Source organism: Kitasatospora sp. NBC_01246, assembly GCF_036226505.1.
Classification (GTDB): Bacteria; Actinomycetota; Actinomycetes; order Streptomycetales; family Streptomycetaceae; genus Kitasatospora.
The window spans coordinates 4,678,969-4,734,484 of record NZ_CP108484.1; the positions used below are offsets into that span (position 1 = coordinate 4,678,969).

Annotated in this window: 54 protein-coding genes, 1 tRNA gene and 1 pseudogene (2 of these 56 running past the window's edge); 24 read left to right on the plus strand and 32 right to left on the minus strand. The window is 71.6% G+C overall.

Annotated elements, in window-relative coordinates:
* From OG618_RS20435 to OG618_RS20445, 3 genes are all read left to right on the plus strand, one after another.
* On the plus strand, window positions 1-172 hold the end of the coding sequence (locus tag OG618_RS20435; RefSeq protein ID WP_329488974.1) for a TauD/TfdA family dioxygenase. Its footprint begins 815 nt before the window's first position; the window shows 172 of its 987 coding nt (coding positions 816-987); the start codon falls outside the window, past its left edge; it ends in the stop codon at window positions 170-172.
* Window positions 173-242: 70 nt separating this feature from the next.
* Entirely contained in the window at window positions 243-557 is a 315-nt protein-coding gene (locus OG618_RS20440; protein WP_329488975.1) for a hypothetical protein, read from the plus strand.
* A 208-nt stretch (window positions 558-765) separates the two neighbouring features.
* Entirely contained in the window at window positions 766-918 is a 153-nt protein-coding gene (locus tag OG618_RS20445; RefSeq protein ID WP_329488976.1) for a hypothetical protein, read from the plus strand.
* Between the two features lie 127 nt (window positions 919-1,045).
* Here OG618_RS20445 and OG618_RS20450 read toward each other — a convergent pair whose 3' ends face one another.
* On the minus strand, window positions 1,046-2,002 hold the full coding sequence (locus OG618_RS20450) for a pirin family protein (RefSeq protein ID WP_329488977.1): 957 nt from the start codon (window positions 2,000-2,002) through the stop codon (window positions 1,046-1,048).
* A gap of 162 nt (window positions 2,003-2,164) precedes the next feature.
* Complete coding sequence (locus OG618_RS20455; RefSeq protein ID WP_329488978.1) at window positions 2,165-2,677, minus strand: SseB family protein; 513 nt, start codon at window positions 2,675-2,677, stop codon at window positions 2,165-2,167.
* A gap of 215 nt (window positions 2,678-2,892) precedes the next feature.
* On the opposite strand from OG618_RS20455, the gene OG618_RS20460 reads away from it, so the two are divergent.
* Both OG618_RS20460 and OG618_RS20465 read left to right on the plus strand, forming a co-directional pair.
* Entirely contained in the window at window positions 2,893-4,722 is a 1,830-nt protein-coding gene (locus OG618_RS20460; protein ID WP_329488979.1) for an acyl-CoA dehydrogenase, read from the plus strand.
* A gap of 311 nt (window positions 4,723-5,033) precedes the next feature.
* Window positions 5,034-6,329, plus strand: a complete 1,296-nt coding sequence (locus OG618_RS20465) for a M18 family aminopeptidase (RefSeq protein ID WP_329488980.1) — start codon at window positions 5,034-5,036, stop codon at window positions 6,327-6,329.
* 91 nt (window positions 6,330-6,420) lie between these two features.
* On the opposite strand, the gene OG618_RS20470 is transcribed toward OG618_RS20465, so the two are convergent.
* The gene (locus OG618_RS20470; protein WP_329488981.1) at window positions 6,421-8,235 is read right to left on the minus strand and encodes an NHL domain-containing thioredoxin family protein; all 1,815 of its coding nucleotides are present in this window, start codon (window positions 8,233-8,235) and stop codon (window positions 6,421-6,423) included.
* Between the two features lie 279 nt (window positions 8,236-8,514).
* Between OG618_RS20470 and OG618_RS20475 the strand changes: the two genes are divergently transcribed.
* Both OG618_RS20475 and OG618_RS20480 read left to right on the plus strand, forming a co-directional pair.
* The gene (locus OG618_RS20475) at window positions 8,515-9,036 is read left to right on the plus strand and encodes an SLATT domain-containing protein (RefSeq protein ID WP_329488982.1); all 522 of its coding nucleotides are present in this window, start codon (window positions 8,515-8,517) and stop codon (window positions 9,034-9,036) included.
* Complete coding sequence (locus OG618_RS20480) at window positions 9,033-9,917, plus strand: SMODS domain-containing nucleotidyltransferase (RefSeq protein WP_329488983.1); 885 nt, start codon at window positions 9,033-9,035, stop codon at window positions 9,915-9,917. Before OG618_RS20475 ends, OG618_RS20480 begins: the two co-directional genes overlap by 4 nt.
* A gap of 102 nt (window positions 9,918-10,019) precedes the next feature.
* On the opposite strand, the gene OG618_RS20485 is transcribed toward OG618_RS20480, so the two are convergent.
* Entirely contained in the window at window positions 10,020-10,265 is a 246-nt protein-coding gene (locus tag OG618_RS20485) for a hypothetical protein (protein ID WP_329488984.1), read from the minus strand.
* A gap of 69 nt (window positions 10,266-10,334) precedes the next feature.
* Window positions 10,335-10,931 carry a DUF5919 domain-containing protein gene (locus OG618_RS20490; RefSeq protein WP_329488985.1) on the minus strand — a complete coding sequence of 199 codons (597 nt, stop codon included), beginning with the start codon at window positions 10,929-10,931 and terminating at the stop codon, window positions 10,335-10,337.
* Between the two features lie 484 nt (window positions 10,932-11,415).
* Between OG618_RS20490 and OG618_RS20495 the strand changes: the two genes are divergently transcribed.
* The gene (locus OG618_RS20495) at window positions 11,416-11,622 is read left to right on the plus strand and encodes a hypothetical protein (protein ID WP_329488986.1); all 207 of its coding nucleotides are present in this window, start codon (window positions 11,416-11,418) and stop codon (window positions 11,620-11,622) included.
* A gap of 57 nt (window positions 11,623-11,679) precedes the next feature.
* On the opposite strand, the gene OG618_RS20500 is transcribed toward OG618_RS20495, so the two are convergent.
* The 5 genes from OG618_RS20500 to OG618_RS20520 all read right to left on the minus strand — a co-directional run bounded on the left by OG618_RS20500 (window position 11,680) and on the right by OG618_RS20520 (window position 16,648).
* On the minus strand, window positions 11,680-12,255 hold the full coding sequence (locus OG618_RS20500) for a recombinase family protein (RefSeq protein ID WP_329488987.1): 576 nt from the start codon (window positions 12,253-12,255) through the stop codon (window positions 11,680-11,682).
* Window positions 12,256-13,032: 777 nt separating this feature from the next.
* Entirely contained in the window at window positions 13,033-14,568 is a 1,536-nt protein-coding gene (locus OG618_RS20505; RefSeq protein ID WP_329488988.1) for a recombinase family protein, read from the minus strand.
* Between the two features lie 21 nt (window positions 14,569-14,589).
* A complete protein-coding gene (locus OG618_RS20510; protein WP_329492411.1) occupies window positions 14,590-14,730 on the minus strand; it encodes a hypothetical protein in 141 nt (46 codons plus the stop codon).
* An 87-nt stretch (window positions 14,731-14,817) separates the two neighbouring features.
* Window positions 14,818-15,972, minus strand: coding sequence for an acyltransferase family protein (locus tag OG618_RS20515; protein ID WP_329488989.1), 1,155 nt, complete (start codon window positions 15,970-15,972; stop codon window positions 14,818-14,820).
* A 193-nt stretch (window positions 15,973-16,165) separates the two neighbouring features.
* Window positions 16,166-16,648 carry a GNAT family N-acetyltransferase gene (locus OG618_RS20520; protein ID WP_329492190.1) on the minus strand — a complete coding sequence of 161 codons (483 nt, stop codon included), beginning with the start codon at window positions 16,646-16,648 and terminating at the stop codon, window positions 16,166-16,168.
* A gap of 182 nt (window positions 16,649-16,830) precedes the next feature.
* On the opposite strand from OG618_RS20520, the gene OG618_RS20525 reads away from it, so the two are divergent.
* Entirely contained in the window at window positions 16,831-17,316 is a 486-nt protein-coding gene (locus OG618_RS20525; protein WP_329488990.1) for an LURP-one-related/scramblase family protein, read from the plus strand.
* A 63-nt stretch (window positions 17,317-17,379) separates the two neighbouring features.
* Here OG618_RS20525 and OG618_RS20530 read toward each other — a convergent pair whose 3' ends face one another.
* Both OG618_RS20530 and OG618_RS20535 read right to left on the minus strand, forming a co-directional pair.
* Window positions 17,380-18,609, minus strand: coding sequence for a glutathionylspermidine synthase family protein (locus OG618_RS20530; RefSeq protein WP_329488991.1), 1,230 nt, complete (start codon window positions 18,607-18,609; stop codon window positions 17,380-17,382).
* A gap of 5 nt (window positions 18,610-18,614) precedes the next feature.
* Window positions 18,615-18,962 carry a hypothetical protein gene (locus OG618_RS20535; RefSeq protein WP_329488992.1) on the minus strand — a complete coding sequence of 116 codons (348 nt, stop codon included), beginning with the start codon at window positions 18,960-18,962 and terminating at the stop codon, window positions 18,615-18,617.
* A 160-nt stretch (window positions 18,963-19,122) separates the two neighbouring features.
* On the opposite strand from OG618_RS20535, the gene OG618_RS20540 reads away from it, so the two are divergent.
* Window positions 19,123-19,545, plus strand: coding sequence for a DUF350 domain-containing protein (locus OG618_RS20540; RefSeq protein ID WP_329488993.1), 423 nt, complete (start codon window positions 19,123-19,125; stop codon window positions 19,543-19,545).
* A 136-nt stretch (window positions 19,546-19,681) separates the two neighbouring features.
* Here the strand turns inward: OG618_RS20540 and OG618_RS20545 are convergent, their stop codons facing one another.
* On the minus strand, window positions 19,682-20,041 hold the full coding sequence (locus OG618_RS20545; protein WP_329488994.1) for a winged helix-turn-helix transcriptional regulator: 360 nt from the start codon (window positions 20,039-20,041) through the stop codon (window positions 19,682-19,684).
* A gap of 97 nt (window positions 20,042-20,138) precedes the next feature.
* Here OG618_RS20545 and OG618_RS20550 point away from each other — a divergent pair, with 97 nt between their 5' ends.
* Window positions 20,139-21,041 carry an NAD(P)-dependent oxidoreductase gene (locus OG618_RS20550; RefSeq protein WP_329488995.1) on the plus strand — a complete coding sequence of 301 codons (903 nt, stop codon included), beginning with the start codon at window positions 20,139-20,141 and terminating at the stop codon, window positions 21,039-21,041.
* 50 nt (window positions 21,042-21,091) lie between these two features.
* Here the strand turns inward: OG618_RS20550 and OG618_RS20555 are convergent, their stop codons facing one another.
* Complete coding sequence (locus tag OG618_RS20555; RefSeq protein ID WP_329488996.1) at window positions 21,092-22,147, minus strand: aldo/keto reductase; 1,056 nt, start codon at window positions 22,145-22,147, stop codon at window positions 21,092-21,094.
* A 403-nt stretch (window positions 22,148-22,550) separates the two neighbouring features.
* On the opposite strand from OG618_RS20555, the gene OG618_RS20560 reads away from it, so the two are divergent.
* Window positions 22,551-23,525 carry a class I SAM-dependent methyltransferase gene (locus OG618_RS20560; RefSeq protein ID WP_329488997.1) on the plus strand — a complete coding sequence of 325 codons (975 nt, stop codon included), beginning with the start codon at window positions 22,551-22,553 and terminating at the stop codon, window positions 23,523-23,525.
* A gap of 44 nt (window positions 23,526-23,569) precedes the next feature.
* Here OG618_RS20560 and OG618_RS20565 read toward each other — a convergent pair whose 3' ends face one another.
* Entirely contained in the window at window positions 23,570-23,890 is a 321-nt protein-coding gene (locus OG618_RS20565; protein WP_329488998.1) for a DMT family transporter, read from the minus strand.
* Window positions 23,891-23,952: 62 nt separating this feature from the next.
* Window positions 23,953-24,363: a DMT family transporter gene (locus OG618_RS20570; RefSeq protein WP_329488999.1), complete on the minus strand. Its 411-nt coding sequence runs from the start codon at window positions 24,361-24,363 to the stop codon at window positions 23,953-23,955.
* Window positions 24,364-24,490: 127 nt separating this feature from the next.
* Between OG618_RS20570 and OG618_RS20575 the strand changes: the two genes are divergently transcribed.
* The gene (locus OG618_RS20575) at window positions 24,491-24,958 is read left to right on the plus strand and encodes a MarR family winged helix-turn-helix transcriptional regulator (protein ID WP_442906833.1); all 468 of its coding nucleotides are present in this window, start codon (window positions 24,491-24,493) and stop codon (window positions 24,956-24,958) included.
* 155 nt (window positions 24,959-25,113) lie between these two features.
* Window positions 25,114-25,443, plus strand: a complete 330-nt coding sequence (cutA, locus tag OG618_RS20580; RefSeq protein WP_329489001.1) for a divalent-cation tolerance protein CutA — start codon at window positions 25,114-25,116, stop codon at window positions 25,441-25,443.
* Between the two features lie 70 nt (window positions 25,444-25,513).
* On the opposite strand, the gene metG is transcribed toward cutA, so the two are convergent.
* The 6 genes from metG to OG618_RS20610 form a co-directional block, all read right to left on the minus strand.
* On the minus strand, window positions 25,514-27,244 hold the full coding sequence (metG, locus tag OG618_RS20585; protein ID WP_329489002.1) for a methionine--tRNA ligase: 1,731 nt from the start codon (window positions 27,242-27,244) through the stop codon (window positions 25,514-25,516).
* A 211-nt stretch (window positions 27,245-27,455) separates the two neighbouring features.
* On the minus strand, window positions 27,456-28,631 hold the full coding sequence (locus OG618_RS20590; RefSeq protein ID WP_329489003.1) for a damage-control phosphatase ARMT1 family protein: 1,176 nt from the start codon (window positions 28,629-28,631) through the stop codon (window positions 27,456-27,458).
* Window positions 28,610-29,002, minus strand: a complete 393-nt coding sequence (locus OG618_RS20595) for a hypothetical protein (protein ID WP_329489004.1) — start codon at window positions 29,000-29,002, stop codon at window positions 28,610-28,612. Before OG618_RS20595 ends, OG618_RS20590 begins: the two co-directional genes overlap by 22 nt.
* A 41-nt stretch (window positions 29,003-29,043) precedes the next feature.
* Window positions 29,044-29,232, minus strand: a complete 189-nt coding sequence (locus OG618_RS20600; RefSeq protein ID WP_329489005.1) for a DUF397 domain-containing protein — start codon at window positions 29,230-29,232, stop codon at window positions 29,044-29,046.
* 77 nt (window positions 29,233-29,309) lie between these two features.
* Window positions 29,310-29,510 carry a DUF397 domain-containing protein gene (locus OG618_RS20605; protein WP_329489006.1) on the minus strand — a complete coding sequence of 67 codons (201 nt, stop codon included), beginning with the start codon at window positions 29,508-29,510 and terminating at the stop codon, window positions 29,310-29,312.
* Window positions 29,511-29,514: 4 nt separating this feature from the next.
* On the minus strand, window positions 29,515-30,411 hold the full coding sequence (locus OG618_RS20610; protein ID WP_329489007.1) for a DUF5753 domain-containing protein: 897 nt from the start codon (window positions 30,409-30,411) through the stop codon (window positions 29,515-29,517).
* 288 nt (window positions 30,412-30,699) lie between these two features.
* Between OG618_RS20610 and OG618_RS20615 the strand changes: the two genes are divergently transcribed.
* Window positions 30,700-31,116 (plus strand): ATP-binding protein, encoded by a 417-nt coding sequence (locus OG618_RS20615; protein ID WP_329489008.1) that lies wholly within the window; start codon window positions 30,700-30,702, stop codon window positions 31,114-31,116.
* A 76-nt stretch (window positions 31,117-31,192) separates the two neighbouring features.
* Here OG618_RS20615 and OG618_RS20620 read toward each other — a convergent pair whose 3' ends face one another.
* Together OG618_RS20620 and OG618_RS20625 are read right to left on the minus strand one after the other, a co-directional pair.
* Complete coding sequence (locus tag OG618_RS20620; protein WP_329489009.1) at window positions 31,193-31,795, minus strand: GNAT family N-acetyltransferase; 603 nt, start codon at window positions 31,793-31,795, stop codon at window positions 31,193-31,195.
* 122 nt (window positions 31,796-31,917) lie between these two features.
* Window positions 31,918-33,201: an adenylosuccinate synthase gene (locus OG618_RS20625; RefSeq protein ID WP_329489010.1), complete on the minus strand. Its 1,284-nt coding sequence runs from the start codon at window positions 33,199-33,201 to the stop codon at window positions 31,918-31,920.
* A gap of 126 nt (window positions 33,202-33,327) precedes the next feature.
* Here OG618_RS20625 and OG618_RS20630 point away from each other — a divergent pair, with 126 nt between their 5' ends.
* The 3 genes from OG618_RS20630 to purM all read left to right on the plus strand — a co-directional run bounded on the left by OG618_RS20630 (window position 33,328) and on the right by purM (window position 37,285).
* The gene (locus tag OG618_RS20630; RefSeq protein WP_329489012.1) at window positions 33,328-34,176 is read left to right on the plus strand and encodes a diacylglycerol kinase; all 849 of its coding nucleotides are present in this window, start codon (window positions 33,328-33,330) and stop codon (window positions 34,174-34,176) included.
* A 361-nt stretch (window positions 34,177-34,537) separates the two neighbouring features.
* Complete coding sequence (gene purF / locus OG618_RS20635; RefSeq protein ID WP_329489013.1) at window positions 34,538-36,121, plus strand: amidophosphoribosyltransferase; 1,584 nt, start codon at window positions 34,538-34,540, stop codon at window positions 36,119-36,121.
* 78 nt (window positions 36,122-36,199) lie between these two features.
* Window positions 36,200-37,285 (plus strand): phosphoribosylformylglycinamidine cyclo-ligase, encoded by a 1,086-nt coding sequence (purM, locus tag OG618_RS20640; RefSeq protein WP_329489014.1) that lies wholly within the window; start codon window positions 36,200-36,202, stop codon window positions 37,283-37,285.
* Between the two features lie 167 nt (window positions 37,286-37,452).
* Here purM and OG618_RS20645 read toward each other — a convergent pair whose 3' ends face one another.
* Window positions 37,453-37,710, minus strand: coding sequence for a DUF3073 domain-containing protein (locus tag OG618_RS20645; protein ID WP_329489015.1), 258 nt, complete (start codon window positions 37,708-37,710; stop codon window positions 37,453-37,455).
* Between the two features lie 473 nt (window positions 37,711-38,183).
* Window positions 38,184-39,347: a Glu/Leu/Phe/Val dehydrogenase dimerization domain-containing protein gene (locus OG618_RS20650; protein ID WP_442906835.1), complete on the minus strand. Its 1,164-nt coding sequence runs from the start codon at window positions 39,345-39,347 to the stop codon at window positions 38,184-38,186.
* A 216-nt stretch (window positions 39,348-39,563) separates the two neighbouring features.
* Between OG618_RS20650 and OG618_RS20655 the strand changes: the two genes are divergently transcribed.
* Window positions 39,564-40,544: a hypothetical protein gene (locus OG618_RS20655; protein ID WP_329489016.1), complete on the plus strand. Its 981-nt coding sequence runs from the start codon at window positions 39,564-39,566 to the stop codon at window positions 40,542-40,544.
* Between the two features lie 603 nt (window positions 40,545-41,147).
* Window positions 41,148-41,354, plus strand: coding sequence for a developmental transcriptional regulator BldC (bldC, locus tag OG618_RS20660; RefSeq protein WP_014137253.1), 207 nt, complete (start codon window positions 41,148-41,150; stop codon window positions 41,352-41,354).
* Between the two features lie 359 nt (window positions 41,355-41,713).
* On the opposite strand, the gene OG618_RS20665 is transcribed toward bldC, so the two are convergent.
* The 3 genes from OG618_RS20665 to OG618_RS20675 all read right to left on the minus strand — a co-directional run bounded on the left by OG618_RS20665 (window position 41,714) and on the right by OG618_RS20675 (window position 47,051).
* Window positions 41,714-41,787 (minus strand) — tRNA-Asp (locus OG618_RS20665).
* A gap of 106 nt (window positions 41,788-41,893) precedes the next feature.
* Window positions 41,894-45,895, minus strand: coding sequence for an ATP-dependent RNA helicase HrpA (hrpA, locus tag OG618_RS20670; protein WP_442906836.1), 4,002 nt, complete (start codon window positions 45,893-45,895; stop codon window positions 41,894-41,896).
* Between the two features lie 184 nt (window positions 45,896-46,079).
* On the minus strand, window positions 46,080-47,051 hold the full coding sequence (locus OG618_RS20675; protein WP_329489017.1) for a LysR family transcriptional regulator: 972 nt from the start codon (window positions 47,049-47,051) through the stop codon (window positions 46,080-46,082).
* 181 nt (window positions 47,052-47,232) lie between these two features.
* On the opposite strand from OG618_RS20675, the gene OG618_RS20680 reads away from it, so the two are divergent.
* Together OG618_RS20680 and OG618_RS20685 are read left to right on the plus strand one after the other, a co-directional pair.
* Window positions 47,233-48,153: a zinc-binding dehydrogenase gene (locus OG618_RS20680; protein ID WP_329489018.1), complete on the plus strand. Its 921-nt coding sequence runs from the start codon at window positions 47,233-47,235 to the stop codon at window positions 48,151-48,153.
* Between the two features lie 96 nt (window positions 48,154-48,249).
* Entirely contained in the window at window positions 48,250-49,335 is a 1,086-nt protein-coding gene (locus OG618_RS20685; protein ID WP_329489019.1) for an alpha/beta hydrolase family protein, read from the plus strand.
* Window positions 49,336-49,409: 74 nt separating this feature from the next.
* Here OG618_RS20685 and OG618_RS20690 read toward each other — a convergent pair.
* A pseudogene (locus tag OG618_RS20690) lies at window positions 49,410-49,868 on the minus strand (Uma2 family endonuclease); the annotation flags it as partial.
* Between the two features lie 485 nt (window positions 49,869-50,353).
* On the opposite strand from OG618_RS20690, the gene OG618_RS20695 reads away from it, so the two are divergent.
* Entirely contained in the window at window positions 50,354-51,649 is a 1,296-nt protein-coding gene (locus tag OG618_RS20695; RefSeq protein ID WP_329489020.1) for a hypothetical protein, read from the plus strand.
* 55 nt (window positions 51,650-51,704) lie between these two features.
* On the opposite strand, the gene OG618_RS20700 is transcribed toward OG618_RS20695, so the two are convergent.
* Complete coding sequence (locus OG618_RS20700) at window positions 51,705-52,412, minus strand: response regulator transcription factor (protein ID WP_329489021.1); 708 nt, start codon at window positions 52,410-52,412, stop codon at window positions 51,705-51,707.
* Window positions 52,409-53,680, minus strand: a complete 1,272-nt coding sequence (locus OG618_RS20705; RefSeq protein WP_329489022.1) for a sensor histidine kinase — start codon at window positions 53,678-53,680, stop codon at window positions 52,409-52,411. The genes OG618_RS20700 and OG618_RS20705 overlap by 4 nt, the downstream gene beginning before the upstream one ends.
* Before the next feature lie 265 nt (window positions 53,681-53,945).
* Between OG618_RS20705 and OG618_RS20710 the strand changes: the two genes are divergently transcribed.
* Window positions 53,946-55,516, plus strand: partial view of an MMPL family transporter gene (locus OG618_RS20710; protein ID WP_329489023.1) — the 5' portion only. The gene runs 640 nt beyond the window's last position; the window shows 1,571 of its 2,211 coding nt (coding positions 1-1,571); its start codon is at window positions 53,946-53,948; the stop codon falls past the right edge of the window.

Below are 55,516 nucleotides of genomic sequence, written 5' to 3' on the forward strand. Positions count from 1 at the left end.
GCTCCAGCCCGGCGAGCTGGCCTTCGTGGACAACCGCCTGTCGGTGCACGGGCGGACCTCCTTCGAGGCCCGCTACGACGGCCACGACCGCTGGCTGCACCGGACCTTCGTGCACCTCGACCACCGCCGCAGCCGCGGCCACCGGGCCGACAACGGCCTGGTCCTGTACTGACCGCCGCGGTGGGAGGCGGTCGCCGGTCCCCCGACAGCGGCCGCTTCCCGCCATCCCTCCCTGGGTAGCCATGCACATCGTCCTGGCCGATCTGGCCATTCCGGCCGACGGCCCCTCTGCGGAGGAGGTCCGCGACGGCCTGCTGCGCTGCGCCGAGCCCGGCCACGGGCTGCGGCACGTCTACGCCGAACCCCGGGACGGGGCGGTCCGCGCCGTGCTCTTCCTCTCCCGGGCCCTGGTCCGGGAGGCCGAGGAGGCCGCCCGGGAGCTCTGCCTGGCCTACTGCTCGGGCCTGCGGGGCGGGCACCTGGTCCGGGTCGGGGCGACGCTCGTCCCGCAGTTCGGGGAGGTCCTGCTGTCCGGCGAGCCGGACGCGGAAGGGTGACGACGGCAGCAACGTGACATGGCAACACCCTGGCCTACCGATTCCATGGTCAGTCCATCTCGACCGTGTGAGAGTAGAGGTGTCGGCAGGGGGAACTCCTCGGAAACCAAGGAGAAGCCGCCGAAAGTGCCGAGCCGGATCAGGCTCGCCGCGAATTCACACGTCAGTGCCCGCGCCATCTCGCGGGCAGGTAATTGGGGGAATTCCAATGAACGCCATGGCCATCGTCCGCCGTATCGCTCCGGCCGCGGTCGTGCTGTCCGTCACCCTGCTGGTCGCGCCGGCCGTCTCGCTGATCGACGCGGCGACCGGTGCCCGGGGCGGGGCCGTCACGGTCGCCATGAACAACGGCTGGGACTGACGGTCCGTCCGAATCCGACGATGGCTCACATCGCCGTACCGGCGGCGGTGGGAGACAGCGCGGCGGCCCGCCGAACCCCGTACGGGGTTCGGCGGGCCGCCGCGGTCGTACGCCGGTCCCGCGGTGTTCAGTTGGCGCCGGCGGGGATGGTGCCGAGGCGGCCGGCCTGGAAGTCCTCCATGGCCTGCTGGAGCTCGCGGTGGCTGTTCATCACGAACGGGCCGTAGTGGGCGACCGGCTCCCGGATCGGCTGCCCGCCGAGCAGGACGACCTCGAAGCCCTCGCTCCGGGAGTCCTGGGCGTCGTCGGCCCGGATGGTGAGGGAGTCGCCCTCGCCGAAGACGACGGCCTGGCCCAGGTGGAACGGGCGCCGCTCGGTGCCCGCCGAACCGCTGCCGGCGAGGCCGTAGGCCAGGCCGTTGAAGTCGGCCCGCCAGGGCAGGGTGACCTGGGCGCCGGGGTTCACGGTCAGGTGGATCATCGTGATGGGCGTGTGGGTGGCGCCGGGGCCCTGGTGGCCCGCGATGTCACCGGCGATGAGGCGGACCAGCGCGCCGCCGTCCTCCGAGGCGAGCAGCTTCACGCTGCCGCCGCGGATGTCCTGGTACTTCGGCGCGATCATCTTGTCCGCGGCGGGCAGGTTCACCCAGAGCTGCAGCCCGTGGAAGAGTCCGCCGGACATCACCAGCGACTCCGGCGGGGTCTCGATGTGCAGCAGGCCGGAGCCGGCGGTCATCCACTGGGTGTCGCCGTCGGTGATGACGCCGCCGCCGCCGTGCGAGTCCTGGTGGATGAAGGTCCCGTCGATGATGTACGTGACCGTCTCGAAGCCGCGGTGCGGGTGCCAGGGGGTCCCCTTCGGCTCGCCGGCCGCGTAGTCCACCTCGCCCATCTGGTCCATCATGATGAACGGGTCCAGGTACTTCTGGTTGATCTTCGCGAAGGCGCGGCGGACCGGGAAGCCCTCGCCCTCGAAGCCGCTGGGGGCGGTCGACACGGCCAGCACGGGACGCGGCCGGGAGTCGGCGGCGGGCGCCGCGATACGCGGCAGAACGAGCGGGTTTTCGACGGTCACGGCTGGCATGTCGGCCTCCTTCGGGGGTTCCTCTTGCCTACGTCCACGAGATTAGTTCAACTCTCAACAAGAAGCAAGTTGAAGATTGAACTATGTCCCGACGGGAGGGCCGGGGCCCGTTGCGCGGGGGCCCGCCGGCCGCGGCGGTGGGGCCGGCGGCCGGGCGGGCCGTCAGCCGTACATGCGGCGCATGGTGAAGTCGACCATCTGCTCGACCGCCTTGGCGTCGAACACCATCCGGTGCTCGCCCTCCATGTCCAGCGCGAAGCCGTAGCCGGTCGGCAGCAGGTCGAGCACCTCGGCACCGGTGACGGTGAAGTGCTTCGAGTCCTTGCCGGCGTAGCGGCGCAGCTCCTTCAGCGAGCTGAACATCGGGATCACCGGGGTCGGCGTGTTGTGCAGCGCCAGGAATCCGGGGCGCTCGCCGCGCGGGCAGTGCACCTTGGAGGTGATGAAGATGGCCTGGAAGTCCTCCACCGCCATCGAGCCGGTGGTGAAGGCCCGGACCGCGTCCGCCAGCGACGGCGGGGACGGCTCGGGGTAGAGGGACTGCTGCTGCGCCGCCTGCGGCTGCTCGCCGTACGGGCCGGGGCCGGCGCCGGGCATGCCGTTCATGCCCGGCTGCGGTCCCGCCTGCTGCTGGTAGGGATCACCCGGGTATGCGTTCTGGTCATAGCCGTACACACGGACAGGCTAGCGGGAGCGCACCCGCCCGTGCGGGCGTCGATCCTGACAAGGAGTGGCCGTCCCGCCTTGTGGGACGTGACCACGTTCATAGCGGATTCACGGTCAGGGGCTTGAAACATGTTACCGCTGGGTAGCATCATGATGCCTACTGGTGGGTACGGGGCGCCCGAACGCGGCGGTCTCCCGGAAGCGACGAACCGGAGAAAACGGCGATGGGTCACTACAAGTCCAACCTGCGGGACGTGGAGTTCAACCTCTTCGAGGTGTTCGGCCGCGAGCAGGTCTACGGCACCGGACCGTTCGCGGACATGGACGTCGAGACCGCGAAGAACATCCTGAGCGAGATCACGCGCCTTGCCGAGAACGACCTCGCCGCCTCCTACACCGACACCGACCGCAACCCGCCGGTCTTCGACCCGGAGACGAACACCGCGCCGATCCCGGACACGTTCAAGAAGAGCTACCAGGCCTTCATGGACGCCGAGTGGTGGCGTCTGGGCATCCCGGAGTCCATCGGCGGCCAGGTCACCCCGTCCTCGCTGATCTGGGGCTTCGCCGAGCAGATCCTCGGCTCGAACCCGGCCATCTGGATGTACTCCTCCGGCCCGGCCTTCGCCGGCGTCATCGCCGACGAGGGCACCGAGGAGCAGCTGGAGGTCGCCAAGCGGATGACCGACCGCCTCTGGGGCTCCACCATGGTGCTGACCGAGCCGGACGCCGGTTCGGACGTCGGCGCCGGCCGCACCAAGGCGGTCAAGCAGGAGGACGGCTCCTGGCACATCGAGGGTGTGAAGCGCTTCATCACCTCGGGCGAGCACGACATGTCCGAGAACATCATCCACATGGTGCTGGCCCGCCCCGAGGGCGGCAAGCCGGGCACCAAGGGCCTCGGCCTCTTCATCGTGCCGAAGTACGACTTCGACTGGGAGACCGGCGAGCTCGGCGAGCGCAACGGCGTCTACGCGACCAACGTCGAGCACAAGATGGGCCTCAAGGCCTCGAACACCTGCGAGATGACCTTCGGCGCCAAGCACCCGGCCAAGGGCTGGCTGCTGGGCGAGAAGGTCGACGGCATCCGCCAGATGTTCAAGATCATCGAGTTCGCCCGGATGATGGTCGGCACGAAGGCCATCGCCACCCTCTCCACCGGCTACCTGAACGCGCTGGAGTACGCCAAGGAGCGCGTGCAGGGCGCCGACATCTCGCAGTTCCTGGACAAGACCGCCCCGCGCGTCACCATCACGCACCACCCGGACGTGCGCCGCTCGCTGATGACCCAGAAGGCGTACGCCGAGGGCATGCGCGCGCTGGTCCTGCTCACCGCCTCCACCCAGGACGACGTGCTCGCCGCCCGCCTGCGCGGCGAGAGCGACGAAGCTGCCGAGCGCCTGAACGACCTGCTGCTGCCGATCGTCAAGGGCTACGGCTCGGAGAAGTCCTACGAGCAGCTCGCCCAGTCCCTGCAGACCTTCGGTGGCTCCGGCTACCTGCAGGAGTACCCGATCGAGCAGTACATCCGGGACGCCAAGATCGACACCCTCTACGAGGGCACCACCGCGATCCAGGGCCAGGACTTCTTCTTCCGCAAGATCGTCAAGGACGGCGGCCAGGCGCTCACCGCGCTGTCCGAGCAGATCCAGAAGTTCCTCGGCTCGGCCGCGGGCGGCGACGCCCTGGCCGCCGAGCGCGAGCTGCTCGCCAAGGCCGCCGGCGACCTGGAGGCGATCGTCGGCAAGCTGCTGGCGGACCTCTCCTCGGTCGAGCAGGACGTCAAGAACATGTACAAGGTGGGCCTCAACACCACCCGCCTGCTGATGGTCTCCGGCGACGTCGTGGTCGGCTGGCTGCTGCTGCGCCAGGCCGCGGTGGCCCTGGCCAAGCTGGAGGCCGGCGCCTCGGAGAAGGACGTCGCCTTCTACCAGGGCAAGGTCGCGGCGGCCCGCTTCTTCGCCAAGAACATCCTGCCGACCGTCGGCTCGCAGCGTCTGATCGCCGAGGGCATCGACAGCGAGATCATGGACCTGGCGGAGGAGGCGTTCTGACGCCCGCACCCCCGATGACCGCCTGACCCCACCCTCACACCGAAGGGCCCGGTTCCTCGACCGGGCCCTTCGGTGTGCCCGGGCCCGGCCGCCCCGACGGGCCGCAGCCCCGGTCACGGGCCCGGGATGACGGTCCGCTACCGGGCGCGGTCGCAGGGTGCGCGGGGCCCGGCGCGGCGTCAGTTCACGTTTCTGTCCGCGTTCTGCATCCGTTGGGGGGATCCGAGTGTCCTGTCCGTGTACGGGCATATGCTCAAGGTGCGAAGCCGACCCCCCATCCGGCTTCAGCCCTCCCTCGACTCAGGAGCAGCATGTCGACCGCCGCCCGTCAGGCTTTCTTCGACCGGACGCACACCGATGATCTGATTGCCTTCCTCGGTACCTCACCGTCGCCCTACCACGCGGTCGCCAGCGCCGCCGAGCGGCTGGAGAAGGCGGGATTCCGGCAGGTGGCCGAGACGGACGCCTGGGACGCGACGGCCGGGGGCCGCTACGTGATCCGGGGCGGCGCGCTGATCGCCTGGTACGTGCCGCAGGGCGCCGATCCGCAGACGCCGTTCCGCGTCGTGGGCACCCACACCGACTCCCCGAACCTGCGGGTGAAGCCGGTGCCGGACACCGGGTCGGCGGGCTGGCGACAGGTCGCGGTGGAGATCTACGGCGGCGTGCCGCTGAACACCTGGCTCGACCGGGACCTCGGCCTCTCCGGGCGCCTCGCGCTGCGGGACGGCAGCTCGCGGCTGGTGCAGCTGGACGAGCCGCTGCTGCGCGTGCCGCAGCTGGCGATCCACCTGGACCGCCAGGTCAACGAGGGGATGAAGCTCGACAAGCAGCGCCACCTGACCCCGATCTGGGGCCTCGGCCCGGTCGACGAGGGTTCGCTGATCGACTACGTCGCCCAGCGCGCCGGGGTGGACGCCGCCGAGGTGGCCGGCTGGGACCTCATGACGCACGACGTGCAGCCCGCCAGCTACCTGGGCCGGGACCGCGAGCTGCTGGCCGGCCCGCGCCTGGACAACCTGCTCTCGGTGCACGCGGCCACCGCCGCGCTGGCCGCCGTGGCCGGCGACGACCTGCCGTACATCCCGGTGCTGGCCGCCTTCGACCACGAGGAGACCGGCAGCGAGTCGGACACCGGCGCGCAGAGCCCGCTGCTCGGCAACGTGCTGGAGCGCAGCGTCTACGCGCGCGGCGGCAGCCCGGAGGACCGCGCCCGGGCGCTGGCCGGCACCGTCTGCCTCTCCTCCGACATGGGCCACGCCGTCCACCCGAACTACAGCGAGCGGCACGAGCCGGGGCACCACCCGATGCCCAACGGCGGACCGATCCTGAAGGTCAACGTCAACAACCGGTACGCGACCGACGGTATCGGCCGGGCGGTCTTCGCGGCGGCCTGCGAGAAGGCCGGCGTGCCGTGGCAGACCTTCGTCTCCAACAACGCCATGCCCTGCGGTACGACGATCGGCCCGATCACCGCGGCGCGGCTCGGGATCAGCACGGTGGACTGCGGCATCGCGGCCCTGTCCATGCACTCGGCGCGCGAGCTGTGCGGGGCGGACGACCCGTTCCTGCTGGCGTCCGCGATCAAGGCCTTCCTGGAGGGCTGAGCACGCCCCGGGGGTCCACGGCCCCCGACGCCGAAGGGCCCGGCCGGGTGGCCGGGCCCTTCGGCGTTCCCGGGCGTCGCCCGGAACGCGGCTACTCCATCCCGGCGAGCACCAGGGGCAGCCGGCGCGTGCCGTCCGCCGTCAGCTTCACCGGCACGCCCCAGTCCTGCTGGTGGACGTGGCAGGACGGGAACTCGATCTCCGGGTCGTCGTCGCAGGAGGCGGCCATCGCCGAGACGTGCAGCACGCCCTCGGCCACCTGGTCGGAGAGCACCAGCTCGCGGGAGAGCGCGGAGTCCGCGCCCGCGCCGGAGACCAGCAGCTCGGGCGGGGTGGAGCTGACCAGCAGCCGGGTGGACGGGCCGTAGCGCTCGTCCAGCTTCTGGCCGGTGGGCGCCGAGAAGACCACGTCCAGCTGGAACGCGCCGGCGGCGACCTCGGTGGCGGCCCGCTGGGTGCGGTGCGCCACCGACTCGACCCGGACGGCCTCCTCGGGCAGCCGCAGCCGGGTGAGCCGGTGCCGGGCGGACTCGATCACCACGATGTCGTCGTCGACCAGCACCGCGCCGGAGGGCTCGCGCAGGTCGGTGGCGAGCGTGGTCACCTCGCCGCTGGCCGGGTCGAAGCGGCGCAGCGCGTGGTTGTAGGTGTCGCTGACGGCCACCGAGCCGTCGGGCAGCACGGTGACGCCCAGCGGGTGCTGGAGCAGCGCCTGCCCCGCCTCGCCGTCGCGGTGCCCGAAGTCGAAGAGGCCGGTGCCGACGGCGGTCTCGACCGCCTTCGTTTCACGTGAAACCGACCGCAGCGCCGAGGTCTCCGAGTCGGCCACCCAGAGCCGCTCGCCGTCCGCCGAGACCGCCAGGCCGGACGGCTGGGCGAACCAGGCCTCGGCGGCGGGGCCGTCGACCAGGCCCTCATTGGTGGTGCCGGCCGCGACCCGGACGGTGCCGGCCGCCGGGTCGTACGCCCAGAGCTGGTGGACACCGGCCATGGCGATCCAGACCTCGCCGTCGAACCAGGCGACGTCCCACGGCGAGGAGAGGTCGACCTCGCGGGCCGGGCCCTCGGTGGCCGAGCCCTGCCACCACTGCCGGCCGGTGCCGGCCAGGGTGTCGACGCTGCCGTCGGCCAGCCGGACGCCGCGCAGCGCGTGGTTCACGGTGTCGGCCACGATCACGTCGTAGGCCGAGCCCTCGGGGAGCAGGGCGAGGCCCTGCGGCTCGCTGAACCGGGGGGAGGTGCCGTCGACCAGGCCGCGCACGCCGTCCCCGATCCGGCGGACGACGCTCTCGCCGTCCTCGGCCAGCTCGACCAGCGAGTGGTGCCCGGAGTCGGCGACCAGGAAGTGCCCGTTCGGCAGCCGGACGGCCTTGCCGGGGAACTTGAGGTCCCCCGCGGTGGGCTCCGGCGCCACGTACGGACCGTCGCCGCGGCGCAGCGTGCCCTTGGCGGCGTGCTCCTCCTCCAGCTCCTCCACCAGCCGGGCGATGGCGTGCGCGTGCCCCTCACCGGCGTGCTGGGCGACCACGTACCCCTCGGGGTCGATCACCACCAGCGTCGGCCAGGCGCGCACCGCGTACTGCTTCCAGGTGGCGAGCGCCGGGTCGTCCAGCACCGGGTGGTGCACCTCGTACCGGGCGACGGCGTCGACCACGGCCTGGTGGTCGGCCTCGTGCACGAACTTGGGCGAGTGCACGCCGACGATCACCACGGTGTCGCGGTGCTTCTCCTCCAGCTCACGGAGCTCGTCCAGGACATGCAGACAGTTGATGCAGCAGAAGGTCCAGAAGTCTAGTACGACACACTTACCTCGCAGGTCGGCAAGCTTGAGTTCCTTGCCGCCTGTGTTGAGCCATCCACCGGCGCCGACCAGCTCGGGGGCGCGGACACGTGCACGAGAAGCCATGCACACATCCAACCTCATCAGGCCATCACGCATTCCGAAGGGTGCGGGGCATGGCAGGCTTCGCGTGAGTGTTCTCAGGCTCGGGCCGTTGGAAGCTGGTCGAGATCATCACCCTGCGGCTGGGGCTCTCAGCAGCTCTTGCAGGTGCGCTGGCCCGGAAAAATAGACGCACCATCTTCCGCTTTCGGAACTTTTCGGTAGAGTCGGCTGCCAGCGCAGGCGGGATATCCCTCCAGCACACATCTGCTTGCTCGCGCACTTCGGCCAGATGAGGTGTTCGTGTCACTGATCCCCGCGGGTCTGCCCGAGTCGCACCAATCCATTGCTGCGGAAGCTGACCGCATTCATGAGAGCGCACTGTGGAGCGCGCAAGGCCAGTTTGAGCAAGCAAAGCTGTGGCGCCTCATCAACCTCTTTCTTGGTGTTCCGGCAGCAGCGCTTGCCGCCATCTCTGGTGGAACCGCCCTCGGCGGGGACCTCGGAATCTGGCCCGGGGTCCTGGCGCTCATTTCAGCAGCCCTCACCGCCACATTGACCACAGTCAATGCCTCGCGCCGGATGACGCAGGCTCAAGCATCGGCAAACGCCTATCTTCAGCTCCAGACGGCCGCGCGGCAGTTCCTTACGATTGACCTTGCCGATTTGACCCGAGAGGATGCGCGGGACGCGTTGCGCAATCTTACGAACAGCCGGGACGAGCTGAACAAGACGTCCGATCCTCCGGGCCGGCTGGCCTACAAGAAATCCAAGAAGAACATCAGTGGTGGGGGTCAAAACTACTCTGCGGACGGAGATGAATGAGGATGGCGCTGACTGTTGCTTCGGCGTTCAATGAGTTCGACTCTGTGGTGAAGCCATCGCCCGCCACGTGGACCAAAGTGTGTGAGCGTCGAGACGCCGTCCTGAAGGTCATAGGGAAGGCATTTCCTGCCGGCGGCGACATCAGGTACCAGTCGGCTAAGATCATCGGTTCGCTGGGTCGGAACACCGCCTGCCGCCCTGTCGATGACATCGACCTCATGGTCTACCTGCATATTGATGCGGACTTGTGGGCTCAGAAGTACCGAGACGACTCATCTGAATTTCTGTATAGGGTTCGACGGGTTCTAAATGAACACTCTCCTGTGCGCAAGGTTGGCGCACGCGGTCAAGCTGTTCGATTCTTCTATGTCGACGGCCTTAGCGTAGATGTGGCGCCGGTCGAGAAATATACAAGTGGGAACTATGGCATACCTGATGGATCGGGGAACTGGCTAACCACAAACCCTGTGAAGCACGAGACATACTTGACGGAACGAAACGATGCCGTCAGTGGCGACCTGAAGAAGATCATCCGATTTGCCAAGAAATGGAACAAGGCTCACAGCTCGCGCCTGGCTTCGTTCCATCTTGAAATGATGGTTGCCCGCACGTACGGCACGCTGGGAGGTAACTCGCGGACGGCGCTTCGACTGTTCTTCGACTATAATCTCTACAATCTCTCGGTGCAGGACCCGGCGGGGTTTAGTGGCGACCTCTCTTCATATCTGACCCAGTCGAATAGGGATGCTGTAAATGATGGTCTAAAGGCGGCTCGGGACAGGGCGGATCTCGCACTGGCAGCCGAGAATCGGGGTGACCACCGGGAGGCAATCAGGCTTTGGCGGATCATCCTCGGCAACGACTTCCCGATATTCGGGTGACAAACAACCGAAAGTCACAGGATGGTGATCCTGCTACCGAAGTCCGCGAGGGTCAGTTCCTTGTCACCGGTGTTGAGCCATCCGTCGGGGCCGACCGGCGGTTCAGTGGACCGGCATGCGGGCGGCGCTGGTCTCCACGATCTCGCGGGCGACCAGGAGTGGGGTGTCCTCCCATCCGAGCAGAGCCTTCGTGATGGCGACCGCCCGAACGATGCCCGTGCCACGCTCCACCAAGAGGGCCTGCACCGCTTCCATACCCTCGCTTGAGAGCACGGGGCGATACTCTTCGACCAGCGCGGACCACTGCGCGGCTGCCTCGGGCTCCAGCCCGGCAACGTTTCCGAACACGCTGTTCCTCCACTTCTCGCACGGACGGATCGGCGGGTGCTGTGCCGGTAGCGCCTGTGCCGCCGTCCGTCAGGTCGTCGGCACGGAAACGCCGCGATCCCAGAGTTCTTCGGCGTGGGATGTGAACCGGTCGAACATCCCGCCGTCCTGCTGTCGGCGGAGGTGCATCATCGGTGAATCGTGCCCGACGAACCGGGCCAGATGAGGCGTCACAAGGGCCTGTGAGTCGAACCGGAACACGGACAGGCCAACGTGGTTGGTTGCGTCGTCATCGGCGCTGTAGCGGGCTTCCAGGCCCTCTGCGTCGCGCAGCTTGGCCAGGTTCTCCAGGGTGATCCGGATACGGGTCGAGACGGTCAGGGCGACGTCCTCGACCCGTTCCCTCTGCCTCGTGGTCTCGCCGTTCGGATCGCCCAGCAGGAACCGCACCCGACAGCCGGCCTCGGCCTTGGCGCGCAGCGTGCTCAGAAAGTTGGGCTGCTCCAGCCAGAGGAAGTAGTTCGTGAAACCGGCGAAGAACAGATCATCCCTGGCGTCACTGATCAGCTGCCCCCATGCTGCCGATGTGCAGGCGGAGCGGTAGGGGTAGACAGCGACGATCTCCCGGTCAGGGCCGGTCTTCAGGGTCGTCCGTACGATGTTCGGCCACAGCATCGCTTCACTCACCCCTAGCGCTTCGCTCGCGTCGACCCTGTTCCGAGCGTGAGGGACCAACGCCTCATCCGTCAGCCATCGTTCCACCGTCTTAGGTGTCACCCCCACGTGGGTGGCCAGCTGTCGGACGCTCACCCGGGCGTCCCCCATAGCGCGGTGCAGGGCAGTGTTCAAGAGACTCCCCCGAGACATTTGGGCGTTCTCAGACGCTACCGCCGAGCCGGGCAGGATGTCCCCGCTTTGGCTACTGTTCTCGCCCGAACGGGCCGGTACACCAGTGGGGGACGAACCCGGACAGTGAGTGGAGCCGACATGTCAGCAGAGATGCGGGCCGAGACCTGCCGCAGAGTTGTACCCATGCCCCCGCAGCGTGGAGTCCTGGTCGATGTCTGGGGCGTCGCCGACAGCGATGATCCTGGCCGCACCGTGACTGGGCCCGAGGGTGAGCCGGTGATCTTCTACAGCTTCACCGACGCGTCACGATGGGTGGCTGGCCGTGGCTGAGCAGTGGGAACCGCAGGCAGGGCAGACGGCCTACGACCGGCGTTCGGGCCAGGCGGTCAGGATCATGTCGGTGCACACCTTCGGCGTGTTCGTCCGGCCTCTCAAGGGCGGGCGGGAGGCGATCACGAAGCTACGCAACCTGATCCCGCCGGATGACCAGCCGGGCGGATTCAACTCCTGGCAGGCAAGCCGGGGTTGAGTCCAGAGCGCCAACGATAGAGGGCGCCGCCCCGGGCGCCCTCTCGCCTGCCGCTCCTTACTCGGTTCCGAGCGCCCGGTACAGGGTCGCCCGGCTGACTCCCAACGCCTTGGCGATCACGGTCACGCTCTCACCCTTCGCACGGCGGGCATGGGCCGCAGCGAGTTTGTCGGCGTCCAGCACGTTCGGCCGTCCGCCTGTCCGCCCCTGCGCCCTGGCGGCCTCCAAGCCGGCGCGGGTGCGGTCCTTGATCAAGCTGCGCTCAAACTCCGCCATCGCCCCGACCACCTGGAGCATGAGGCGGCCGTCCGGAGTGTTCGGGTCGATGCTGGCGAGCGCCCCCGTCAGGACCCTGAAGCCGATGCCCCGCGCCGACAGCGCGTCCACCATGGTCACCAGGTCGATGAGCGACCGAGCGAAGCGGTCCAGCTTCCACACGCAGAGCGTGTCGCCAGGGCGCAGGTGGTCCAGCGCGGCGGCAAGCTCCGGGCGGTCAGTGTTCTTCCCGCTGGCCTTGTCCGTGAAGATCCGGGCGCAGCCCGCTGCGGAGAGCGCGTCGTGCTGAAGCTGTGCCTCCTGATCGTCGGTGGAGACTCGGGCGTAGCCGATCAGGTGTCCGATGTTCGTCGCCATGCCCCAAGCGTCTCATAACTCGTCTCACAACCACAAGGGGCTTCGGAAGGTTTTGAGACGGGTTTTGAACGCTTGATCGACCCCGGGCACGCCGTTCGCGGGTCGTCTCACAAACCATCGTTTCTGAGATGGCCCGCAAGGGTGACCCAATGTCACGAGCGGGTGCTGAGACCTCCTCCTCCGAAGAGACGAGGTCGAGTACGCGTCTCCAGACCCGTACGGACCGAGCGGCCCAGCACCTCAGCGGTCGGAGAGTCGTGCACCCGGGGTCACCCCCCTCCCGTCCCTCTCCTCGTCCCAGGGGTCCAAAGTGCCGTACTGGGCCTTATTTTCTAAACCCTCTAACGCGAGTAGAAGTAAATAGGAAAAGGGGTGTAGTTCAGGCACTTTCGCCCCGACCCTGCACTGAGGGTGACGCGCGGCCGGGGATGGCGACGCTCGGTGACGACGCCTGGGGAGGTGGCCCTCCGCGCAAACAGGCTGATCAGCCATGCGAGAGATTTCCCTCCCTGCCGCGCTGGGGCAGGAGGGGAAGGGGGTACCCGCCTGGCCGGCGACCGGAGGCGGGTGGTACGGGTGACGTGGTGACGGAATGACGGCCAGTTCTGGTTTCTCTATGACATACGTGGTCTAGAGAAAACCTGAATCACCCGTCATTCCGTCACCACGTCACCGTCGCTGGCCAACCGTGAGCGCCCACACGGCCGCCAGCAGGCACGAAGAAGCCCAGCCCGACCACCAGGGACCAGACGGAGCCCAGAGGGCCGCGCAGGGCGGCTACTCCGTGATCGCTGCCCACTTGATGCGGACGCGCTGCTCCGGGACGAAGCGCTTGCCGCGTTCGCCCTTGCTGATGAACACGCCGTCTATGGCCAGCGACAGGCGACCCCGCTTCTCATCTTGCGTCGAAGCCTCCCAAGCCGGGTACAGCAATTCGCTGTCCAGCATCGGAGTGATGTCGATGGCGGGCAGCGGGATGTTGGCGAGGTCGGCGCGCAGGCCGTCGATGCGGCTCAGGAGCCGGGTGGCGAGACGTTCGTATCGGTCGAGAGCACCAGGGCGGTCGAACTCGCGACGGACGTAGCGTGCTTCTTCGAGGTCGGCCAACCGGGCTTCCTGGTCGGTGATCTCGTCGGCTACGGCGTCTCGCTTGGCGAAGGTCTCGGGGTCAGTTCGCTTCACCCACCGGTCAGCGATGGTCACCAACAACGGGTCGTCCAACTCCAGAGCGGGGAGCAGCGACAGGAAGCGCTCGGACACGTACGCGTCCACCCGGTCGGCCATGGCACTGGCGCCGGGGCACTGGTTGCCCGCCCGGCGGGCCATGCACTGGTAGCTGTTGCCCACCTTGTGCATCCGGCGACCGCACCCTGGCACGCCGCAGAACACCAGGCTTGTGAGCAGCGCCGTGCCGTTCGGCTTCGGCATACGTTTGCCCGCGTGGACGCGGGTCCTGGATTCGAGCTGCCGGATGATCCGCTCGCGCTCGCCGACCGTGACGATCCCCTCGCCGATGCTCACGGTGTCCAGCGTCTCAGGGTCTCGGTAGGGAAACACGCGGCTGGTGAACTTGCGGCTGCCGTCCTCGGCTTCGATGGTTTCGGTCTCGGGCATGAGCCCGGCGAAGGCTGGCGACTTGACCAGGTTCATGATGCTCGCGGCGTTCCACTGGCCACCCCGGGCCGAGGGGATGTCGTACTCGTTGAGCAGCCGGGCGATCTGCACCAGGGACTTGCCGGCCAGTGCGTCGTCCGCGATGAGGCGGGCGTAGACGGCCGTCTCGGGGTCGTGCACCAGCTTCTTCGTGGTGGGGTCGACCAACAGCCCGTACGGGGGCCGTCCGCCGATCCACTGGCCCTGTCGGCGGAGGTGCCGTTTCGCGTGGGCCACGCGGGTGCCGAGGTTCTTCGACTCGGAGCGGGCGAGTTCGGCGAGCATGGCGACGACCATGCGGGCCGAGTCGTTCGAGGTGTCGAGACCGTCCACGACGGAGACCAAACGGCCGCCCGCCTTCTCGATGTCGTCCAGGACCTTGCCGACCTGGCCGATGCCCTTGCGGGACAGGCGGTCCAGCTTCCACACGATCAGCGTCCCGACGACGCCCGCTGTGACGGCGGCAAGGGCGGAGTCGAAGCCTTTGCGCTCAACGTCCTTGAACCCGGAGCGCCCCCGGTCGATGTGAACCTTGCGGACCGTCAGGCCGTTGCGCTCAGCCCATGCGCGGCAGTCGGCTTCCTGCCGTTCGATCGCCGTCTTGCCGTCCCGGTCCAAGGACAGCCGAAGGTACAGGTCACACAGGGTGTGGTGGTGCACGTACGCCCCCTCTGGAGATCCCTATATTGTGTAGGACTTCCAGAAGTCCAGGACGGTGATCTTGCCCCGGAAGTCGGCGAGGGTGAGGTCCTTGCCGCCGGTGTTCAGCCAACCGCCTGCCCCGACCAGCTCGGGGGCGCGTACACGTGCACGAGATGCCATACCCCCATCAAACCGCACGTGGGGTGCTCCTCATTCCTGCGGTCGGCGGGGGAGTGCGCCCGGGGGCCGGGGGCTTCCGGCGGGTGGTCACTCCGGGCGGGGGCTGCCGGCGAGGGCGGGGGTGGCCGGGGGGTCGGCGGTGGTGTCGGGGGCGACGGCCGGGGCGGGCACGGTGGGGCGGGCCCGTCGGGAGACGGTGTCGCACCAGGTGATCAGACGGCGGCCGGCCTCGATCATCGGTGTCTCCAGGCGGCGGTGCAGCAGGTCGGCGGCGGCCAGCGCGACCAGGCAGACGGCGGCGGCGAACGTCGGGGTGCCGCCGGGCAGCCACGGGGCCAGGGCGGCGGTGAGGCTGACGGCCGAGGCCTGGAGCAGGTAGAGGCCGTAGGAGCGCTCGCCGACGAAGACCAGCGGGCGCAGCGAGAGCAGCAGGCGGCCCGGGCCGGGGCCGAGCAGGGTGGGCAGCAGGAGGGCGACGCCGAGGCCGAAGAGGAAGACGGTGGGCTGCTCGCTGCCGAAGTGGTCGGTCAGGTCCGGCAGGTGGGCGTGCAGGACGAGGAAGCCGGCCCCGGCCACCGCGCCGACCACCGGGTGGGTCAGCGGGCTGAGCAGGGCGAAGCCGCGGCGGCTGTGCAGCACGACGGCGAGCAGCGCGCCGATCAGCAGCACCGAGTAGTGCAGGCCCATGCCCTTCCAGGTCTCGTTGTACGGCACCAGGACGAGGGCGATCGCGGCCACGGCGAGCGGGATGCGGAGCCGGTCGGAGATCAGGCCGACCAGGATCAGCGCGAGCGGCCAGACCAGGTAGAACTTCTGCTCGATGCCGATGGTCCAGGTGTGCAGGTACGGGGTGTCGCCGGCGAGGTGGTACTCGTTCATGAAGCCGAGGTAGTTCGGCAGGTGGTCCATCAGCACCGCCCAGCCGTGGCCGGAGCGGTAGACGGCGACCATGGTGATCAGCAGCCCCAGGTAGTACAGCGGCACGATCCGGAACACCCGCCGGATGTAGAAGTTCCGCAGCGATATGCGCCCGGTCCGGTCCCGTTCCCGGAGCATCAGGGTGGTGATGAGGAAGCCGGAGAGGACGAAGAAGGCGTGCACCCCGATCCAGCCGGAGAGGAACCGGGACTGCGGGCCGCCGTAGTGGAAGAAGACGACGATCACGGCGGCGACGGCGCGCAGTCCGTCCAGCGCGTCGAACCGCCGCATCGCGAGGAATTCGGCATGGGTCAGTCGGCGCATGGGGAGTCTCCGGACGGGCGGGGCGTCGTCGCCGGGGCACCCGTGCGGGCACCGACGGTCAGGGCAGCGACATCATGGCCGACCGCGGCCGTTCTTGACCATCCGGTGGTGGAGTGTGACGGTTCCGTGTGCCCGGAGCCGGCTCGCGACCGGACCGCGCTCGGGAGTGGATCCGCTCAGGACCGGGCCGCGCTCAGGACCGCGGCGCCGAGCGCCAGCGGACCTCGCCGTCCTGCCGCTCGTCGGTGGGGCGCAGGCCGAGCGCCCGGGCGACGGCGGCGGAGGCCCGGTGGTCGGGGTGGACGTGGGCGAGGACGGTGGTGACGCCGGACGCCCGGAGGTGGTCGAGCAGGGCGCGCGCCGCCTCGGTGGCGAGGCCGCGCCCCTGCCAGGGGGTGCCCAGGACCCAGGCGATCTCGGCGGTGTCCGGGCCGATGGTGGCCTGGACGTAGCCGGTCAGCCGGCCGTCGGCGCGCAGCCGGAGCGCCCAGTTGCCCCAGGCCTCGGCGGGATCGGGAGAGCCTGCCGCGAGCCGGGCGTAGCGGGCCCGCAGGTCACCGGCGGTGGCCGGTCCGCCGCCGGTGAAGGTGTAGAGGTCCGGGTCGGCGAGGGCGGCGGCCATCCCCTCGGCGTGCTCGGGGCCGATCGGCAGCAGGTCCAGGCGCTCGGTACGCAGGACGGCGGCGGTGACGGCGGTGACGGCGGTGACGGCGGTGTCGTCGGTGACGGCTGCGGCAGCGGTGACGTCGGACGGATCGGACTGGTCCACGGGCCCATTCAACTCCGTCGTGTGGCGGTGCTTCGCACGGGGAGGCCGATCGGGTCGAATGGATCGCACGTCCACGCGAAGGAGGCGGTATGCGGTACCTGGTCAGGGAGAAGCTGTTCGCGATCGGTGACGACTACTGGATCGAGGACGATCAGGGGCACAAGGCGTTCCTGGTGGACGGCAAGGTGCTGCGGCTGCGCGACACCTTCGAGCTGAAGGACGCCGACGGCCGGGTGGTCGCGGTGGTGAAGGAGAAGGCGTTCACCGTCCGGGACGCGATGAGGATCGAGGACGCCGACGGCGAGGTGGTGGCGACCGTCCGGGAGAAGCTGTTCACGCCGTTCCGCGACAAGTACCTGGTGGAGCTGGCCGGTGGCGGCGAGCTGAAGGTCCACGGGGACCTGATCGACAAGGACTACCGGATCGAGGACGAGCACGGCGACGAGCTCGCCCGGATCTCCCGCAAGTGGTTCCGGATCCGTGACACCTACGGCGTGGAGGTGGCCGACGGCGCGGACGTGGGGCTGCTGCTGGCCGTCGCCGCCTGCGTGGACCACCTGACGGCGCAGGACTGACCCGGGTGGTCGGTGACGGGTGCGGGACCGGCCGGTCCCGCACCCGCACCCCTCACGGGCCGGTCAGACGATGACGTGCGGCAGGAAGCGGGCGCCCTGGTGGGTGATCGGGCTGTCGTCCGTCTCGCGGATGCCGAGGCCCGCCGCCTCGCCGTCGATCACCCAGGTGCCGAGCACCGGGCGGTTGCCGTCGAAGTCGGGCAGCGGGTGGTACTGCTGGTAGCAGTGGCCCTCGGCGCCGTAGCGGTCCGGGTCGCCGGCCCAGTCGGCGAGCCGGGTCTCGGCGCCGTCCGGCCCGACGATCCGGATGCCGGCGCCCTCCCGGCCGAGCAGCGGCTTGGCCGCGTACCCGGGGCCGCCCGGGTCGGCGAGTTCACGCGGGCCGTCCAGGTAGGCGGGCAGCAGGTTGGGGTGGCCCGGGTAGAGCTCCCAGAGCACCGCCAGCAGCGCCTTGTTGGAGAGCAGCATCTTCCAGGCCGGCTCGATCCAGAGGGTGGAGCCGGTGCCGCCGCCGTGGTCGATGACGTCCAGCAGCTGCTCGCCGAACTCGTCCTCGGCCAGCCACTCCCACGGGTAGAGCTTGAACGCCGAGCGGATGAAGCGGTGTTCGAGGTCGACGAACCGGCCGGAGAGGCCGTCCCAGCCGATGTCCTCCATCGCGATGCCGACCGTCTCGATGCCGGCCTGTTCGGCGCACTCCTGGAGGTAGAGGGTGGTCATCCAGTCCTCGCCCTCGGTGTCGCCGCGCGAGTGGGCGAAGTGCACCGGGCCGGACGGCAGCAGGTGCTTCTGCCGGGCCCAGGACGCGACCAGCCGCTCGTGCAGCGAGTTCCACTGGTCGGCGGCGGGGAAGCGCTCCTCCATCCAGAACCACTGCGGGCCGGCCGCCTCGATCAGCGAGGTCGGGGTGTCGGCGTTGTACTCGAACAGCTTGGCCGGTCCGGTGCCGTCGTACGCGAGGTCGAAGCGCCCGTAGAGGGCCGGCTGTTCGGCGCGCCGCCGCCAGGACTCGGCGACGGTCGCGGCGAGCCGGGGGTCGGTGATCCCGTAGTCCGTGAACCGGCCGGTGCGGACCACGTGGTCGGCGGCCGCCAGGCACATCAGGTGCAGTTCCTCGACCACCTCCTCCAGCGCCTCCACCTCGGGCAGCGAGAACTCGTAGTACCCGCTCTCGTCCCAGTAGGCGTGCGGGCCGCCCTGGTTGCAGGGGTCGGAGCACATGGCGTAGATCAGGCCCTGGCCCTCGACGGTGGCCAGCCAGTCCGGGCGCGGGGCGATGGTTCTGCGGCGCACCGCGGTCAGCCCCCGCCCGAGCCGCTGGAGCCGGCGGGGCAGCCGAACCCGCCGCGCTTGGTGGCGGCCTTGTCGAAGGTGCCGCCGAGCGCGGTGGTGCCGCCGGAGCCGCAGTAGTACCAGCGGCCGGCGGCGGCGGTGGTGCCGCCCGCGCACGCGTGACTGTCGAGCACCTTGAGCGTCGTCGGGTCGACGCAGCGGCTCGGCGGGGTGCCGCCGCCGGAGGAGCAGCCGGAGAGCGCCAGGGCGAGGGTGCCGACCATGCCGAGGGTGACGAAGCCCGAGCGGCGCCGGGCGTCCGGCCCCGGGCTGCCGGTGCCGGTGGCTGTGCTGGGGGACTGGGACGGCGTCATGGCGCCCGATGGTACGCGTGGGCCGGGATGGTACGGGAGGGGCCCCGGATTCCTGTTCCGGCCACGCCCGATGGGATATGTTTTGCCGATCCTTGACGGTCGGACCGGGCCGAGCCGGACCGGGCGGCCTCCAGTGAGCGGACACGGGGGACGAACACCCATGAACGACATCCTGCACGGCCTCGGTGCGGCGGCCGCCTTCGGCGCCGTCGGTGTGGTGCTGCTGCTCCTCGGCGTCGGCCTGGTCGACGTCCTGACGCCCGGCAAGCTGGGCCACCAGATCTGGGTGGAGCGCAACCGCAACGCCGCCGCGGTGCTCAGCTCCGCGCTGCTCGGCATCGGCGGCATCGTCTTCACGGCGATCATGTACACCTACGAGGACTTCGGCAAGGGCCTCGTCTCCACGGCCTGCTTCGGCCTGCTGGGCCTTGTGCTGATGGCCGTCGCGTTCTGGGCGGTGGACGTCCTGACGCCCGGCAAGCTCGGCGCGATCCTGGTCGACCCCGAGCCGCACCCGGCGGTCTGGGTCACCGCCAGCTGCAACATCGCGGTGGCGGCGATCGTGGCGGCCGCGATCGCCTGAGCCCCCGTCGGAGGCCCGGGCGCCCGCCCCCCCTGCGGGTCCGGGCCCGCGCCGTCCGACCCGCGCGCCGTCCGACCCGCGCCGTTCGACCCGCGCCGTCCGACCCGCGCCGTCCGACCCGCGCGCCGTCCGGGCCCTACGCGGCTCCCCCGCCGGGGTGCGGGGCCCCGCCGAGGACGTGCTCGCGGCCCCAGGCCCCCAGCGGTGCCAGCGCGGCGTTGAGCCGCGCCCCGACCGGCGTCAGCGAGTACTCGACGCGCGGCGGCACCTCGTCGTACGCCTCGCGGCGCACGATGCCGTCGGCCTCCAACTCGCGCAGATGGGCGGCGAGCACCTTCTCGGTGATCCCCGGCACCAGGCGGCGCAGCTCGCCGAAGCGGCGGTTCGGCCGCTCGTCCAGCGCCCAGAGGATCAGTACCTTCCACTTGCCGCCGATCACGTCCATCGCCGCGTCGATCCCGCAGACGTACCCGCCCGGCCTCGGCACCGTCGCCATGCCCACCCCTTCCGACCTGCTCGCTCACCCCAGGGTAACCACCCACTTCGAGGTGCGTACTTGTCGGCCGGCGGCCCGGGCGACGAGCCTGATCGGCATGGCAGAGAACAGCGTTGACCCCGTGTCGAAGTCCACCCCCGCTCCCTCCCTCACCCTGCTCGGCCTCGGCGCGATGGGCACCGCGCTGGCCCGGACCTGGCTCGCCGCCGGGCATCCGCTGACCGTCTGGAACCGCACCGCCGCGCGGGCCGAACCGCTCGCCGCCCTGGGCGCCACCGTCGCCGCCACCCCCGCCGAGGCGGTCGCGGCCAACCGCCTGGTGGTCGTCTGCCTGCTCGACGACGCCTCCGTCGAGGCGGCGCTGGACGGCGTCGACCTGGCCGGCCGGGACGTGGTCGACCTCGTCACCGGCACCCCCGGCCTGGCCCGCGCCCGCGCCGCGTGGGTCGAGCAGCGCGGCGGCCGCTACCTGGACGGCGGGATCATGGCCGTCCCGCCGATGATCGGCGTTCCCGAGGCCGGTCCGTACGTCTTCTACAGCGGCTCGCAGGCGCTGTTCGAGGAGCACCGCGACACCCTGTCCGTCCCGGCCGGCACCCGCTTCGTCGGGGCGGACGCCGGGTTCGCCGCCCTGTACGACGTGGCGCTGCTGAGTGCCATGTACGGCATGTTCGCCGGGGTGGCGCACGCCTTCGCGCTGATCGGCGGGGAGGCGGTGGCCCCGAGCGACCTCGCGCCGCTGCTGACCTCCTGGCTCCGGGCGATGGCCGGCTCGGTGACGCGGACCGCCCTGCAGCTGGAGGGCGGTGACTACACCGTGGGCGTGGTCTCCAACCTCGCAATGCAGGTCGCCGGCACGCCCACCTTCCTGCGCACCGCCGAGGAGCAGGGTGTCAGCGCCGAGCTGCTCGCCCCGTACTTCGCGCTGATGGCCCGCCGGCTCGCGGAGGGCTCCGGTGCGGAGGACCTGACCGGCGTGGTCGACCTGCTGCGCCGGTAGGCGGAGCGGGCGGGCGGGCCGGCGCTCGCCGCCCTCAGCCCGCCGCGCCCTCAGCCCGCCGCGCGGTCGGTCGCGGGGCGGCGGCGCAGCGCCGCGTCGGTGAGGGCGGGCGGCTGCCAGACGCCGTCCGGGTGGTAGACGTTCGTGCCGGGCGCCACGATGGCGTCGATCCGGTCGAGGGCGGCGTCGTCCAGGGTGAGGTCGGCGCCCTTGAGGGCCGCCGCCAGCTGCTCCCCGGTGCGCGGGCCGATGATCACCGAGGTGACGGCCGGGTGCGCCAGCGGGAAGGCGAGGGCCAGTTCGGGCAGGGTGCGGCCGAGGTCCTCGGCGAGCGCGGTCAGCTCCTCGACGGCGTCCAGCTTGGCCACGTTGACCGGCAGCGCGGGGTCGAAGCGGCCCGGGTGGAGGGCGGCCCGGCCGGTGCCGAGGTCGATCGGGCGGCCCTTGCGGTAGCGGCCGGTGAGGAAGCCGGAGGCGAGCGGGCTCCAGGTCAGCGCGCCCATGCCGAGCCGCTGGACGGTCGGCAGCACGTCCCGCTCGATGCCCCGGGCGAGCAGCGAGTACGGCGGCTGCTCGGTGCGGAAGCGGGACAGGCCGCGCCGCTCGGCGACGTGGTACGCCTCGACGATCTCCGCGGCGGGGAAGGTCGAGCAGCCGAAGGCGCGGATCTTGCCGGCCGTGACGAGGTCGCCGAGTGCGGAGAGGGTCTCCTCGATGTCGGTGGTGTGGTCGGGCCGGTGGACCTGGTAGAGGTCGATCCGGTCGGTGCGCAGCCGGCGCAGGCTCTCCTCCACCTCGTGGATGATCCAGCGCCGTGAGTTGCCGCCCCGGTTGCGGCCCTCGCCCATCGGGAAGTGCACCTTGGTGGCGAGGACGACGTCGTCGCGGTTGCCGCGGCTCTGCAGCGCCTTGCCGACGATCTCCTCGGACTCGCCCGCCGAGTACATGTCGGCGGTGTCGACGAAGTTGATGCCCTGGTCGAGGGCGGTGTGGATGATGCGGACGCAGTCGTCGTGGTCGGGGTTGCCGACCGCTCCGAACATCATGGTGCCGAGGCAGTAGGCGCTGACCTCGATGCCGGTGCCGCCGAGGATGCGGTAGCGCATGGTGCTGGTCCCCCTGCTGTGGTGGGTGGCCGTCCCCGGCCGGGAGCCGGGTCGCTCGCCCCCGACGGTAGATCTTGGAGTGCACTCCAGGGCAAGGGGCGGCGGCGTTCCGTCGGTGACCGGCTCCGGCGTGACCCCGGTGGTCGCCGCGCGTTCGTCCGGTGTCGCACCGGGGGACCGGCCGGGGCACGGTTTGCGGAACCGGCAACAAAGCTTGCCGATGATGCGGGGCTCGTCGCAGGCTGGCGGTGCCGGCGACCGCACCGGTGCGGTCGCCGCCGGGATCCGCCGCCGGACCCGCTGCCGGGCTCGCCGGACCCGCCGCCGCGCGGTGAAGCCGCCGGTCCGGATGCCGATGCCGATGCCGACGCCGAAGCCGCCACCGACCTGAACGGAGCACCCCATGCACCGCCCGCACCACCACGACGCCCCCGCTCCCGCCCCCGCCCCCGCCCCCGCCCCCGCCCCCGCTCCCGAGTCGGCGAACGCCGACGCGCACGGCCATGGCCACAGCCACGATCACGGCCACCACGGCTCCGGGTCCGAGCCGGACTGGGCGGCGCTCGTCACCTACCTGGAGCGCGAGGGCGAGCTGAACACCCCCGCGTTCGTCGGGGCCGCCGGGTGGCTGGGCGAGCTGATGGACGGCATCCCCGTGGGGCGGGTGCTCGACATCGGCAGCGGCCCGGGGGTCGTCGCGACCGTGCTCGCCGATGCCTTCCCGGCCGCCGAGGTGGTCGCCGTCGACCAGTCCGCCGCCCTGCTGGAGCGCGCGGTGGCCCGTTCGTCCGGCCGTGTCACCGCCCGGCAGGCCGAGCTGCCCGCCGAGTTCGGCGGGCTGGGCACGGCCGATCTGATCTGGTCCTCCCAGGCGATCCACCATCTCGGCGACCAGCAGGCGGCGTTGACCGAGCTGGCCGGCTCGCTGCGTCCGGGCGGTCTGCTCGCCGTCGCCGAGCGCGGTCTGCCGCTGCGCTTCCTGCCGCGTGACCTCGGCCTCGGCCGCCCCGGCCTGCAGGCCCGGTTGGACGCGGCCCATGAGGACGTCTTCGCCGCCATGCGCGCCCAACTCCCGGGCTCCGTGGCGGAGGTGGAGGACTGGCCGGGCATGCTGTCCCGCGCGGGCCTCACCCCGGCCGGCTCGCGCACCTTCCTGGTGGAGTGGCCGGCCCCGCTCGCCGCCCCGGGGCGCGAGCACCTGTACGCCCATCTGGAGCGCCGCCGCGCCCAGGTGGACGCTGGCCTGGACGCGGAGGACCTGGCCACTCTGGACGCCCTGCTCGACCGCGAGGCGCCGACCGGCATCCTGGACCGCCCCGACGCCTTCTACCTCACCGCCATCACCGTCCACACCGCCCGGGCGACCGGCACGGCCTGACGGGGACCGCCCGGCGGGCGCGCGGACGGCGCGCCCGCCGCCGGTCAGAGGCCGGAGGCCAGCTTCAGGGTGACGGCGCCGGCGATGATCGCGGCGAAGGACAGCAGTTTGGGGAGCGTGATCCGCTCCTTGTGGAGCACGGCGCCGAGGACGACCGTGCCGATCGAGCCGAGCCCGGTCCAGATGGTGTAGCCGACGCTGACGTCCAGCGTCCTGAGCGCCAGGCTGAGTGTGAAGATGCCGCCCGCGGCGGCCACCAGGGTGAGGACGGACGGCCAGAGCTTGGTGAAGCCGTGGGTGGCGTTGGTGCCGAGGGCGAAGACGATCTCGAAGACGACGGCGATCGCGAGGAAGATCCAGGCCATGACGGTGGGCTCCTTGGGTGGTGGGGCGGCGGGGGAGGGCGGGGTCGGTCGGCGGCGCGCGATCAGGCGGTGGCCGGCCGCTCGGCCTTCCCGGTCGGCCGGTCGCTGCCCCCGGTCGGCTGCCCGGCGCTCCCCGCCGGCTGCTCCGCGCCGCCGGGGCGGTCGGAGAGCTTGAGGCCGAGCACCCCGCCGATGATCAGGACGAAGGCCGCCGCCTTCCCGGGGTTCATCGACTCGTGGAAGATCACCGAGCCGAGGACGACGGTGCCGACCGAGCCGATCCCGGTCCACACCGTGTAGCCGACCCCGACGTCCAGGGTCTTCAGGGCGAGGCTGAGGAAGAAGATCCCGCCCGCCGCCGCTCCGGCGGTCAGCAGGGACGGGCCCAGCACGGTGAAGCCGTGGGTGGCGTTGGTCGCGAGGGCGAAGACGACCTCGAAGAGCGAGGCGATCAGCAGGTAGATCCAGGCCATGGGAGAACCCCCCGGGTTCGTCGCGGGTAAGTGATTGCATGTATGTGCAAATTGATGTCGACTGGGCAAGAGCATGCATGTACAAGTAACCTGTGTCAATCCGCCCCGCCTGTGCCAGGAGCAGCCCATGGACCCGGAACCCAGCCCCACCAGCGGCGACCCGGACGCCGGGCCGTCGGATTCCCGGATGTGGAGCCGGCTCACCGCCCTCCACGCCCATGTCGAGGGCCGGCTCGCCACCGCCCTCCAGCGCCGGCACGGGCTCGGCCTCTCCGAGTACCGCGCCCTCGGCTTCCTCTCCGAGGCTCCCAAGGGCGAGCTGCGCATGCAGGACCTCGCCGCCGTCCTCGGCCTCAACCAGAGTTCGGTCACCCGCCTGGTCGCCCGCCTGCACACCGCGGACTTCACCTACCGGGACCTCTGTCCGGACGACAAGCGCGGCGTCTACACGGTGATCACCGCCGCTGGCCGCGCCCGTCACCAGGAGGCCCGCGCCACCTACGAGGAGACCCTCGGCGCCGCCCTGGACGAGGAGGCCGCCGCCGCCCCCGACCTCGCCCCGCTCCTCGGTACGGCCCGCCGCTCCCTCGGCTGAGCGCACCACCCGGCCGCTCCCGTACCCGCATCCGCCCCCCCGCGCCCAGGAAGTCGACCCGGCCGACTTCCTGCGCGGCCCGGTGCCGAACGCCGGCGGCCCGGTGCCGAATGCCGGGTCCGACGGTGCCGAACGCCGGGCGGTACGGTCGCCGCATGGCAGCTTCGAATCCCGATGTCGTCGTGGTCACCACCACCCACGACGACGAGTCCAAGGCCCGCGCCCTGGCCGCCGCCGCGGTGCGCGAGCGGCTGGCCGCGTGCGCGCAGCTCTACCCGGTCCGGTCGGTCTACCGCTGGGACGGCGAGGTGCGGGAGAGCGCCGAGTGGCGCGTCGACCTCAAGACCCGCGCCGGGCTCACCACCCGGCTCACCGCGTTCATCACCGAGCACCACGACTACGACACCCCCGAGGTCGTCGCCGTCCCGGTGGTCTCCGGCAGCGGCGACTACCTCGCCTGGGTGGCCGCCGAAACGGGCCCCTGACCGGCCGTCCTCGCAGGAGCGGCCCCCGTCGCCGACCGGCGACGGGGGCCACCACACCTACGGTGTGCCGCTACTCACCGCCGCCGAAGCGGGCGGTCCAGGCGGCCAGGTCCTCGTCGGTGATCTTGGCGAACAGCACCGGCGGCACGGTGAACGCGGTGCCCGCCGGCACGAAGTCCAGCGCGCGCGCCTCCTCGGCGCTCACCCACGCCCGGGTGCGGGCCGGGGCGTCGTCCGCGAGCGCGAACGCCTCGCGCATGGCCTGCGCCGCCGCCGGGATGAACGGCTCGGAGACGACGGCGTAGAGGTGGATCAGGTTCATCGCCGTCCGCAGGGTCAGCGCGGCGGCCTCGGGGTCGGTCTTCACCTGGAGCCAGGGCGCCTTCTCGTCCAGGTAGGCGTTGCCGGCGCTCCACAGCGTGCGCAGGCTCTGCGCGGCCTTGCGGAAGTTCAGCGCCTCCAGCTGGGCCTCGTACTCGGCCAGCAGGTCGGCGATCTGCGCGCCCAGCCGCTGCTCCGCCTCGCCCGCCGCGTGCCCGGCCGGGACGTCGTCGCCGAACCGCTTGCGGCTGAAGGAGAGCACGCGGTTCACGAAGTTGCCGAGGGTGTCGGCAAGGTCCTTGTTGACGACCGAGGAGAAGAGGTCCCAGGTGAAGCTGGAGTCGTCCGACTCGGGGGCGTGCGCCATCAGGAAGTAGCGCCAGTAGTCGGCCGGCAGCAGCTCCAGCGCGACATCGGTGAAGATGCCCCGCTTCTGGCTGGTCGAGAACTTGCCGCCGTAGTACGTCAGCCAGTTGAAGGCCTTGACGTAGTCGACCTTCTTCCACGGCTTGCGCGAGCCGAGCAGGGTGGCCGGGAACATCACGGTGTGGAACGGGACGTTGTCCTTGGCCATGAACTCCGTGTACCGGACGGTGTCGTCGGCCTCGTACCACCAGGACTTCCAGTCCCGGGTCTCGCCGCCGGCCGCCGAGTCCGCCCACTCCTTGGTCGCGCCGATGTACTCGATCGGGGCGTCGAACCAGACGTAGAAGACCTTGCCCGCGGCCGCCAGCTCCGGCCACACGTCGGCCGGCACCGGAACGCCCCACTCCAGGTCACGAGTGATGGCGCGGTCCTGCAGCCCCTCGGTCAGCCACTTGCGGGCGATCGAGGACGCCAGGACGGGCCACTGGTCGCCGTGCGCGTCGACCCACTCCTCGACCTGGTCGGTCAGCTTCGACTGGAGCAGGAAGAGGTGCTTCGTCTCGCGCACCTCCAGGTCCGAGCTGCCGCTGATCGCCGAGCGCGGCTCCAGCAGGTCCGTCGGGTCGAGCACCCGGGTGCAGTTCTCGCACTGGTCGCCGCGCGCCTTGTCGTAGCCGCAGTGCGGGCAGGTGCCGACGATGTACCGGTCCGGCAGGAACCGCCCGTCGGTGACCGAGTACACCTGGCGGATCGCCCGCTCCTCGATGAACCCGTTGGCGTGCAGCTCACGGGCGATCTCCTGGGTGATCTCCCGGTTCTGCTGCGAGGAGCTGCGCCCGAAGTGGTCGAACGACAGCCGGAACCCGTCGTAGACGGCCTTCTGCTGGTCGTGCGCCTGCGCGCAGAACTCGGCGACCGGCAGCCCGGCCTCCTGCGCGGCCAGCTCGGCCGGCGTCCCGTGCTCGTCGGTGGCGCAGATGTACAGCACCTCGTGCCCGCGCTGGCGCAGGTACCGGGAGTAGACGTCCGCCGGGAGCATGGACCCGACCATGTTGCCCAGGTGCTTGATCCCGTTGATGTACGGAAGGGCGCTGGTGATCAGGTGCCGAGCCATCCTCGGATGCTCCAATTTCTCCCGCACGCACCCCAGCCCGGAGTGCCGTGACAGGCGCAGGGTCTGGGGGCCGCAACGGAGGCCGCGCCGCAGTCGGCCGGGCTCCGGGCTGCCACACAGAGCGAAGGTCCACTGTGGGCGTGCGCAGTGTATCGAAGCCCGGGCGGCCTCCTCCCGCCCTTTTCACCGCTCGGACGGCGCGCGGCCGCCGTCAGCCCGCGGCCGCCCGGCGGTGCACCTGGACGACCGCGTGCCGGCCGGTGGTGCGCCACGGAGCGCCGGTGGCCTCCAGGCGGGCGAGGACGGCGGGTTCGACGCCGACGACCACGTCCGACTTGAGCGTCCGCAGCGCCGCGACGGAGGACGGGAAGTGCGCCACCGCCGCCGCGAACGGGGTGGTCGGCGGCCAGAGCCGGTCGCCCACCAGGCGGCGGTAGTTGAGGTCGCCCTTGAAGACCGTCAGGGCCGCCCCGGCGAACTCCGCCCGGAGGCCGGCGGGCAGGTCGTGGAAGGTCAACGGCGCGCAGAAGAACGCGTCGGCGCGGACGGTGAGTTCACCCGTGCCGAGGGCCCGCCACAGCCGCCGACCGATCGCCGCCGCCCGGGGCGTGGGCGCCGCCCGCAGGCGCTCGACGGTGGCGAGCAGGTCGGCCGGGGTCGCGTCCGACACGAAGTACGGCCGGGGCTTCACGTACAGCGCCACCTCGGCGGCCAGGCCGTCGTCGAGCAGGTGGTCGATCAGCACCAGGTCCGGCAGCAGCTCCCGGCCGGCGTTGTCCGCGACGACGCAGACCCGGCCGCCGCGGGTCCGCTCCAGCTCGGTCCAGATCACCGCGCTGTCGTCGGCGACCAGCTCGGCGACGGGGCCGTCGTCGGCCGCCGTCAGCCCGAAGCTCAGGTCCGCGCGGTTGCCCCACAGGGCCGACGTCACCAGGGCGCGCGCCCGCTGCCGGGGTGGCAGTTCGCCCAGCGGCTCCAGCGCGGCCAGCTCGTCGTCCACCGCCGGGCCCGCCAGTTCGGCCGCCTTGAACGGGCCGAACGGGTCGATGCCCTGCCAGGCCCCGGGGCGGAAGTAGCCGGTGGCGTCGAGCAGACGGTGGTAGAACCAGTTCTCCGCCCACAGGAACGGCGCCTCGCCCCACGGCCGGCCCCAGAGCCCCTCGCCCCACGCCAGCCACCGCTCCCGGTCGTGGACGCCCGCGCCCGGCGGCGTCAGGACGCCCGTGGTGCTCTCCACCAGCAGCCGCTCCACCGCCGCCCGCTCGCCGGGCCCGTACGGCAGCGCGTCGAGGACCTGGCCCAGGAGCTTCGGATGCCGCTCGTGGAACACGCCCCAGGGGAACGAGCCGGGGACGTCACTGCGGATCAGGGGCGCGCTGGTCGGCACGGGCGGCTCGTCTCTGTCGGTCGGTCAGCGCCACCCGGTCCGGTGGGCGATCCAGGTCCGTCCGACCGCCGCCATGCGGGCTGGTAGTCGCGCAGGTACGGCACGCCGGGCGGGGCCGGGAGGCGGGAGTTGCGCTCCCAGTATCCGGCCTGGGCGACCGCGAACGAGGTGACCGCCCGCGGCGGGGCGTCGCTCCAGGAGGTGGCGCGCCCGATCAGCTCCTCCGCCCGCCCGGCGGTGTGGCCGGCCCGGATCAGTTGCGGGACGAGGAAGGCCGGGGCGATCCAGGCGGCGCCCTGGTGGAGGTGGGACCAGTCGATGGCGAGGGCAGCCCCGTCGCGCATCAGCAGGTTGTCGGCGCGCAGCTCCACGTGCAGGAGACAGTCGCCGCTGCGGGGGGGGGGGGGGGGCGTCAGGCGACGAAGTGGTCGAACTCGCCGGCCTTCACGCCGAGGAGGAAGGCGGCCCACTTGCGGGGGGTGGTGCGGACGATGATGTCGCCGGTATCGGGATCGCGGATCTCGACCATGTCGTCGGCGGTGCGGACTTCCAGGGACTCGTGGGCCTCGCCGCCGAGTGAGGCCTTCTTCCAGTCGTTCATGCTCCTCAACCTTTCAGATCGGTGGACTTGACCCGGCGGCCCCTCGCACCCTGCGAGGGGCCGCCGGAACGATTCGTCTAGGCGCGGCCGAAGTGGTCGAACTCGCCGCGCTTGACCCCTTCGAGCCAGAGGGCGAACTTCCTGGGCGTGGTGACGACGATCGAGTCGGGGTCGTCGGACTCGCGGATCTCGACCAGGCCTTCACTGTTTGTGGAGACCTCTACGGAGTTCCCTCCGTCCTGGGAGCTGCTGGTCGACTTCTGCCACTGCTGAGGCATGCCTCTACCTTTCCAATTCCAGACCGTGCTTGATGTGTTGGATGACGCCCCAGGAGTCCCGTCCTGACTGTGGCCGGGATGAGGTAGTCGGGTCGCCGGGCGGGAGGGCAAGCCTGGAGAGGGCATCGAACCTGCTGCGGAACTGGGCCACGGCCTCAGGCAGGTCATTGAATGCAGACTCGCCCGGGGCATCGATCACGACGGTGGAGAGAGCGGAAGAGGCCGGTTCGGTGATGAGGAACGGGCCGCTGTACGGCAGCGTCGCCCTGACGCTGAACGGGAAGATCTGGATGGTGACGTTTGGACGCTCGGCCGCTTCGAGCAAGTGGGCGAGCTGGCCTCGCATGACATCGCCTCCGGCAAAGGCCATCAGCAGCGCCGCCTCATGGATGACGAAGCGGAACGAGGCGGGCCCGTCGAGAGCCTGCTGCCGGTCGCGGCGGAAGCACACGGTGTCGTTGATCTCCTCGACGGAGAGCGATGTCTCGCTGTTCTCGAACAGCTTGCGCATGTACTGCTCGGTCTGCAGCAGCCCGGGCACCAGGAATGTCTCGTAGTTGAGATACGCCGACGTTGCCCAGTGCTCCAACTCGGCGAGGTCCAGTGCGAAGGAGGGGACCTTGCGCCGGTGCCGGCTCCACCAGCCCTTGCCATCGCTCGAACCCATCGCGGCCAGTGTGGCCAGGTACTCCTCATTCGTGCAGCCATAGAGGGCTGCGAGCAGGCGCATCCTGTCCTCGTCGAGGCCGGTGCGTGCCGCTTCGATGTGGTTCAGCTGCGGGCCGCGCATCCCAATGTGTGCCGCGGCCGCCTGCACCGCGATGTCGGCGTCCAGGCGAAGGCGGCGCACCTCGGCGCCGTACCGACGCTGGCGCTCGCTGATGTGCGCTCGTAGAGCCAAAGTTCGTCCCTTCCCGTGGCATCGGCAGTGTCGCGCGCTGGGGCGGCACGCCGCCACTCGCTGGGGAGGGTCAATCTAGGATCACCCTTGCGAGTGGTTGCACTAATGAGGGGGTGAGCCTACCTTGAGTAGCGAATCACTTACTGATGGTTCATCGATGACCCCGAAGTGCACCCCGGATGGGCGTGCAGGCTGCCGACGCCTGTCCTCCTCATCGTCGGCGGGGGCAAGCCACGGGGGATGGCCCTCTCCTCCGCACCCTCACCTCAACTGGACTGGAGACAGTCGATGTTGCTCCCGCTCCTTCGCCCGCCGGCCTCCGACCCGGCTGTCGAGTTCAGGCTCGACCTCTTCCCGCCGGCCCTGCCGGAGATCGTCGGGGCGCTCCGCCGCCTCCTGCGCGACACCCTCCGCAGCATCGGCCTCGACTCCGACGCCCCCTGCCTCGTCCTCTCCGAGCTGGTCACCAATGCCCTGGTCCACGGTGACGGCCCGCCGACCGTCGTGCTCGAACTCCGGTGCGGCAGGCTCTACATCGCCGTCTCGGATGCCTCCGCCGCCCCCGTCGTCCGCCCGGATCCGAACGACTCCCGTACAAGCGGACGGGGGCTTGACCTCGTGGCCGGGCTTGCCGATGAGTGGGGTGTGAAACTCATCGGGTCGTACGGCAAAGCGGTGTGGGCCGTGGTGGCGGTCGGCGGCTGATGGGTGTCTTCCTGCTGGCCGGGCTGCTGGTGTCGGTGCTCTTCGTCGGCATCGTCGCGCAGCTCATCGCGAGCCGTCAGCCGCGGGAAAGGCGCTCCACCAGACGGGACTTGGCTGTCGGCCACTCGTCCGCCAGCATCGAGAAGTAGGCGCTGTCGCGCCAGACCCCATTGGCCCGCAGCTTCTCCCGACGGTGAATGCCCTCGTACTGGGCGCCCAGTCGCAGGATCGCGTTGCGGGAGCGGTCGTTGAGCGCGTCCGTCTTCCAGAACACCCGGCCCATGCCCAGGTCCTCGAAGGCGTGGACGAGCAGCAGCAGCTTGGCCTCGGTGTTGATCGCCGTCCGCCAGGCCGACCGGGCGTACCAGGTGCCGCCGATCTCGACCAGCTCGTTCTGGGCGCTGAAGTCGTAGTACCCGGTGATGCCGACGGCCCGCTCGCTCGCGAGGTCGATCACGGCGAACTTCACGGCGGTGCCGGCCGCCACCTCGGCCAGGCGGATGTCGAGGACCTCGCCCAGCTCCTCCTCCGTCGTCGGCGGGTGGAACGGGATCCAGCGCCAGACGTCCGGGTCGGGGCCGACGGTGGCCCACAGGTCGGACGCGTGGTCCCGGCTCAGCGGCTCCAGGCGGACGTGGCGGCCGGTCAGGGTGACGGGGGCAGGCAGTTTCGCAGTCATGATCCCGAAAGTAGCCAAACTCTGCACTAGATGCAAGAGATTATTGCACTAGTGCAGATCCAAAATGCCAAGAAGAAGGCCCTGCGGGACGCAGTGTCCCGCAGGGCCTCACATGCTCAGGCTCAGACGAACGAGTTGATCTGGATCGTCTCGTACCGGCCCGGGCCGACGCCGATGGCGGAGATCGGGGCGCCCGACATCTCCTCCAGCGCCTTCACGTAGGCCTGCGCGTTCTTCGGCAGGTCGGCGAAGGTCTGGGCCTTGCTGAGGTCCTCGGTCCAGCCCGGCAGCGTCTCGTAGATCGGCTTGGCGTGGTGGAAGTCGGACTGGTTGTACGGGAGCTCCTCGACGCGCTTGCCGTCGATCTCGTACGCGACGCAGACCGGGATCTGCTCCCAGCCGGTCAGCACGTCCAGCTTGGTGAGGAAGAAGTCGGTCAGGCCGTTGACGCGGGTCGCGTAGCGCGCGATCACGGCGTCGAACCAGCCGCAGCGCCGGTCGCGGCCGGTGGTCACACCGCGCTCGCCGCCGATCCGGCGCAGCGCCTCGCCGTCGGCGTCCAGCAGCTCGGTCGGGAACGGGCCCGAGCCGACGCGGGTGGTGTACGCCTTCAGGATGCCGATGACCCGGTCGATCTTGGTCGGGCCGATGCCGGCGCCGGTGCAGGCACCGCCGGCGGTCGGGTTCGACGAGGTCACGAAGGGGTACGTGCCGTGGTCGACGTCGAGCAGGGTGCCCTGGCCGCCCTCCAGCAGGACGACCTTGTCGGCCTTCAGCGCCTCGTCGAGCACCAGGGTGGTGTCGGCCAGGAACGGCTTGATCTTGTCCGCGTAGCCGAGGTACTCCTCCAGGACCAGCTCGGCCGGGATGGCGCGGCGGTTGTAGAGCTTCACCAGCAGCTGGTTCTTGTCGTGCAGCGCGGCTTCGATCTTCTGCTGCAGGATCGACTCGTCGAAGAGGTCCTGGACCCGGATGCCGACGCGGTTGATCTTGTCCGCGTAGGTCGGGCCGATGCCGCGGCCGGTGGTGCCGATCCGGCGCTTGCCGAGGAAGCGCTCGGTGACCTTGTCCAGGGTGCGGTGGTACGGCGTGATCAGGTGGGCGTTGCCCGAGATCAGCAGCTTGGAGGTGTCGATGCCGCGCTCGTTCAGCCCGCTGAGCTCGGAGAGCAGCACGCCCGGGTCGATGACGACGCCGTTGCCGATCACCGGCGTCACATTCGGGCTGAGGATGCCGGAAGGCAGCAGGTGCAGGGCATACTTCTGGTCGCCGATGACCACCGTGTGACCGGCGTTGTTGCCGCCCTGGTAGCGAACGACGTAGTCGACGGAGCCGCCGAGGAGGTCGGTCGCCTTCCCCTTGCCCTCGTCCCCCCACTGAGCGCCAACGAGCACGAGTGCCGGCACAGGCGTACACCCCTTCCGGTTGGGGCATCCTGCGAAGGCCGCAGTCTGCCCCGAGATAGACGAAGCCCCTGGCGCAATAGCGCAAGGGGCTCTTGCACCGAGAGATTACCTGAGGAAGGACCGGTCGTGTCGTCCCTGTCCACGCCCGCAACCGGCGGCCCCGAACCGCTCCTCCTGCTCCTCGACCCGGCGGCCCGGCAGACCGACGGCGAGTCGGTGCGGATCGCGAGGGACGTCCTGTGCGGAGGGACGGACGCCAAGGTGGCCTACCCGGAGAGCCCTTCCGAACTCGACCGGGTGCTTTCGCACCGGGGCCGCCGCCGACCGGTGGTGATCGGCTCCGACCTGGCGATGCAACGGGTGCTCCAAGCCCTCTACCGCCAGCGTGAGCTGGGTGCGGACCCGGTCGGCATGGTCCCGGTGGGCCGGTCCGACGAGCTGGTGGCGGCCCGCGCGCTCGGTGTGCCGGGCGAGCCGGTGCCGGCCGCGCGGGCGGTGCTCGGCGGCGTGCCGCGCAAGCTGGACCTGCTGGTGGACGACGGTGGCGGAGTGGCGCTCGGCACGGTGCGGATCTCCGGCAGCGGAGCGCGCCGGATAGCGGGCCGTACGGGTGGCTGGCGTTCGCTATGGGCGAAACTGGCTGCGGCCGAGCAGGGGACCTCACTCACGGTCGAGGCCGGCCGGGGCGAGCACAGCGCGCTGCTCCGGGTCGAGGCGGACGGCCGGCTGCTGGCCGACCTCGACCAGCCGGTCCGGGTGGTCGAGGTGACCCTGCCGGGCGGGGAGGCGATCGGCGGCGTGATGGAGATCGTGGTCCGCACGCCCGGCGCACTGGTGCGCGCCCGGGCGGCGACCCTCGCGGTGACGGGGCGCGGGTTCGGCTACGAGGCGGACGGCCAGCCGGTGGGCCCGGTCCGGGACCGGACCTGGACGGTGCACCCGGGCGCCTGGGGGCTCCTGCTCCCGAGCACCTGAGGCCGGGGGAGGCCAGGGGAGAGCCGAACCGAGGACTGAACCCGAGGACTGAACCGAGGCCCGAAGGGGTCGAAGCGGAGGGCCGAAGACGGCCCCGCGAGGCCCGGCGGCCCCGCCCGGCCCCCGTCGGCCCCTGGGTGAGCAGGCTCACGTTGCCCGCCGTTAACCTCCGGGCCGTCCGCGGGCGGAAAGGCCCCAACGGGCGCGACCCACAAGGCCAAGCGCCCCTCGCCCGAATTCCGCGCCCTCGAAATCCGCCCCCGGTAAGGGGTTTTGTCTACGCGCGTTGCCGAGCGATCGCCCAAGAATCCGCGCCGCCCTGGTTCCGGAAGCCTGTGCCAACTGCCCTAGACTCGAAGGCGTGCCACGTGGTGACGGAAGACTCAACCACGATCTTCTTCCCGGCGAGAAAGGCCCCCAGGACGCTTGCGGCGTCTTCGGTGTCTGGGCTCCCGGCGAGGAGGTCGCCAAGCTCACGTTCTTCGGCCTTTACGCCCTGCAGCACCGCGGTCAGGAATCCGCGGGCATCGCAGTGAGCAACGGCTCCCAGATTCTCGTCTTCAAGGACATGGGACTCGTCTCCCAGGTCTTCGACGAGGCCTCCCTGGGGTCGTTGCACGGGCATATCGCCGTCGGACACGCCCGCTACTCGACCACCGGTTCCTCGGTCTGGGAGAACGCCCAGCCGACCTTCCGCGCGACCGTTCACGGTTCGCTGGCCCTCGGGCACAACGGAAACCTGGTGAACACCGCCGAACTGGCGGCCATGGTCGCCGAACTGCCCGGTGAGGAGCACGTCTCCCGCTCGGGCCGGTCCGCCGCGACCAACGACACCGACCTGGTGACCGCCCTCCTCGCGGGCCACCCGGACCTCTCCATCGAGGAGACGGCCAAGCTCGTCCTGCCCAAGGTCAAGGGCGCGTTCTCGCTCGTCTTCATGGACGAGCACACGCTCTACGCCGCCCGCGACCCGCAGGGCATCCGCCCGCTGGTGCTCGGCCGGCTGGAGCGCGGCTGGGTGGTCGCCTCCGAGACGGCGGCGCTGGACATCTGCGGCGCCTCCTTCATCCGCGAGGTCGAGCCCGGCGAACTCATCGCCATCGACGAGAACGGCATGCGGACCTCCCGCTTCGCCGAGGCCAAGCCCAAGGGCTGCGTCTTCGAGTACGTCTACCTGGCCCGCCCCGACACCTCCATCGCCGGCCGCAACGTGCACCTCTCCCGCGTGGAGATGGGTCGCAGGCTGGCCGCCGAGGCGCCCGTCGAGGCCGACCTGGTGATAGCGACCCCGGAGTCCGGCACCCCGGCCGCCATCGGTTACGCCGAGGCCAGCGGGATCCCGTACGGCTCGGGCCTGGTGAAGAACGCCTACGTGGGCCGCACCTTCATCCAGCCCAGCCAGACCATCCGCCAGCTCGGCATCCGGCTGAAGCTCAACCCGCTGCGCGAGGTCATCCAGGGCAAGCGCCTGGTGGTCGTGGACGACTCGATCGTCCGCGGCAACACCCAGCGCGCGCTGGTGAAGATGCTTCGCGAGGCCGGCGCGGCCGAGGTCCACATCCGGATCTCCTCGCCGCCGGTCAAGTGGCCCTGCTTCTTCGGCATCGACTTCGCCACCCGCGCGGAGCTGATCGCCAACGGCATGACCATCGAGGAGATCGGCCGCACGCTCGGTGCGGACTCGCTCTCCTACATCTCGATCGACGGCATGATCGAGGCCACCAAGCAGCCGAAGGACCGGCTCTGCCGGGCCTGCTTCGACGGCGAGTACCCGATGGAGCTGCCCGACCCGGCGCTGCTCGGGAAGCTCCTGCTGGAGGCCGAGATCAAGGGCGGCCAGCAGCCGCCCGCGGTCCGCGGCAAGCCGACCAGCGGCAGCGACCTGGACGGCGTCCAGTCCCTGCTCGGCGGAGCGGGCGCGGCCGACGCCCTGCGCCGCCCGTAACGACCTGACGGTGGGGTCCCGGAACCCGGGGCCCCACCGCTGTTCCAACCCCCACTGACCCGAAAGGGCCGCACCGCAGTGACCACGAACCAGAACGGCGCCACCTACGCCGCCGCCGGCGTCGACATCGAGGCGGGCGACCGCGCCGTCGAGCTCATGAAGCAGTGGGTGAAGAAGGCCAGCCGCCCCGAGGTGGTCGGCGGCATCGGCGGTTTCGCCGGGCTCTTCGACGCGTCCGCCTTCAAGCGCTACGAGCGGCCGCTGCTGGCCTCGGCCACCGACGGCGTGGGGACGAAGGTCGCCATCGCCGCCGCCATGGACAAGCACGACACCATCGGCCACGACCTGGTCGGCATGGTCGTGGACGACCTGGTGGTCTGCGGCGCCGAGCCGCTGTTCATGACCGACTACATCTGCGTCGGCAAGGTCGTGCCGGAGCGGGTCGCCGCGATCGTCAAGGGCATCGCGGAGGGCTGCGCGCTCGCCGGCTGCGCCCTGGTCGGCGGCGAGACGGCCGAGCACCCGGGCCTGCTCGGCCCGGACGAGTACGACGTGGCGGGCGCCGGCACCGGTGTGGTCGAGGCGGACGCCCTGCTGGGCGCCGACCGCGTCCGCGCGGGCGACGTGGTGATCGCGATGGCCGCCTCCGGCCTGCACTCCAACGGCTACTCGCTGGTGCGCCACGTGCTGCTGAACGAGGCCGGCTGGAAGCTGGACCGCAAGGTCGAGGAGTTCGGCCGCACGCTCGGCGAGGAGCTGCTGGAGCCGACCCGGATCTACTCGCTGGACTGCCTGGCGCTCACCCGGGCCACCGAGGTGCACGCCTTCTCGCACGTGACCGGCGGCGGCCTGGCGGCCAACCTGGCACGGGTGATCCCGGACGGCCTGCACGCCCGCCTGGACCGCGGTACCTGGACGCCGCTGCCGGTGTTCCAGACCGTCGCCGAGGTCGGCAAGGTGGCCACCCTGGAGATCGAGAAGACCCTGAACATGGGCGTCGGCATGGTCGCGGTCGTCCCGCCGCACTCGGTGGACGTCGTGCTGTCGATCCTGGAGGACCGCGGCGTCGAGTCCTGGCTGCTCGGCGACATCGTCGAGCGCTCCGGTGAGCACGAGGGCGGCGCGGCGCTCTACAACGCCTACGAGGCCTTCACCGCGGGCTGAGCGGCATGACGAAGGGCCCCTCCGGCGGGAGACCGCGGGAGGGGCCCTTCGCGTGTCCGGGGAGCCGTGACGGGACCGGCGGGGCCGGAGCGGAGCAACCGGACCCGGGGAACGCCGAAAACCGGCCCGGCGCTCTGGGCGCGCGGGCCGGTCAGGCCAGACTGTGACTACGCGCGGCGGCGGGCCTGCGAAGGCCCGGTCCCCGACGTGCTGTCATCGTCCTCGTCGTCGTCGGCGTACCGAGCCGCGTATTCCGCGTAGGGGTCGTCGTCCTCTTCTTCCTCGATCGGCTCAGGCTCGATCGAGGCGGTAGAGGGCGATACGCCCAGCTCGTTGGACAGACGATTGGCGTCGAACCCGCCGCTGTTGTACTTCAGCTCGCGGGCGACCTTCGTCTGCTTGGCCTTGGCCCGGCCGCGCCCCATGGGTCGACCCCCTCAACGATGGGGCTCACGGCCCCGAGTCTGACACGTGTTCATGATCAAGAGCGGCCTGCCCGAATGGGGAGAACCGTCCCTTGGAGCATTAACGGTACCTGTTTCTGCCGCTGGACGGTACGTCGTCGGTGTGACGTGGCGCGCACCGGCCGCACCCGAGACCAGGTCTTCCCAGGTCACGGGAGGTTTTGCGGCAGTTTGCGCGCTGTCCGGAGGTAGCTGAGGTCCGTCGTTCCGGGATCGATTATCCCCCCAAGGGGGGTGGTGGATCACCCGATCGGGCGCAGAAGTGAGAATCCGGTTCCACATCGTGATGCAGGCGGGACGAGTCGGCCCGGGCCCCCGCGGCGGGGCCGGGAGGGCCCTCGGGGCCCCGCGGCGGGCCGGAGACGGAGGAGCCGCCCCCCGGGCGCGTCACGGAGTCCGCGACGCGCCGGGGAGCGGCTCCGGCCGCTCGGGGGTCAGCCCCGGCGGGCACCCGGCAGCAGCACCGAGCGGAGCGCGCTGATCTCGCGCATCCGCTTCTCGGCGAGCCGGTCGGCGGCGACGGCCGGCGGCACGCCGTCGGAGGCGGCCCGGGTGAAGATCTCCAGGGTGGTGTCGAAGATCCGGGTGGCCTTGTTCTTGGCCCGGTCGAAGTTGAAGCCCTCGATCTCGTCGGCGACCTGGATCACGCCACCGGAGTTCACCAGGTAGTCCGGGGCGTAGAGGATGCCGCGGTCGGCCAGGTCCTTCTCGACGCCGGGGTGGGCGAGCTGGTTGTTGGCCGCGCCGCACACGACGGAGGTGCCGAACTCGCCGAGGGTGCCCACGGTGTCGTCGGTGAGGGCGCCGCCGAGGGCGCAGGGGGCGTAGACGTCCAGCTTGCTCTGGAGCAGGGCGGCGCTGTCGGCCACCACCTCGACCTCCGGGTGAGCGGCGCGCACGCGGTTCACGGCGGCCTCGGAGACGTCGGTGATGACGACGGTGGCGCCGTCCGCGACCAGGTGGCCGACCAGGTAGTGGCCGACCTTGCCGACGCCGGCCACACCGACCCGCTTGCCGCGCAGGGTGGGCTGGCCCCAGCGGGCCTGGGCGCTGGCGCGCATGCCCTGGAAGACGCCGAAGGCGGTCAGGATGGAGGAGTCGCCGGCGCCGCCGTTCTCGGGCGAGCGGCCGGTGACGAACCCGGTCTCGCGGGCGATGACGTCCATGTCCTGCACGTAGGTGCCGACGTCGCAGGCGGTGATGTAGCGCCCGCGCAGGGACTCGACGAAGCGGCCGTAGGCCCGCAGCATCGCCTCGTTCTTGTCCTTGTTCGGGTCGCCGATGATGACGGCCTTGCCGCCGCCGAGGTCGAGCCCGGCCAGCGCGTTCTTGTACGACATGCCGCGCGAGAGGTTCAGCGCGTCCTCCAGGGCCGCTTCCTCCGAGGCGTACGGGAAGAAGCGGGTGCCGCCGAGGGCCGGGCCCAGGGCGGTGGAGTGGATGGCGATGATGGCCTTGAGGCCGGAGCTGCGGTCGTGGCAGAGGACGACCTGCTCGTGGCCGTCGCCGGGAGCGGCGCCGTCCTGTTCGGTACGGAAGATCCTGCTGAGCACTCCGGGTGCGGGGTACGCGGCGGATGCGGTCTGTACGTCGGTCACTGTGGTGACTCCAGTATCCGAGGCCCGCTGCTGTGGTGCGGGCGCCTAAGGCGAAGCGTAGTCGCGCGGTCGTCCTCGATCTGCCCTCTTGTACGAGCTTGCGCGGGTTGTCCGCGTACTGAGACGGGGGCGGGCGGAGCGCGTTCCCGAAGGGCTCCCGGCCGAAGGCCTCCCGGGCGGGGGCCGGTGCGTGCGACGATGCAGAACGTGACCGTCGTGCGCACTTCCGTACTGCCGCCCTACGCCGCCCACCTGCGGGTCTACGAGCCGCTGGCCGCCTACCCGGAGCCCGAGCGCGCGCGCTGGCAGGCCTACGCCGCGGCGCACGGGCCGGATGCCGCGGAGGCCGGCCGTCCGGTCGCGGTGGCGGCGCTGGAGGAGCAGCGGGCGGCACTGGCGGAGCTGGTCGGCCGCACCCCCCGCGCCCTGCCGGAGCGGGAGAGCGAGCGGGCCTTCGTGCGGTCGGTGGACGGGGTGCTGTACGTCTGCCCCTGGGCGACCCGGCTGCGCACCTGGCAGGCGCTGGACGAACTGCGGGCGGCGGCGCCGGTGGCGCTGCTGGACACCGCGCTGCCGCCGGCCACCCGGGCGGCCGCCGAGGCGGACCGGGAGCGCTGGCGGGCCGAGCACCCGGACGCCCGGCCGTGGATCGTGACCAGCCGATGGGAGGTGCCGGTGCGCTGGTTCCTGCCGTTCGGGGAGGAGGACCGCTGCTTCGTGCCGGCGGGCGGCCCGGGCGCGACGGGCGATCAGGAGCCGGCCGGTGGCGCGGCGGAGCCCGGTGGCGCGGCGGGGCGGCCGGGTGCGGCCTCGGCGGGCGGCGCCGGGTTGGACCGCGGGGAGAAGGGGGAGCAGGCGGCGCTGTTCTACCTGACGCCGATGGCGCAGGCGCGCCGCCGGGTGGCCCGGGCCTACCGGGCGCTGCGCGAGGCCGTGCCGGAGGGGGACCTGGTGCGCGGGGCGGAGCTGGTGGGGCGGTGGCTGGAGGAGTTCCACCCGCGTTCCCTGGTGGAGCTGGACTACGGGGGGCTGGTGCACCTGCTGGGGCCGGAGCAGTTGCTGGCGGACCGTTCGGCGGGGGAGCTGGAGGACGGGCTGCGGGCGCTGCGGGCCGGCGAGGCGGCGGAGGCGCTGCGGGTGTACGAGGAACTGACGGTGCGCTGGCGGCGGGTCCTGGCACTGCGGTACGCGAACTGAGGCAGCGGGTAGGGGAGGGGGGTCGGTCCGGCCCGGGGGAGGCGTCGGAGGGCCGCGGGGAGGGGTGCGAGGTGCCGCGCGGGCCCGGTCGACGGGGCGTCAGTGCTGGCGGGGCGGGGTGTCGGTGGTACTTGTAAGACTGGAAGAGTCCTACGGCCCGAGCCGTATGACCAAGGTCCTGGTTCGGGTCAATAGCTATCGAACGTGACACTACTCACCGTTGACGCGAACTTACCCCTATGTGCAAAAATGGGACAACCAGCCCAACTTCACATGAGCGTGCCCACTTTTGGGTGGTTCTGGAACCGATGCGTACCTTGCGAGGAAACAGCGGGTCTGGTCTCCTCGTAACCGGATGTCACTATAAGGTGACTGCCCGTTATGGGGTGGTCCATCGCCATCCGTCAGCCTTGAACCCGTGAGGGGTCAATTTTGGCGGTTTGGTCGATAGGGCTGGACGGATGGTGTAGTTGTAGACACCAGGACAAGCCGTTCGTCCTATAACCGACTCGGCCCGTCTATGCCATTTCGGGCATCGCGGGCCAAGGTGCAGAATTTGAAGGATAGAACCGCCCTGGTTCGGTTCTCCCGAGGAGGCCGCTCATGACCGCTCGTACCCCTGATGCTGAACCCCTGCTGACGCCGGCAGAGGTCGCCACCATGTTCCGCGTGGACCCGAAGACGGTTACCCGCTGGGCCAAGGCAGGCAAGCTCACGTCCATTCGCACGCTTGGCGGGCACCGTCGTTACCGCGAGGCGGAGGTGCGCGCCCTGCTGGCCGGTATTCCCGCCCAGCGAACCGAGGCCTGATAGGCCGAAGGCTCTTTCAAAGGGGCTGCTTACCGGACTCCGCCGGGTCCGGTAAGCAGCCCCTTTGCATGCCCGCGGGCGCTCCCGGAGATCGTGCCGGGCGGCCGGAATGTTGAACTCCGGATAACGATTTGAGGCCCCTGGGGCGGGGGGGATATACAGTTCATAGCTGTGCAATTTTACATATTAAATTGGCACCCCTGGGGAAGGGGTGCCATGTGTCCGGTCTCGGGAAAAGATAAGTGACGACGATCACGCGGGTCGTTGCTTGTGGTCTAGACCTAGTCCGGGGTAGGGATCCCTCCCGGGGCAAACGCGAGAGGCCCGGAACCAAACGGTTCCGGGCCTCTCGGCTACGGCGATCCTGACGGGACTTGAACCCGCGACCTCCACCTTGACAGGGTGGCGAGCTAACCAACTGCTCCACAGGACCAGAGTGTTCTGATCTTGTTCACTCGCTTTGCTGCGCTGCGAACAAGACAGACTGTAGCCCATGGTGGGCCCCCAGGTCGAACTGGCTCCTGAGGGCCCCTCCCAGCTCAGAGCGTGGCCCTGGCCGCCTCCATCGCCTTGGAGATCCGCTTCTCCGAGACCGGGGTCGGCGTACCCAGTGACTGGGCGAAGAAGCTGACCCGCAACTCCTCGATCATCCAGCGGATCGCCAGCACCGCCGGGGACGGCTGCTGCCCGGCCGGCACGGCCGCCAGCAGCTCCCCGTACTCCTGCTGCACCTGCTGCACCTTCAGCAGCTGCTGGGCGTCCCGCTGCGGGTGGTTGGGCAGCGCCTCCAGCCGGCGGTCCACCGCCAGCAGGTAGCGCTTGAGGTCCGGCAGCCGCTGCCAGCCGGCCTCGGTGACGAACCCCGGGTGCACCAGCGAGGCCAGGTGCAGCCGGATGTCGTTGACCGCCGTCAGCAGCACCGGGCTGCTCACCGCCTTCAGCCGGGTCGAGGCCCGGTGGTAGGCGATCAGCGCGGTGGCCGTCTTCAGCGTGGTGTCGGCCGACAGTTCGTAGAGGTCGGTGCGGACCTTCTCGTGCAGCTTGCCGAAGGCGGCCTCGTCCCAGGCCGGTCCGCCGGCCGAGGTCATCAGCCGGTCGGTGGCGCAGGCCACCACGTCCTCGAACAGGGCCGGGATCGACCCGTGCGGGTTGTACGACAGGGCGAGCTTCGCCTGGTTGCCCAGCCGCCCCTGGATCGACTTGGCGGGCGAGTTGGTGGTCAGCATCAGCAGCCGCCGGGTGCCCTCCCACATCGCCTGGGCCTGCGCCTGCGGGGTGTCGAAGAGCTTGATCCCGACCGTGTCCCGCTCGTCCACCAGGGCCGGGTAGGCGCGCAGCGAATGGCCGCGCGAGCGCTGCTCGAAGGTGCGCTGGAGCACCGGCAGCGAGGCCGGCCAGGCGGTCAGCCCGGACTGCTCGATGCCCTGGCCCGAGGCGGCCGAGGAGAGGGTCTCCTTGAGCTTGGGCTTCAGCTGCAGCCGGAGGTCCTCCAGGTCCTTGGACTCGGCGAGCTTCTTGCGGCCGTCGACCACCCGGAAGGTGACCTTGAGGTGGTCCGGGACCCGCTCGTCGTCCCAGGCCTCCGGCGGGACGGTGATCGCCGTCATCCGCTTCAGGACGTGCTCCAGAGTGGGCAGCAGGGGCTCCTGGCGGTCCCTCACCTGGCGCAGGGCCGCCTTGGCGTAGTCCGGGGCCGGGACGAAGTTGCGGCGGATCGCCTTCGGCAGCGCCCGGATGTAGGCGGTGACCAGCTCCTCGCGCAGGCCGGGGATCTGCCAGTCGAAGCCCTCGGCGGTGACCTGGTTGAGCACCGGGAGCGGGATGTGGACGGTCACGCCGTCCGCGTCGCTGCCGGGCTCGAACTGGTAGGTCAGCTTGAAGCGGAGCTTGCCCTGCTGCCAGTAGTCCGGGTAGTCCGCCTCCGTGACGCCGTCCGCCGAGTCGTTGATCAGCATCGACTTCTCGAAGCTGAGCAGGTCCGGCTGGTCGTGCCGGGTCTTCTTCCACCAGGAGTCGAAGTGCCGGGTGGAGACGATGTCCTCGGGCAGCCGGCTGTCGTAGAAGTCGAACAGGGTCTGGTCGTCGACCATGATGTCCCGGCGGCGGGCCCGGTTCTCCAGCTCCTCGACCTCGCTGAGCAGCTTGCGGTTCTCGGCGAAGAAGCGGTGGTGGGTCTCCCAGTCGCCCTCGACCAGCGCGTTGCGGATGAACAGCTCGCGGCAGAGCTCCGCGTCGATCCGGCCGTAGTTGACCTTGCGCTGGGCGACGATCGGCATCCCGTAGAGGGTCACCTTCTCGTAGGCCAGCACCGCGCCGGCCTTCTTCTCCCAGTGCGGCTCGCTGTAGCTGCGCTTGATCAGGTGGCCGGCCAGCGGCTCCACCCACTCGGGCTCGATCTTCGCGTTGATCCGCGCCCAGAGCCGGGACGTCTCGACCAGCTCGGCGGACATCACCCAGCGCGGCGGCTTCTTGAACAGGCCGGAGCCGGGGAAGACCGCGAACCGGGCGCCGCGGGCGCCGCCGTACTCGCGCTTCTCGACGTCGTAGAGGCCGAGGTGCGAGAGCAGGCCGGCCAGCAGCGACTGGTGGATCCGGTCGGCGTCCGGTTCGGCGTCGGGATGGGGCTCCTCGATGGTGACGCCGAGCTGTTTGGCGACCGTGCGGAGCTGCGAGTAGATGTCCTGCCACTCCCGTATCCGCAGGTAGTTGAGGAACTCGGCCTTGCACATCCGGCGGAAGGCCGAGGAGGAGAGCTCCTTCTGCTGCTCCCGTACGTAGCGCCACATGGCGAGGTAGGAGAGGAAGTCGGAGGTCTCGGACTGGAAGCGGCGGTGCCGGTCGTCGGCGGCCTGGCGCTTCTCGGTGGGGCGTTCGCGCGGGTCCTGGATGGAGAGCGCGGCGGCGATCACCATGACGTCGCGGACACAGCCGTTCTTGTCGGCCTCCAGGACCATCCGGGCCATCCGCGGGTCCACCGGGAGCTGCGCCAGCTGGCGGCCGAGCGGGGTGAGGCGCTTGCGGACGTCCTTCTCGTCGGGGTCGAGGGCGCCGAGTTCGTGGAGGAGGTTGACGCCGTCCTTGATGTTGCGGGAGTCCGGCGGGTCCAGGAACGGGAAGGCGGCGATGTCGCCGAGACCGGCGGCGGTCATCTGGAGGATGACCGAGGCCAGGTTGGTGCGCAGGATCTCGGCGTCGGTGAACTCGGGGCGGGAGAGGAAGTCCTCCTCCGAGTACAGCCGGATGCAGATGCCGTCCGAGGTACGGCCGCAGCGGCCCTTGCGCTGGTTGGCGCTGGCCTGGCTGATCGCCTCGATCGGCAGCCGCTGCACCTTGGTGCGGTGGCTGTAGCGGGAGATGCGCGCGGTGCCCGGGTCGATCACGTACTTGATGCCCGGGACGGTGAGGCTGGTCTCGGCGACGTTGGTCGCCAGGACGATCCGGCGGGAGCTGGAGCGCTGGAAGACCTTGTGCTGCTCCGCCGAACTCAGCCGCGCGTAGAGCGGGAGGACCTCGGTGAACTTCAGCTTCAGCTTGTTGAGGGCGTCGGCGGTGTCGCGGATCTCGCGCTCGCCGGAGAGGAAGACCAGGATGTCGCCGGGGCCCTCGGCCTGGAGCTCCTCGGCGGCCTCGCAGATCGCCTGGATCTGGTCGCGGTCCCGGTCGGCGTCGCTGGGGCCGTGGTCGCCGTCCGCGTCGTCGGCGTCCTCGACGATCGGCCGGTAGCGGACCTCGACCGGGTAGGTGCGGCCGGAGACCTCGACGATCGGGGCGTCGCCGAAGTGGTGGGCGAAGCGCTCGGGGTCGATGGTCGCCGAGGTGATGACGACCTTGAGGTCGGGCCGGCGGGGCAGCAGCTGCTTGATGTAGCCGAGGATGAAGTCGATGTTGAGGCTGCGCTCGTGCGCCTCGTCGATGATCAGGGTGTCGTACTGGCGCAGCTCACGGTCGGTCTGGATCTCGGCGAGCAGGATGCCGTCGGTCATCAGCTTGACCAGGGTGTCCGGGCCGACCTGGTCGGTGAACCGGACCTTCCAGCCGACCGCCTCGCCGAGGGGCGTGCGCATCTCCTCCGCGACGCGCTCGGCCACCGTCCGGGCGGCGATCCGGCGGGGCTGGGTGTGCCCGACCAGGCCGCGGACCCCGCGGCCCAGCTCCAGACAGATCTTCGGGATCTGGGTGGTCTTGCCGGAGCCGGTCTCACCCGCCACGATCACCACCTGGTGGTCGCGGATGGCGGCGAGGATCTCGTCCTTCTTCTGGCTGACCGGCAGCTCGGCGGGATAGGTGATCTCGGGGACGGCGGCCCGGCGCTGCGCGACCAGCAGCTCGGCGCGCTCGACGTCGCGGGCGATCTCGGCGGCGACCTTCTGCCGGGCCTCGGGCTTGCGGACCCGCCGGGCGCCCTCCAGCCGCCGCCCGATCCGGACCTGGTCGCGCAGGGTCAGTTCGGGCAGACGGGCGGCCAGCTCGCCGATACCGGGGCCGCCGCCCTCCGTGGACGCGTCGGCGGACTGGACTGCGGGAGAACTCACTGCGGGCATCCCTCTAGGTTCGCAAGGAGATGCGGCGGCGCGCACCTCGGTTTTCGAGCCCCTCCAGTGTCACAGCCGCCACGGCCTCCGGGCGAACCCCGCCCGGGGCGGCGCCCGGAGAACCGCGGCGGACCGGGGCGACGGTCGGTGCTCCGGGCGCCGGGGGCGCCGAGGACGGCCCGCCCGGAGGCCGTCAGCCGTCCAGGGCCGCCTCGTCCGGGCCGGGCAGCCAGTCACGGGCCGGGTCGTACTCCAGCCAGCGGCTGCGCCGGGCCGCCTCGGTGAACGCCCCGAGCAGCGGGTCCAGCCGGGCCGCCGGTTCGGCGCCGTCGCGCCAGAGCAGCGACCAGGCGTAGAGCGGGGTGGGGTCGACCAGCGGGACGGTCCGGATGCCGGGACGGCCGGGGCCGCCCGCGGGGCCGGGCAGCGGGCAGTCGGCGGGGAGCAGCGAGAAGCAGGACGGGTCGGTGCGGATCCGGTCGGCGAAGCTCTCCAGGCCCAGATTGGTCGAGCCGGCCCGTTCCGCGATGCCGAAGCGGTCCGCGAACCGGGTCAGGAAGTCCAGCCGGTCCACCGCGGCCGGGTAGCGCAGCACGCCGGAGCGCAGGTCCTCCGGGCGCAGCACGTCGCGGTCGGCCAGCGGGTGGTCGGTGCTCAGCAGCGCGTCCACCGGCTCCAGCCGGACCAGCCGGTGTGCCAGCCCCGCGTCCCGGCCGTCGGGCAGCGGGTGCACCCGGCCGAAGCCCGCGTCGGACTCGCCGCGCAGCAGGGCCGCCGCCACCGAGGGGAGGTCCCGCCCCGGGACGGGCTCTACCTCCAGCCCGGGCACCCCGTCGACGGCCCGGGCGACCGTCCGCATCGGCGCGTACAGGTGCCCCCAGACGTCGACGCGCAGCGGGCGCCGGGTACGGGCCACCGCCGCCACGGCGCGGTCGCCCTGGGCGAGCAGCCGCCGGGCGGGCTCCAGGAACCGGTGCCCGGCCCCGGTGAGCCCGACGCCGCGCGGGTCGCGGTCGAGCAGCCGGGCGCCGAGCGCCGCCTCCAGCCGGGCGATCCGCTTGGACACGGCCTGCTGGCTGATCGCCAGCCGGGCGGCGGCGCGGCCGAAGTGCAGTTCCTCGGCCGCCGTGGTGAAGGCGCGGACCTGGGAGAGATCGAGATCCATGGCCGCCCACCCTAGGGCCTCCCGGCCCGCCCACGGCCTGCCGCCGCCCGGAGGGCCCCGACAACGGTCGGTTGTCGGGACCGCCGAGCGGTTGTTGGACCGGCTCCGGGCCGTCGCGGTCTGCTGGGACCACGAGCTCGGCCGGACCGGCCGGCGAGGGGGAGACGGAGGGCCGAGGGCCATGAGGGCGCTGACACCGACCGGACGGGCGGACGCGACGGTGGCGTTCGCGGAGGTGACGCAGCCGCGACCGGGCCCGGGCGAGGCCCTGGTGAAGGTCGAGGCGTTCGCGGTGAACCGCGGCGAGACGTTCCAGCTGGAGGCGCCCCGGCCGGGCTGGCGCCCCGGCAAGGACATCGCGGGCCTGGTCGTGCAGGCCGCCGCCGACGGCTCCGGGCCGGCCGTCTGCCGCCGCGTCGTCGGCCACCCGCCGGCCGGCGGCTGGGCCGAGTACGTGTGCGTGCCGGTCGGCTCGCTCGCCGAGATCCCGGACGGGCTGGACGCCGTCCGCGCCGCCGCCCTGCCGCTGGCCGGTCTCACCGCGCTGCGGCTGCTGCGCACCGCCGGTGCGCTGGCCGGCCGCCGGGTGCTGCTCACCGGCGCCTCCGGGGGCGTCGGCCACTACGTCACCGAGCTGGCCTCGGCGGCGGGTGCGGAGCTGACCGCGGTCACCGCCTCGGCGGAGCGCGGGCGGCGGCTGGTCGAGCTGGGTGCGGCGGAGGTGGTCCACTCGGTGGGCGCGGCCCGCGGCCCGTACGACCTGGTGCTGGAGTCGACGGGCGGCGCCGACCTGCCGCTCGCGCTCGCCCGGCTGGCCCGCCGGGGCACGCTGATCTGGTTCGGCCAGGCCTCCCGGACCCCGGTGACGCTCGACTTCTTCGACTTCTTCGCCGGGCCGGAGTCCGCCACGCTCCGGCACTTCCACTACACGGACTCCGACGTACCCGACGGTGAGGACCTCGCCACCCTGGTCCGGCTGGTGGGGGAGGGGCGGCTGACCCCGGAGGTCGGCCGGGTCGCGCCCTGGGCGCGGACCGCCGCCGTGCTCACCGATCTGCGGGAGCGGCGGATCCGGGGCAAGGCCGTCCTCACCCTGCCCTGAGCGCCTTGACCGCCCTGAGCGCCCTGAGCGCCCTGAGCGCCCGTCCTGACTCCGCCCGACCGTGCACCACCGACCATGAGATGAGCGTGCTCCCCGATGACCGGCTCCCCCGACCTCTCCTTCCTCGACCACCCCGACCTGCCGGCCGCCCTCGTCGAGGAGAACCGCCCGCGGGCCACCGGCGCCGGCCTGGACCCGCACGAGTACACCCGGGTCACCTCGGCGCTGCGCTCCGCACAGGAGTGGCCCGAGGCGTTCCGGGCGGCCGGCCGGCGGCACCGCGCCGCCGCCGACCGCGCCGCCGCCGAGGGCCGGTCGGTCTCGGCCGGCGAGGCCTACTGGAGGGCCGCCCGCTGGTTCCACTTCGCCGGCCTGCTCCCGCACCCCGACCGCGCGGCGGCCGGCGCGACCGCCACCGAGGCGGACGAGGCGATGCGGGCCGCGCTGGCCCACCTCGAACCGACGGCCGAGCGGATCGAGGGCGAGTCCTTCGCGGGCTGGCTCCGCCGCCCGGCCGGGCCCGGCCCCGCACCGCTGGTGATCGTCGTCCCGGGGATGGACTCCGGCAAGGAGGAGTTCCACGCGGTCGCCGAGGCGCTGCTGGCGCGCGGTACGGCCGTCCTCGCCCTGGACGGCCCGGGGCAGGGCGTCCTGGCCGGGGCCGCCGCGCCGGAGCCGGACTACCACCGGGTGGTCGGCCGGGCGATCGACGCGGTCACCGGCCGGGAGGGCGTGGACACCGGGCGGATCGGCGTGACCGGGCTCAGCCTGGGCGGCTACTACGCGGCGGTGACGGCCGCCCGCGAACCGCGGATCCGGGCGGCCGCCGTGGTCAGCGGCCCCTACCGGCTGGACTGGGACGCCCTGGTCCCGTTCGTCACCGCGACCCTGACCCAGCGCTGCGGGAGCGCGGACGCGGCCCGGGCCTTCGCCCGCCGGGTCGACCTGACCGCCCTGGCCCCGGAGATCACCGTCCCGCTGCTGGTCGTCGAGGGCGGCGAGGACCGGATCCCCGGTGTCACCAACGCCGAGGCACTGGCCCACCGGGCACCCCGGGGCGAACTCCTGCACGTCCCGCACGGCAACCACCTGCTCGGCAACGCCCTCGCCGACTGGCTCCCCGCCACCGCGGACTGGCTCACCACGGAGCTGACCCGTCCGACGGAGACCCGGACAGCCTGACGGGCGGCGCGGGCCCCGGCGCCGGGGCCCGCTCGGTACGGCAGCAGGTCGCCCGTGACCAGGTCGAAGCCGAACGGCTCGGGGATGTGCAGCGTCTCGCCGAAGTCGACGTCCTCGCGGCGGTGGTACTTCGTGCCGTCGGGCCGGCTGAACAGGGTGACGGTCCGTTGCCCGGCGTCGATCAGCAGGTAGAGCGGGATGCCCATCTGGGGGTAGTCGCGGACCTTGCCGACCCAGTCGTTCTCGGGGTTCGAGGGGGAGACCAGGTCGACGGCGACGGCGGCGGCCTCGGCCGGCACCTGATCGTCGGTGGTCTCCAGCACCTCGCTCGGAAGGTATGTGAGATCGGGGTTGCGGCTCTTGCCCAGGGCGGGTGAGACCAGGTCGGTGTTCTCGCTCGGCAGCAGCTCCAGCGGGGCGTGCGCGTCGAACTGGCGGCGGATCAGCAGCAGGTTCCGCTGGTGGATGCCCGAGGGGCCGACCATCATCACGATGGTGTCACCGGAGAGTTCGACCTTGAAGCCTGCGGGCAGCGCCCTGCGGGCTTCGTCGAGGAGGGCGAAACGCGTCGGGTGCCGGGAAGCCTCCTCAGGCTAGTTCCCGGAGCGTCGGGCGGTGGCGCCCGGGCGGTGGCGCCGTGCGGGCGGTGGTGCCTTGCGGGCGGTGGGTGTCGGGTGGGCCGTGGTCCGGTGGGGTGGGGCCGGTCGCTCGGGGCGTCGCGTGCTCCGGACGCGGATCGGCCGGGGCCGTCGAAGGGCCGTTGACCTGCGGTGGAACCGGTGGAGCGGAACGGCCCGAAGATTCTTCGAATCCACCTGCAACCCGGGCGGGGGTCACACGTCTAGTTCAGTGAGAGGCACGGAAGGTGGGCCACCTTCCGAAGGCGGGGGATCCTTCGCCCGTGACCCGGTGGTTCACGGGCCGTCACGGCCACTCACTCACTCACACATCCAGTCTTCGCCGGCGTCGCCGGGCCTGTCCTCGGCATGCCCGCACCCGGCACGTTCCAGGGGGAACCATGTCCAGCACCGCCCGCGTCAGCCGTTCGCGCCGCACCGCCGCCGTCGCCGCCACGCTCGCAGTCGTCGCACTCGGCGGCTCGCTGACCCTGCCGACGCAGGCGTTCGCCGACGACGTGAAGGGCGCGAAGCTGTCGGTCCAGGCGCCGGCGTCGGTCGGCTTCGCCGGGCAGCCGGTCGCGTTCACCGAGACCATCACCAACACCGGCGAGAAGACCACCGACTTCCTGCTCGAACTGGGCACCACCAGCGACCTCGGCACCCCCTCGGACGCCATCACCATCGACTACCGGAACCCCACGACCGGCAGCTGGGAGTCCGTCCCGCTGTCGTTCCAGTCCGGCCCCGAGTCGGCCAGCTACGAGGGCAGCGTGCCCGGCATCACCGTCGCGGCCGGCCGGACGGTCACCGTCGACCTGCGCATCGGCGCGCCCATGGGTCTGCCGCACCACGGGGCGACCAACGGCGGCTTCGACTCCATCGGCCTGCGCTCCGTCGTCACCGCGCCCGGCGGCTGGGTCAAGCTCGCCGAGCAGACCAGGACGATCGGGGTCGACTCCATCCGCACCTCCCTCGCCTCCGTCCCCGACACCGCGGTCGCCGGCGGTGCGCCGATCGAGTTCGACGCCGTCCTCACCAATGCCACCGCGTCCGGCTACGTCAACCTCGGCAACGTGCTCTTCAGTGACCCCCACGCCACCGTTCAGATCCGCAAGGCCGACGGCACCTGGGACACCCTCGCCAAGGTCACCGGCGGAGTCGGCGACGAACTGTCCGGCGTCTACCTCCAGGGCCGCAACTCCGGCATCGCCGCCGACCGGACCGAGACCACCCGGGTCCGGGTCGCCTACGACGTGAACACCCCGCTCGGGGCGACCCGGCTCAGCCCCTGCCTCTTCGTCAACGAGGGCGACACCCCGTTCGAGGGCACCACCATGTGCGAGACGGGCAGCACCGTCACCGTCCTCGCACCGGCCCCGACGCCGACCGCGGCGCCCACCACGGCGAAGCCCGCCGCAGCGAAGCCGGCCACGAGGAAGCCCACCGCCCCGGCCGCGGTCAAGCCCGCCGCCGAGGTCAAGCCGGCCGCCGCCCCGGCCCCGGCCGCCGCGGTCGCCGCCCCGGCCCCGCAGGCCCCCGCCCCCGCTGCGGCCGCCCCGGCCGCCCAGACCACCGGTGAACTCGCCGCCACCGGCTCCGGGTCGGGCACCGCCCCCGCGATCGTCGCCGCCGTCCTCGCCACCCTCGGCGCCGGCGCCGTCCTCCTCGGCCGCCGCCTGCGCCGCCGCTCCTGAGGCGTCGACGCGCCGGTGCCTCCCCGACCCGCGGCCGGGGAGGCACCCGCGCGTGCTACCCGGGCTGGTCCCCGGCCGTCGCCCGCGCGGTGACGAGTCCGGACTCGTAGGCCGCGATGACCGCCTGGGCGCGGTCCCGGACGGCGAGCTTGTCGAAGATGCTGGTGATGTAGTTCTTGACCGTGGAGACGCTGATGTCCAGCGCACGGGAGATCCCGCCGTTGTCGAGGCCGGTGGCCATCAGGCGCCACACCTCGACCTCGCGCGGGGTCAGGTCGCCCAGACCGGTGGGCGCCGGCTGCGGACCGCCGGGGGCCCGGACGTAGGTGGAGATCAGCCGGGTGAGCAGGCGCGGCGCGACGGCGGCCTCGCCCGCGTGCACGGTGTGGATCGCCGCGGCGAGGTCCTCCGGGGAGCTGTCCTTGGGCAGGAACCCGTAGGCGCCGGCGCGCAGGGCGCCCACCACGTACTCGTCGAGGTCGAAGGTGCTGAGGGCCAGGACGCGGCAGCCGGGCACGGTGGCGGCGAGTTCGCCGGTCGCGCCGACCCCGTCGAGGACGGGCATCCGGATGTCCATCACCACCACGTCCGGGCGCAGCCGTTGGGCGAGGGTGACGGCCTCGGCGCCGTTCTCGGCCTCCCCGACCACCTCGAAGGACGGGTCGGGGGAGAGGATCAGTGACAGGCCGCGCCGGACCAGCGGCTGGTCGTCCACGATCAGCACCCTGATCCTCGGCGGTGTCGTCGGCCCCGTCCCGGTCATCGGTACGCCCCTTCCTGTCGGACGGCCGCCCCGGCCGTCCGGTCCGTGTCAGCCGTGTCGGCCGCTTCAGCCGCGTCGGCCGTGTCGTTGCCGCTCAGCGGCAGGTCGGCCAGCACCGCGAAGCCGCCGCCGGCCTGCGGACCGACGGTGAGGGTGCCGCCGTGCAGGGCGACCCGCTCGCGCATGCCGATCAGGCCGTAACCGCCCGGACCCGTCGCCGGCGTCCGCTCCGCCGGCGCAGCGCCCCCGCCGTCGTCCCGCACCTCGACGGTGACCCCGTCCCGGCGGTACGTCAGGTGCACGGAGGCACGGGCCGGCCCGGCGTACTTGCGGGTGTTGGTGAGGGCCTCCTGGACGATCCGGAACACCGTGAGGCCGACGGTCGGCGGCAGCGGACGCTGCGGCCCGCGGACGACGAACTCGGTCGGCAGCCCGCCGAGCCGGGCCTCGCCCACCAGGCGGTCGAGGTCGTCGGCGCCGGGCTGGGGCGGCGACGGCGCGGCCTCCGGTTCGTCGCCGGCCCGCAGCACGTCGAGCAGCTGGCGCATCTCGCGCAGCGCGAGCCGCCCGGAGGACTCCAGGGTGACCAGGGCCTCCCGGACCACCTCCGGACGGCCGAGGTTGGCCCGGGCGCCGCCGGCCATCAGCTGCATGGTGGTGATGTGGTGGGCCACGATGTCGTGCAGCTCCCGGGCGATGCGGCGCCGTTCGTCCGCCACCGCGCGGTCGGCGAGGAGCTGCCGGTTGGCCGCCACCTGCTGCTGCCACTGGTTCACCGCCAGCGCGGTGCCGACCACGATCAGGGTGGAGAGGACCGCGCTGACGGTGGCCTCCCAGGTCGGCGTCCGGCCGTGGCTCTGGCTCAGCAGCGTCAGCGTCACCGTCGCGACGGCCGCGACCGCCGTCACCCGGCCGGTGCAGGCCCGGGCCGCCGAGAACAGGGCGACCACCAGCACGGACCCGAAGTGGACGGGCAGTGACGCCGTCAGGGAGGAGGCCGCGTCGAGCACCAGGACGGCGGCCAGTGCCGCCCCCGGGTGGCTGCGCCGGGCGAGCAGCGGCAGGGCCGCCAGCGCGACGAGGAGGAACCCGAGCACGCTCACGGCGTGCCGGCCGTCGGGGTAGGCGAAGAACACGTAGCTGAGCAGGTTCATCGCGCAGGCCCCGCCGGTCACCAGCGCGTCGTTGCGGGTCCACGGCGGCTCGAAGCCGTCGGCGTCCAGCGGCTCCCGGGCATCGCCGGGCCCGCTCCGTCGGTTCCTGGGCATCTGGGTACTCCCCCTGCGTCCGGCCTCCTGTCCCCCCGACAGCCTCGCACAGCCGCCGCCGTGCGCGGACCCGCCCGACGGCCGGGGACGGGGCCCTGACCAGGACCAGGGTCCTGGGTGCGGGCCCGGGCGGGAGCGCGGGCCCCGGTGCGGATCATCCGCCGCCACGACGCCCGGAGGGCCTGCGCGGTGATGGTCTTGAGACCGGTCGGGGAGTCCGTCCCCGGCAGGCATCCGCACTCAAGTCCGTCCGTCGGAGGACATCGTGATCCGCGCCCTGACCGGGTACTCCACCAGACATCCCTGGAAGGTCGTCGCCCTCTGGGGCGTGCTGGCCGTCGTCCTGACCGCCCTGGCCCCGATGCTGATGTCCCGCGTCACGCAGAGCCAGACCGCCGACTTCCTGCCCCGCAGCTACGACTCGGCCGCCGCGATGCGGATCGCCGAGGAGCAGTTCGGGCTGAACCCCGACGCCACCGTCGTGACGGTGCTGGTCGCCCGGTCCGACGGCAAGGCCCTCAGCGCGGCGGACCAGACGCGGGTCGAGGCCGAGGCGGAGAAGCTGGGCAAGCGCCGGGTCGCCATGCCCAGGGCGGACGACGAGCCGACGTTCCTGCTCCCCGACCGTTCCCAGACGCCCCGGATCGCCCCGGCGATGGTGGCGCCCGACCGGAGCTTCGAGCTGCTCTCGGTCGAGCTGGTCGGGAACGCCGCGGACCAGGGCGTCCAGGGCGTCTACCGGGCCTTCCGGGACGGCACCCGGACGCAGTTCGCCGAGGCGGGGATGCGCACCGGCTTCACCGGCGGCCTCGCCGACTCCGTCGACTCCGCCGACTCCCACAAGACCGCGTCCACGGTCGGGGGCGCCGTGGTGATGGGGCTCATCGTCCTGCTCAACGTGCTGGTGTTCCGCAGCGCGCTGGCCGCGGTGCTGCCGCTGCTCGCGGTCGCGCTGATCGGCGGCGTGGCGGGCGGGGCCGTCGCGGGGGCCGCCCTGCTCACCGGGCTCAAGCTGGACGCGGGCACCCCGGGGCTGATCAGCGTCGTCCTGCTGGGCATCGGCATCGACTACATGCTGTTCCTGTTGTTCCGCTTCCGCGAGCACCTGCGCGCCCGGCCCGAGCAGCCGGCCCGGGAGGCGGCCGCGCAGGTCTCCGCCCGGGTGGGTACCGCGATCACCTCGGCGGCGCTGACCATCGTGGCCGCGTTCGCCACGCTGGGCCTGGCCACCTTCGGGCAGTTCCGCTCGATGGGCCCCGCGATAGCCGTCGCGGTCCTGGTGATGCTGCTGGGCAGCCTCACCCTGCTGCCGGCGCTGCTCGCCGTCGCCGGGCGCAAGATGTTCTGGCCCTCCAAGGCGCTGCTCCGCGAGCCGCGCGACCGCCGCGCCGCCCGCTTCGGCGAACTGGTCGCCCGGCGGCCGCTGCTGATGCTGGCCGCCTCCGTCACGCTGCTCGCCGCACTGGCGGCCGGGACGATCGGCCTGCGGATGGACTACGGCCGGGGCGACTCCGGCCCGCAGACCGCGGCGGCGGCCACCGCGGTCGAGATCTCCCACGCGCTGCCGGCCGGCGTGTCGGACCCGACGAGCGTCTACGTCACCGTCACGGACGGGGGCACCCTCAGCACGGACCGGCTGACCGGCCTCTCCGGGGCCCTCGCCCGGGTCGACGGCGTGGGCCAGGTCGCGGCCACCGTGCTGAACCAGGACCACCGCGCCGCCCGGATCGACCTCTACCCGACCGTCGACCCGCAGAGCCCGGAGGCCCGTGACCTGGCCTCCGGCCCGATCCGGGCCGCGGTCGCCCAGCACACGCCCGCCGGGACGACGGCCCA

Coding starts and splice junctions, on each gene's coding strand:
- OG618_RS20440 (WP_329488975.1), top strand. CDS start 243: ATGCACATCGTCCTGGCCGATCTGGCCATTCCGGCCGACGGCCCCTCT.
- OG618_RS20445 (WP_329488976.1), top strand. CDS start 766: ATGAACGCCATGGCCATCGTCCGCCGTATCGCTCCGGCCGCGGTCGTG.
- OG618_RS20450 (WP_329488977.1), bottom strand. CDS start 2,002: ATGCCAGCCGTGACCGTCGAAAACCCGCTCGTTCTGCCGCGTATCGCG.
- OG618_RS20460 (WP_329488979.1), top strand. CDS start 2,893: ATGGGTCACTACAAGTCCAACCTGCGGGACGTGGAGTTCAACCTCTTC.
- OG618_RS20465 (WP_329488980.1), top strand. CDS start 5,034: ATGTCGACCGCCGCCCGTCAGGCTTTCTTCGACCGGACGCACACCGAT.
- OG618_RS20470 (WP_329488981.1), bottom strand. CDS start 8,235: ATGGCTTCTCGTGCACGTGTCCGCGCCCCCGAGCTGGTCGGCGCCGGT.
- OG618_RS20480 (WP_329488983.1), top strand. CDS start 9,033: ATGAGGATGGCGCTGACTGTTGCTTCGGCGTTCAATGAGTTCGACTCT.
- OG618_RS20500 (WP_329488987.1), bottom strand. CDS start 12,255: ATGGCGACGAACATCGGACACCTGATCGGCTACGCCCGAGTCTCCACC.
- OG618_RS20510 (WP_329492411.1), bottom strand. CDS start 14,730: ATGGCATCTCGTGCACGTGTACGCGCCCCCGAGCTGGTCGGGGCAGGC.
- OG618_RS20515 (WP_329488989.1), bottom strand. CDS start 15,972: ATGCGCCGACTGACCCATGCCGAATTCCTCGCGATGCGGCGGTTCGAC.
- OG618_RS20525 (WP_329488990.1), top strand. CDS start 16,831: ATGCGGTACCTGGTCAGGGAGAAGCTGTTCGCGATCGGTGACGACTAC.
- OG618_RS20535 (WP_329488992.1), bottom strand. CDS start 18,962: ATGACGCCGTCCCAGTCCCCCAGCACAGCCACCGGCACCGGCAGCCCG.
- OG618_RS20540 (WP_329488993.1), top strand. CDS start 19,123: ATGAACGACATCCTGCACGGCCTCGGTGCGGCGGCCGCCTTCGGCGCC.
- OG618_RS20545 (WP_329488994.1), bottom strand. CDS start 20,041: ATGGCGACGGTGCCGAGGCCGGGCGGGTACGTCTGCGGGATCGACGCG.
- OG618_RS20550 (WP_329488995.1), top strand. CDS start 20,139: ATGGCAGAGAACAGCGTTGACCCCGTGTCGAAGTCCACCCCCGCTCCC.
- OG618_RS20555 (WP_329488996.1), bottom strand. CDS start 22,147: ATGCGCTACCGCATCCTCGGCGGCACCGGCATCGAGGTCAGCGCCTAC.
- OG618_RS20560 (WP_329488997.1), top strand. CDS start 22,551: ATGCACCGCCCGCACCACCACGACGCCCCCGCTCCCGCCCCCGCCCCC.
- OG618_RS20565 (WP_329488998.1), bottom strand. CDS start 23,890: ATGGCCTGGATCTTCCTCGCGATCGCCGTCGTCTTCGAGATCGTCTTC.
- OG618_RS20570 (WP_329488999.1), bottom strand. CDS start 24,363: ATGGCCTGGATCTACCTGCTGATCGCCTCGCTCTTCGAGGTCGTCTTC.
- OG618_RS20575 (WP_442906833.1), top strand. CDS start 24,491: ATGGACCCGGAACCCAGCCCCACCAGCGGCGACCCGGACGCCGGGCCG.
- cutA (WP_329489001.1), top strand. CDS start 25,114: ATGGCAGCTTCGAATCCCGATGTCGTCGTGGTCACCACCACCCACGAC.
- metG (WP_329489002.1), bottom strand. CDS start 27,244: ATGGCTCGGCACCTGATCACCAGCGCCCTTCCGTACATCAACGGGATC.
- OG618_RS20600 (WP_329489005.1), bottom strand. CDS start 29,232: ATGAACGACTGGAAGAAGGCCTCACTCGGCGGCGAGGCCCACGAGTCC.
- OG618_RS20605 (WP_329489006.1), bottom strand. CDS start 29,510: ATGCCTCAGCAGTGGCAGAAGTCGACCAGCAGCTCCCAGGACGGAGGG.
- OG618_RS20615 (WP_329489008.1), top strand. CDS start 30,700: ATGTTGCTCCCGCTCCTTCGCCCGCCGGCCTCCGACCCGGCTGTCGAG.
- OG618_RS20620 (WP_329489009.1), bottom strand. CDS start 31,795: ATGACTGCGAAACTGCCTGCCCCCGTCACCCTGACCGGCCGCCACGTC.
- OG618_RS20645 (WP_329489015.1), bottom strand. CDS start 37,710: ATGGGGCGCGGCCGGGCCAAGGCCAAGCAGACGAAGGTCGCCCGCGAG.
- bldC (WP_014137253.1), top strand. CDS start 41,148: ATGACCGCTCGTACCCCTGATGCTGAACCCCTGCTGACGCCGGCAGAG.
- hrpA (WP_442906836.1), bottom strand. CDS start 45,895: ATGCCCGCAGTGAGTTCTCCCGCAGTCCAGTCCGCCGACGCGTCCACG.
- OG618_RS20675 (WP_329489017.1), bottom strand. CDS start 47,051: ATGGATCTCGATCTCTCCCAGGTCCGCGCCTTCACCACGGCGGCCGAG.
- OG618_RS20680 (WP_329489018.1), top strand. CDS start 47,233: ATGAGGGCGCTGACACCGACCGGACGGGCGGACGCGACGGTGGCGTTC.
- OG618_RS20685 (WP_329489019.1), top strand. CDS start 48,250: ATGACCGGCTCCCCCGACCTCTCCTTCCTCGACCACCCCGACCTGCCG.
- OG618_RS20695 (WP_329489020.1), top strand. CDS start 50,354: ATGTCCAGCACCGCCCGCGTCAGCCGTTCGCGCCGCACCGCCGCCGTC.
- OG618_RS20700 (WP_329489021.1), bottom strand. CDS start 52,412: ATGACCGGGACGGGGCCGACGACACCGCCGAGGATCAGGGTGCTGATC.
- OG618_RS20705 (WP_329489022.1), bottom strand. CDS start 53,680: ATGCCCAGGAACCGACGGAGCGGGCCCGGCGATGCCCGGGAGCCGCTG.